Source organism: Pseudomonas sp. B414 (assembly GCF_055408445.1).
This window is the reverse complement of the sequence record NZ_JBUZTQ010000016.1, coordinates 1-57,671: the sequence shown is the minus strand read 5'-3', so window position 1 is coordinate 57,671 and position 57,671 is coordinate 1. Positions and strand designations below refer to the sequence as shown.

Here is a 57,671-nt window from a genome sequence, read left to right as displayed (position 1 = left end):
CGATAAAACAGGACAAGAAAAACAAGCCGATCAGCGTAACTGCTATTTTTATTTTCATATAAACCCGCCACTTAATAGTCTGAAACTGAAGCACGGAACATCCGCCAGGCACATCGAAAAACCTGCTCTTTAATTAACGCTCTCTCAGGCTCTCATTTACATGCTGCTGCAAAGGGCTAAGAAAAAAATCAATCACACGGCGATAATCTGTTTTAACTTCCGCTGTCACCGACATCCCCGGCATTAGCGCAACAGGTCGCCCCTTGACTAAAAGTTTATCGGCGTTAAGCCGAATGCGACTGCTGTAAACCCGACCACGTTTTTCGTCCTCTATCGCATCATTTGAGATGCTGACCACCTCCCCCTCTACGGTGCCGTATTTGGTAAAGGTGAAGGTTTCTATTTTGAGCGTGACTGCCTGGCCGGGCCGGACGAAGCCTACGTCTTTATTCTCCAGCATTGCCTCAACTTCGACTGGCTGGCCCGACGGTACTATGACCATCAGTTGTTGGGCTGGCGTAACAACCCCACCAACGGTGTGAATGGCAAGTTGCTGAACCGTGCCATCCACGGAAGCCTTGAGAAGAGTCAGAGTTTCTTGATACCGGGCTTGGGCCAGCTGCTGTACCAGACTTGCTTCTTTCTGGTTGGCTTCTTGCTGTAAGTCGAGCATTGCACGAAGGGTTTGAGCCACGACTCCTTCCCGTCGACGGCTTGCTTCACTGTGCGCCGCAGTGGACTGCAAAACGCTCGCTTGCTGAACACTGAGTTGGCGCTGGAGGTCCAGGCGAGCGTGTTCCTTTTCCAGGTACTCGTGCCTTGCTACAAACTGCTGTGCCAATAACTTCTTGTAATCCTCTGCCAACTGAGTCGCTATCGGTAAGGTTTTCAGCATGCTGGACACTTGAGTTCTGGCTGCATGTATATCCGCGCTGCGTTGAGCAATTTCGGCATCCACCAGATCAATCTTGCTTCGATACTCCTGGTATTGCCCTTGTAACCAGCGCTGGGCACTCAGCACTTGCTCGGGGGTGGCACCTTGAATCAAACCAATAAGCGATTCAGGGGCTTTTTGATGATTGATAGCCTCCAGCATTGATCCACCACGCACACTGTCTATGCGTGCCGCTAACAGATCCCCCTTCACTCGCTTGACTTCGGCATCTGCTGCAGTGGAATCCAGTTCGACCAGCACCTCGCCTGCTTTAACCACCTGACCATCGCTCACATGAATCGCTGTGACCACTGCGATTTCACTGGGTTGGATCACTTTAGTCTTGCCGCTGGGCACAATTTTTCCCGGAGCGACGGCAATCACTTCTATTTTGCCAAGGCAGGCCCAGAACAACGCCAATGTGGCGAAAGAAATAATGCACCACATGAAGACACGTGGTGCAGGGTGTACTGGATTGTCCTGTAACGCTAATGCGGCAGGTAAAAATTGAATCTCATGAGCCAAGCGTTTAGGGGCATCCATGGCTTTGCGGCGACGCCATGACTCGCGCCAGGCACAACGGTAGCGTTGCAACAGATCAGAGCGAGCACTCATACAGACCATCCATTAAGGAAATACTTATTCTGGGTCGTGGTTTAGCAACTTATCCCTGCTGCATTCGATGTAACCGAGCGTAGTGCCCAGCCTGAAAAGTCAGTAATTCCGTATGGCTGCCCTGTTCAACAATTTGTCCACGATCAATTACAAGAATGCGATTCGCATCCCGTACCGCTGATAAGCGGTGAGCAATAATGATGACCGTACGGCCCTGACAAATACTTTGCATGTTTTGCTGAATAACCCTCTCGGACTCATAGTCCAAAGCGCTGGTCGCTTCATCAAAAATAAGAATTCGTGGATTGCCGATTAATGCACGAGCGATAGCAACACGTTGCCGTTGACCACCCGATAAAGAAGCCCCATGTTCACCGACGACGGTGTCGTAACCTTCAGGCAATTCCAGAATAAATTCATGCGCTCCAGCCATTTGTGCCGCCTGCATCACAACGTCAAATGGAGTGCCGGGATCGGTCAACGCAATATTTTCACGAACAGTGCGGTTGAATAGCATATTGTCCTGAAGCACCACACCGATCTGACGACGTAAAGAAGAAGCATCCGCCAAGGCCAAGTCCATTCCATCTACTAACACACGACCACGTTCTGGGACGTACAGTCGTTGGAGCAAGCGTGTAATCGTACTTTTTCCAGAACCCGAGCGGCCAACCACACCAATAACTTCACCAGCGGCAATATGTACGCTAATACCGCGGAGCACTTCTGAACCGTCAGTACGATAGCGAAAATACACTTGATCAAGTTCAATGTGCCCTTCCAGAGGAGGCAAGGTACTTCGATTGCCTTGGGACAATTCAGTTGGCGTATTCAGGATGTCGCCCAAGCGTTGAACTGAGACACCTGTTTGTTGAAAGCTGGTCCAAAGTTGAGCCAACCGCATGATGGGCTGCGCCACTCTCCCTGCCAGCATATTAAAGGCAATTAATTGACCGACCGTAAGACTGCCCTCAATGACTAATTTAGCGCCAATCCATAATGTTGCCACTGTGACTAACTTTCCGATCAACCCCACTGACTCATTAGCCAATGTTGAGAGATTTTGTGTTCTGAACCCGGCGGCGACATAAGCTGCTAGCTGGCTATTCCACGTACGGATAACCTGTGGCTCAACGGCCATCGATTTTACCGTATCAATACCGTTAACCGTCTCAACTAAAAATGCCTGGTTCTCGGCCCCACGACTAAAACTTTCCTGCAGCCGTGCCCGCAGAATTGGGGTTATTAGCGCTGAAATCAATACATACAGTGGAAGTGAGAGCAACACAACCAGCGTTAACCAGGCACTGTAATAAAACATTACAGCGACAAACACGACTGAGAACATGACATCCAACACCAACGTAATAGAGTTTCCAGTCAGAAAACTACGAATATTTTCCAATTCGCGAACACGTGCGACTGAATCACCTACTCGACGAGCCTGAAAGTAAGCTAATGGCAAATTAACTAGATGCTGAAAAAGACGCGAGCCTAACTCCACATCAATACGGCTCGCCGTGTGCGCAAAGACATAGGTACGCAAACCACTCAATGCGGACTCGAACAACATGATCGCCAACAGACCAACGGCGACCACATCCAATGTGGTCAAGCCATGATGCACAAGCACCTTATCCATCACCACTTGAAAAAATAGCGGTGTCAGCAGCGCAAAAATCTGCAGAACAAAAGAAACCAACAGCACTTCACCCAATAACTTCCTGTACTTTACAATAGCCGGGATAAACCAGGTAAAATCGAATCGAGAAATTCCACCAGCACTACCTGCTTCAGGCCTGAGCAATATCAACTTTCCAGCCCAACGAACTTGTAATTCTTCGGCACTAATAACATCTGCCCGCTCATCACACGGATCATGAATAAGAATCTTACATTGATCTTGATCAACCCTGGCAATGATAAAGAAACGTCCACAATTATCAATCGCTATAGCGGGCAAGGGAGTACTAATAAGGCGAGCAAGCGTCGTTGTGACCAACCTGGATTTCAACCCGAGCCTTCTTGCAGCCAGCATCAATTCAGCAGGTGAAAATAACTGTTTTTCAAACTCATGCTTCACCTGTTCTGCAGAAGCAGCCACATTATGAAAGCGGGCCAGCATGATTAAACAGGCTAAACCGGTGTCCATCTGACGAGGAGCGGCTGCATATTCAGAGTGTCGATTTTCGTCCATCGCGTGCCCCGCTCTCTTCTGAAAACTAAATTCATTGCATTAAAATTTTAAAAAACAAAAAAAATCACTGTTTTATCGATGCGATAATTAATGACGCGAACCTGGGGGTAGAAAGTCACGATCCGGGTCGTAACTCTTATTCATGAACATTGCCAACGAAGTTAAATCCAAAGCACTCAACTCACCGGCAACCTGCTTTAGACTCAGCGTATTAAATATATAATCATACCGAGCATTATTATATTCTCTAACAGCCCCATAAAGCTGGCGCTCTGCATTGAGCACATCCATAAGACTTCTCGAGCCCAACTCCCGCCCGCGCACAGTTGCCTGGAGTGCTGATTGACTGGAGATAATACTTTGCAGCCTTGCAGCTACCTGCTCGACATCAGAATTAATGGCACGATAAAAGTTCCTAGTACTTTGTACGACTTCACGACGCCGATCATCTCGCTGATCCTCACTTTGCGCCAAACGCTCAGTCGCTTCGCGTACTTGCGAACGCGTCATCCCTCCTGAATACAGAGGTATATTCAGTTGCAGCCCAATACTGCGCTGTGTTACATCACCACGATAACCCGACGTACCAAAACCTGCGGAATTACTATAACCAAAACTGTCGTTATCGCCTTTACGATAGGATGCAATCGCATCCAGTGTCGGCGCAAAACCAGATTTGCGCTGCTGATTGGTATATTCAGCAGCGGTTACTGCAAAATTACTGGCCAATACCGACAGGTTTTGTTGTAGCGCCAGACTCACCCAGAGTTTTACGTTATTGGGTTTGGGCGCCACTATTGGCAAGTGGTGATCAATACCTTCGATGGACGAGTACTCATGGTTAGTGAGTCGATTTAACGCTTCAAAAGCATCATCAACTTTACGCTCTGCCAGCTTTCGATTGGCATTGGCAGTATCGTAAGCCGCCTGAGCATCCAAAACATCGGTAATATTGGAGGCGCCATTGGCAAGCCGGCCTTGCGCCTGTTCTTGCTGACGTTTTAGTGCAATCTCCTCAGCCTTGGTAGCAGCCAGCAAGTCCAATGCCCGCAGCGTTTCAAAATAAGCCTGTGCTGCACCAAGCACCATCGCCTGCTCTTTGGCACGAAATTCCAACTCTGCCTGGGCTGCACTGGCATGTGCTGCGCTTAGCTGAAACCAGCGATCAAGGCGGATCAGTGGCTGATTCAAATTAGCCTGAACTGCAGACTGACTCCGGGCTCGGGCCAATTCAGGTTGATCTATTGTTAAACGAGTGGATTCCCACGATCCGCCCGCACTGAGGGTTGGCAATAATCCCGCCCTGGCCTGCGGGACAACTTCGCGAACAGCCATATATTCGTGACGGGCAGCTGATAGTTTCGCATCATTGGCAGTTGCTTGTTGATACACAGAAAACAAACTTGCCCGCTTATCAACCACCTCTGCACGAGCAGCACCAACAACCATGAAACCCAGGATCAAAACATGAAAACACCTAATAAAAAGCATTGTTCACCCCCTTATCAAGCCAGGCAACACCAATAAAATCCATGTACCAGAAAAGTAAAAAATATTTGCCAGCGACCTTGAAATCAAAACTTAGTACAAATTAAACGCCCACACAAACAAATCGCCTGAATTTCAGACACCGCCTACAAACAGTGCAATACAATTCCCAACTTAGGTAAGAAACATCTTAATAAAGATAGTTAATTTCTCAAATACATATAAGAACACAAATCCCACCCCTTTTTTCTTACAGGACAACCCTACTTGCGCACTACAGCCATGCTTCATCGCGTGGCTGATAAATGCTGGATATCTCGGCACACCGATAACACAAACAAAAACGGCGACCCGAAGGTCGCCGTTTGGCTTTACTTAAACTGCCGACTCAACCCCGGCGGTACGCCGCTGATATCGGTCTCCTCCCAGGGCCCGTTGGGGCTCACCGAGCGGCTCCAGCCGTTGTCCCAGCGGTAGTAGGCGCGCTGGCGGTAGAAGATGTTGGTCTGGTTATCCAGCACGTACACGCCCATGCGTGCATCCCAGTGACTCGGCCCGCCCGGCGGCGGCGCGAAGGTGGCCGAGGTGCGCGGCAATGGCTTCGGCGCTTTGGGGATGGGCATGTCCGGTAGCGGCTTGCCTGACGGCTGGGGCGTCGGCTGCGGCATCGGCGTGGAGGGCGCTGGCGGTTCGTAAGGCTGATGAACCGTACAGGCGCTCAGGCCTACAGCCAGTGTGAGCAAGGTGATGCGTGCAAGTGGATACATATCTATTTATCCGGGCTGTCGATGGTCAGCTGTTGCAGCTCTTTAGTGCTACTGGACAGCGGCTGGCTGCGCCCTACCCACTCGCCCGCCGTCGGCTGGCCTGCGCGGGAGATGCGTGCCATCAATTGGACTTCAGGAAAGTTCGACAGTTTCAATTGCGGCATCATTGCATCGATATCACCCAGTTCAACGGTGATCGGCAAGTCGGCCACGGTTACGCGCTTGACCGCCAGCGGTGCCGGTGGGCCGGATACCGCGCGGGCGAAGATAAATACGCTGTCACCCGGCAAGGCGCTGGCCTTGACCGCATCGGCGAGGTCGACGCTGACCTTGATCGACGCCGGGGCCTTGGCTACAGGCGCTGTATCGACCTTGCCGCCGCTGGCCTGCAACTGCTCGCGAGCCTTGGCGATACCGCCTTCCAGAGCGGCGCGTGAAGCGTCACCTTCGGGCAGTTCGTTCATCAAACGCTGCCAGTAACCAATGGCCTCGGCAAAACGCTGGTCCTCAAAAGCGGCAATGCCCAACAGGCCCAGGCTGGTGACTTCTTTCGGGTCGGCCTTGAGGGCTTCGTCGGTCAGGGCCTGGAGCTTGTCGCTCCACTTTTTGTCGTCGGCAAAGTACTGCGCCTGTGCCCATTGGCCCAGCAGTTCAGGCTGACGCCCGGCCAGGTTGGCTGCGCGCTCAAACACCTTGGCCGCATCCGCCGGGCGGTTTTGCGCCATATAGGCGCGGCCCAGGAAGTACAGGCCTTCGGCCGAGTCCGGTTGCGCTGCGGCGGCACGCTCAAGGCGGGCGACCATTTCTTCAAGGGACTGCGGCGGCTGGGAAAACTCGCGGGTCAGTTCGACCTTGTCGCTGGAGCCAAAGTGCAGGTACAAACCCAAACCCAATACCGGCACCATCACGGCGGCCAGCAGTGGAATGGCCTTGCCCAGGCTGGACACCCGCCCCGGTGCCACGCCTTCGGTGTCCGCCAGCAATTCACGGGCAGCTTCGGCGCGGCCGGTTTCAAACTGTTCTTCAGTCAATACGCCTTCTTCGCGCTGGGCCTGCAATTCGGCCACGCGCTCCTGGTACAAGGCGACGTTCAATGCCGTACGGTCTTCTTCGCGCTGGGCACGGCGCCCGCGCAATACCGGGATCAATAGAAAGCTGAGGGCTACAAGTAGCAGCAAGCCGGCTGCGAGCCAGAAATCAATCATCTTTGGTTTTATCCAGCAAAGTGTCGAGGCGCTGACGCTCCTCGGCAGAAAGTGTGTCCGAGCCTTCGACCTGCGCTGTACGACGACGGCGCCCGACGATAACGCCAATCACCACCAGACCACCCACCAGCAAGGCCAGCGGGCCAAACCAGAGCACCGCGGTCTTGCTGGTCAGGGCCGGTTTATAGAGCACGAAATCGCCATAGCGGGCGACCATAAAGTCGAGGATCTGCTGGTTGTCCTTGCCCTCGCCGAGCATGCGGTAAATCTCGCGGCGCAGGTCAGTGGCAATCGGTGCGTTGGAATCGGCAATGTCCTGATTCTGGCACTTGGGGCAACGCAGCTCCTTGGTCAGCTCGCGAAAACGGTCGCGCTCGGCGTCGTTGGCAAACTCATAGGTGTCGATGGCCGCCTGGGCAACACCGGCCAGGGTCAAACCGAATACCAGGGCAACTAACCAGCGCTTCATGGTTTGGCCTCGTCAACCAGTGCCTGATACTTGCCCGCCAGTTGTTCGCGCCAGACAGTCTCGTCGATCACGCCGACAAACTTGTGGCGGATGATGCCCTGGCTGTCGATCAGGAAGGTCTCCGGCGCGCCGTATACACCAAGGTTCAGGCCCAGGGAGCCGTCTGCATCGTTGATGTCCAGCTGGTAGGGGTTATGGAACTCCTTGAGCCATTTTTTCGCGTCTGCATTGACGTCCTTGTAGTTCACCCCGTAGATCACCACGCCCTGCTCGGCCAGTTTGGTCAGCATCGGGTGCTCGACCCGGCACGAGATGCACCAGGTGGCCCAGACGTTGACCAGCGCCGGCTTGCCCTTGAGGTCGGCTTCGGTCAGGACCTTGTCCCCCTCCACCGACGGCAGGCTGAACGCCGGGAACGGCTTGTCGATCATCGCCGACGGCAGCTCGGTCGGGTCCAGGTACAAGCCTTTGTAGAGAAACCACGCCATACCCAGGAAAACGGCCAGCGGGATAAGCATCAACCAGCGTTTCATGCTGTGGCTCCTGTCATGCCCAGTGCCTCGCGCACCCGGCTTTTAACCTTGACCCGGTAGCGCCGGTCCATCGCTGCCAGCAGTCCACCAAAACCTGTGAGCAGGCCGCCGAACCAGATCCAGCGTACAAACGGCTTCACATGCACCCGCACCGCCCAGGCGCCATCGCCCAGAGGTTCACCCAGCGCCACATACAGGTCACGGGTGAAACCGGCATCTATCCCGGCTTCGGTCATCATTGAGTTCTGCACCGTGTACAGGCGTTTTTCCGGGTGCAGCACGCTGACTTCCTTGCCGTTGCGGATGACCCGCACCGTGCCTTTGTCCGAGGTAAAGTTCGGCCCCTGGAAGTGCTTGGCACCTTCAAAGATAAAGTGATAACCGCCCAGCTCCATCGACTCGCCCGGCGCCAGGCGCAGGTCGCGCTCGGCACTGTGCTGGCTCGACAGCACCACGCCCAGGGCGCACACCGCGATCCCCAGGTGGGCAATCTGCATGCCCCAATAGCTGCGGGTCAGGCTGCGCACGCCCTTGATCAGACCCTTGTGGCGGGTTTTGTCACCAATGTCGCGCACCCCGGCCAACAGCACCCAGGCCGCCAGCATAAAGGTGGTCAGCACCGCCCAGTTGAAATCACCATAGGCCACGCCGGCAATCGCCGACAGGGCCGCACTGCCCAGCAATACCGGGGTCAGCATGCCCAACAGCCATTTGACCGGGGTGTCTTTCCAGCGCACCAGCATGCCGACCGCCATCACCACCATCAGCAAGCCCATCAGCGGGATAAACAGGGCGTTGAAGTACGGCGGGCCCACCGACATCTTGGCGCCACTGATGGCATCCAGAATCAGCGGGTACAGGGTGCCGAGCAAAATCATCGACGCGGCCACCACCAGGATCAGGTTATTGCCCAGCAGCAGGGTTTCGCGGGACCACAGCTTGAAGCTGACATGACTCTTGACCACCGGCGCGCGCAAGGCGAACAGGGTCAATGAACCGCCAACCACAAACAGCAGGAAGATCAGGATAAACACGCCGCGCTCAGGGTCAGAGGCGAAGGCATGCACCGAAGTCAGGACGCCGGAACGGACCAGGAAAGTACCCAGCAGGCTCAGGGAAAACGCTGCAATGGCCAGCAATACGGTCCAGCTTTTGAACACACCACGTTTTTCGGTCACGGCCAACGAGTGGATCAGTGCAGTGCCCACCAGCCATGGCATAAACGAGGCGTTTTCCACCGGGTCCCAGAACCACCAGCCGCCCCAGCCAAGCTCGTAGTAAGCCCACCACGAACCCAGGGTGATACCGATACCGAGGAAAGCCCAGGCCACGATGGTCCACGGACGCGACCAGCGCGCCCAGGCAGCGTCCAGTCGACCGCCGAGCAAGGCCGCAATGGCAAAGGCAAAGGCTACGGAGAAACCGACATAACCCATGTACAGCATCGGCGGGTGAACAATCAGGCCGATATCCTGCAACAACGGGTTAAGGTCATTACCATCCGCAGGAATCTGCGGCAGCAGGCGTACGAAAGGGTCCGAGGTCAGAATCAAAAACAGCAGGAAGCCGACGCTGATCATACCCATGATCGCCAGCACCCGTGCCAGCATCACTTGCGGCAATTGCCGCGAGAAGATCGATACGGCGAAGGTCCAGCCGCCCAGAATCATCGCCCACAACAGCAACGAGCCTTCGTGGGCGCCCCACACGGCGCTGAACTTGTAGTACCACGGCAACGCACTGTTGGAGTTGCTCGCCACGTACGCCACCGAGAAGTCATCGGCCATAAAGGCGTAGGTCAGACAGGCGAACGAAAACAGCAAAAAGGCAAACTGGCCCCAGGCGGCAGGTTGCGCCAGGCTCATCCACAATTTGTCACCGCGCCAGGCGCCCAGCAGCGGCACGATGGCCTGCACAATGGCGAAACACAGGGCCAGAATCATGGCCAGATGGCCCAATTCGGGAATATACAGTCCAGACATCATCACTTAACCTCGTTCGCCGGTGCGGGTGCAGACAGGCCACTTTCGTTCAGGGCCTTGGTCACTTCGGGCGGCATGTATTTTTCGTCGTGCTTGGCCAATACTTCATCGGCCACCACCACACCCTGGGCATTGAGCTTGCCCAGGGCGACGATGCCCTGCCCTTCGCGGAACAGGTCCGGCAGGATGCCGCGATAGGTGATAGTCACGGACTTGTTGAAGTCGGTGACCACAAACTGCACGTCCAGCGAGTCGCCCGACCGCTTGAGCGAACCGGCTTCGACCATGCCACCGGCACGGATGCGGGTATCCAGTGGCGCTTCGCCATTAGCGATCTGGGTCGGGGTGTAAAACAGGTTGATGTTCTGCTGCAAGGCGCTCAGGGCCAGGGCCACGGCAGCGCCTATCCCCACCAGAATCGCCAGGATGATGATCAAGCGTTTTTTACGCAGCGGATTCACTTCAAATTCTCCCGACGCAAACGACGCGCCTCTTGTTGCAGATAACGCCGGCGCGCCATGATCGGCAGCGCCACGTTCAAACCCAGCACCGCCAGGCAAATGCCATAGGCCGACCAGACATACACCGCGTGATGGCCCATGGCGAGAAAGTCGCCAAAAGAAGCAAAACTCATCGCGCACCCTCCAGTGCCTTCAACACCTCAGCCTTGACCCAACTGCTGCGGGCCTCACGCTTGAGTACCTCCAGGCGCATGCGCAACAGCAGCACGGCGCCAAAGAAGCAATAAAAGCCCAGTACCGTCAGCAGCAGCGGCAACCACATTTCCACGGGCATGGCCGGTTTTTCGGTCAGGGTGAAAGTCGCGCCCTGGTGCAAGGTGTTCCACCACTCCACCGAGTACTTGATGATCGGGATATTGATTACGCCCACAATCGCCAGCACGGCACAGGCCTTGGCTGCGCTGTCGCGATTGCTGATGGCATTGCCCAGGGCGATCAAACCGAAGTACAGGAACAGCAGGATCAGCATCGAGGTCAGGCGTGCATCCCACACCCACCACGAGCCCCAGGTTGGCTTGCCCCACACGGCGCCGGTGACCAGCGCCACGGCGGTCATCCAGGCGCCGATGGGCGCAGCGGCTTGCAGAGCGACGTCGGCGATCTTCATCTTCCATACCAGGCCCACTACACCGCACACCGCCAGCATCACATAGCAGGATTGCGCCAGCATGGCCGCCGGAACATGGATATAAATGATGCGAAAGCTGTTGCCCTGCTGGTAGTCCGGCGGTGCAAACGCCAGGCCCCAGACCACCCCGCAGGTGATCAGCAGCACGGCAGCAATGCTTAACCACGGCAACAACCGCCCACTGATGGCATAGAACCATTTGGGCGAGCCGAGTTTGTGAAACCAAGTCCAGTTCATCACGCTGTTTCCATCACGGTGCCGGTCACGACAGGTTGAGTGTCATGCCAGCCAGGGTCTTTACTGGCCCACGGGGGCCAGACCTCATTATTCGCCGACGCTGATTTTCAGCCCGGCAGCTATTGCAAAAGGTGCAAGGGTTACAGCCAGGGCGGTCAGGCTACCAAGCCACAGCAAATAACCGGTTGCGGGCATGCCCTGAAGGGCCGCCTGTAGTGCGCCGCTGCCAAGAATCAGCACCGGGATATATAAAGGCAGAATCAGCAACGCCAGCAGCAGGCCGCCACGCTTGAGGCCCACGGTCAACGCAGCCCCCACAGCCCCGAGCAGGCTCAGTACCGGCGTGCCCAGCAACAACGTCATCAGCAGCACCGGCAGGCAAGCCACCGGCAGCCCGAGCATCAAGGCCAGCAGCGGTGACAGGATCACCAGTGCCAGGCCGGAAAACGCCCAGTGTGCCAGTACCTTGGCCAAGACCAGTAGTGGCAGGGGGTGCGACGAAAGGACCCACTGCTCCAGCGATCCGTCCTCGAAATCACTGCGAAAAAGCCCGTCCAGCGAGAGCAAAACCGCTAAAAGAGCTGCCACCCACAGCAGCCCTGGAGACAAGGTTTGCAACAATTTAGTCTCCGGGCCAACGGCCAACGGAAACATCGCGATCACAATCGCGAAAAACACCAAGGGGTTGGCCAGCTCGGCCGGGCGGCGAAACAACAAACGCGCTTCACGCGCCACCAATGTCGCAAACACACTCATACAGCCCACTGCCCCAGGTCGATATTGCGGTAACTGGCCGGCATCCGGGCCAATGTATGGTGGGTGGTAAGCACCACCATGCCACCGCCTTCGCAATGACGGGCCAGGTGTTCTTCGAGTTGCGCCACCCCTTGTTTGTCGAGGGCAGTGAACGGCTCGTCGAGAATCCACAACGGCGGGCTGTCCAGATACAGCCGGGCCAGCGCTACACGGCGCTGCTGACCGGCTGACAAGGTATGGCACGGTACATCTTCAAAGCCCTTGAGCCCGACTGCGGCCAGTGCCGCCCAGATCGCTTGGCGAGTGGCCGGGCGATGCAGGGCACAGAGCCAGGTGAGGTTTTCTTCGGCGGTGAGCAGGTCCTTGATCCCGGCGGCATGACCGATCCACAGCAGGTTATTGGCCAACTCGTAGCGTTGGCTGGCCAGGGCCTGACCGTTAAGCCGCACCTCGCCTGCCGTGGGCTGCATCAGGCCCGCCAACAAGCGCAGCAGGCTGGTTTTGCCGCTGCCGTTGGGGCCGCTGATTTGCAGCATGTCGCCGCTGGCCAGGCGCAATTCGAGGTTTTCGAACAGCATCCGCCAGTCACGCTCACAGGCGAGCGATACGGCTTCTAAAAGAGGGCTGGTCACGTAATTGAGGCCTTCACGGTTCAAGTCGGCTCAGGCGCGGCCGTTAAAGTGATGCAGAATAAATGCATTTGCGGCCGGTTTCAGAGAGCTGGATCAAACAATTGCAATGTTTTCATGCCCGCTGAACGACGGGGCAGCATTATACATGCCATGTCCTACGCTAAAGCGGGCAATTTCGACAGGTTGTTACGATGAAAGGCGACATGAATATTCCACCCATCCCACAAGCCGCACCCAGCAGCGTGCGCACCGGTCTGGTGGGCGGTGAAGTGCTCAAATTGTTGCAACCTGCTGAAGGCCTGATCAGACCCGGCCAGAGTGCCCAGGCTGAAGTACTGTCGCTCAGGCAAAACGACCTGACTTTCCAACTGCTGCTCAAATTGACCCTGAACGGTGGCAGGGAAACCAACGTACAGGCCAGCAGCAGTTTTGCGCTTCCTCCGGGTACGCAACTGGCTGTCACCCAGCCTTCGGCGGGCAACCTGGCGATCAGCCTGCAACAGGCATTGAGCAGCAGCGTCGCCACCCTCACCCGCCTGGATACGCAACAACTGCCGGTTGGCACCCTGCTGCAAGGCAAAGTGCTGACCACCCAGGCGTTACCGCAGCCCGCCGGGCAACCGGCTGTGTATCGCTCGCTGGTGACACTGCTCAACAGCGCCTTGAGCGGCAGCACACTGACCCTGGACAGCCCACAACCCCTGCGCATCGCCAGCTTGCTCAGCGCCCAGGTGCAGGGCCCGCAAAGCCTGAACTTTGTGCCCCTCAGCGGGCGTCAGGATCAACTGGCGATCGTGCAACAACTGGCAACCCAGCAAAGCCGTCAGGGCTCGCTGGAGGGCCTGCTCAACGCCCTGCAAAAACTGCCGTCCAACACCGACATGCCTGCCGAACTGCGCACATCCATCGACAAACTGCTGGCTGGCTTGCCTGCCCACGGACAACTGAGCACCGCCAAGGGCCTGAGTGACGCCCTGCTCAATAGCGGCGCGTTTCTGGAGGCCCGATTGCTGAGCGGGCAGCCCCAGGTATTGGCCCCCGACCTGAAGGCCACCCTGCTGCGCCTGATTGCGCAGATCCTGCCCGGCGTACCCGCCAGCACCAGCTTCACCCCCTGCATGGCCACCAGCACCCAGGCCCAGGCCCAGGCCCTGCCGACCTTTGTGCGCAATGCCTTGGGCATGCTCGGGCAGGTCAGTGCCAAGCCACAACCCGGCGGCTTCCCCCTGCCCCAACGCTCTTTGCAGGGCAGCGAAGGTGAGGACAGCCTGGAGAACCTGCTGAAACTGGCGGCGGCGGCCATTTCGCGCCTGCAAACCCATCAGCTGTCGAGCCTGGAGCAGAGCGGACGCACGTCCGATGGTGGCGTACTGACCACCTGGCAGTTGGAAATCCCCATGCGCAATGCCCACGACATCGTGCCCTTGCAAGTGAAGTTCCAGCGTGAAGACCCACCGCAAAAGCCGCCGCAAGACCAACCCGAGGCCAGGGAGATCAAGGATCAACTGTGGCGCGTGGAACTGGCCTTCGACCTCACGCCCTTAGGCCCGCTGCATGTACAGGCGCAACTGCTGCGCGGCAACCTGTCGGGGCAGCTCTGGGCAGAACGGGCGTACACCGCAAACCTGATCGAAAGGCAGTTGGGCAACTTGCGCCAGCGTTTGCATGACGCCGGGCTGAGCGTGACCGATCTGGATTGCCATCAAGGCACCCCGCCATTAAGTGGCCATACCAAACTGGAACAACGCTGGGTGGATGAAACCGCATGAATAACCCGCCCGAACCGCGCCAGGCGATAGCCCTCAAATACGACGGCAAACAGGCCCCCACCCTTACCGCCAAGGGTGATGACGAATTGGCCGAAGCCATCCTCGCACTGGCCCGTGAATACGAAGTACCTATCTATGAAAATGCCGAACTGGTCAGATTATTGGCGCGTATGGAACTGGGCGACAGCATCCCCCAGGAGCTGTACCGCACACTGGCAGAGATCATTGCCTTTGCCTGGCAGCTGAAAGGCAAGTTCCCGGAGGGGTTTGACCCGGATGCGCAGGCGGGAGAACGGGATATAACGCCAGGGCATGGCGATTTTTAAGAAGTGCCGGGGATCAACTCCAAAACCCCTTTAACACTAAGGCAATATTCTTCAACTTCTTGTGTACAGCCCTTTTTCAATATCTCTCGGGCAACAAAACTCATCGCGGGATATGCAGCGCGCAACATGTGATTAGCATAAATAACCACATTGAATCCCGCCTCAACAAGCGCATCAAAATGTATATTGGTGTAGGTGGTAGGAACACAAACTAAAGGAATAGCCGGATGATGCATCCTGAACAATCGGGCAAATTCAAGCACTTCATCGGGTGCAGCCTGACGACTGTGTATCATTATTCCATCAGCGCCTGCAGCGACATAAGCCAAGGCGCGCCTGAGCGCTTGAGCCATCCCTTCGTCCAGAATCAGACTTTCAATCCTGGCAATAATCATGAAATCCGGATGTGTTTGAGACTGTTTGGCAATAGCAATTTTTTTCGAGAAAAATTCAATACTGGCCTGGGACTGTAAAACCTCATTACCCAACAACGAATTCTTCTTCAAGCCCGTTTTATCTTCAATCACAAACGCCGAAATACCCAGCCTTTCAGCATTTCTAATGTGATAGGGCAAATGATCTATCACACCGCCCGTATCCGCATCAAAAATCAATGGCTTTGTCGTGACATCAAATATAGTCGACACACTGGAGAAACGCTCGGACAATTCGACCAATTCAATATCGGGCTTTCCCCTCAACGTAGCATCCACAAGAGAGCTTGACCAGAAAGCATCAAATACTACATCCCCATCATTCGCGGAATACGACACCCCTTCAACCAACAGCGCCGTCAACGGACAATGCACTTCCATTACACGCAGACCTTGCTTGTCCTTCAGCAACTGACGCAATGCAGAACACCGGCTTCTCGCACACCGACCTTTGAAAATCTCCCCGTGCATACGTATACCTCCGACCCTACTTAAAGCATCAGACCAGACGCGTCTTCAATTAGTATTGAAACGATTCGTTATCACAATGGACACACATGAAAACAGCAGAGACAACAAAGCCAGGCAGCAAAAAATACCAAACACATATTGCATACCCAGCTCAAAATACACAACACCCAACAACAACCAGCACACCATAAAGATGTATAACCCTGATTGAAACCCAAACAGCAGCGTTCTATATTTAACATCACTTCCCAAGGATAAAAACAGGACAGGCTGCATTAACATATTAGCAAGAAAAGCCAATGCGACCACAGCGAAGAACAACCCACTCACCTGATAGAACAGCAGCAACACACAGCACAACAACATACAACACTGAACCCACACACCCACTTTGAAACGAACAGCTTTCGAATACGAAGGTCCCACCCTGATACAACCAACCCCCATCAGAACCCACAAAAGTAAAAACCCTGCATACATTGAACTTATATCACGCCCTGGAAATCCGTACTCATTGATCATCGGCACTAGCATCAGCAACAGAAAAAAACAAACATTCAGCGTGATTAAATTTGCAACATCCAGCAAAGTCGAATATTTAAAAACACCACCCTGAGGGGCAACACTTAACCTTTGCAGGTCAAAATCCATACTTTTGACAATAACCATGCACATAAAATACAGGCCAGCCGCTACAATTGCGGACGCCGTGCGCTGGTAAAACCCGCCCAAAGACAAACTGACAGGAATCATTACTGGAAGGCAAGCCAAGGCTAAACTCAGTATTGAAAAATTCGTCTGCGAACGGTATCCCTGATCAGGCAGAACCAACATAGTCCGCGCCAAAATAACTGCAAAGCCGCTCAGCAAGCCCCAAAAAAAACGCAGCACCCCATCCAGCCACTCAACGGCAGCGCTGTCGCCCGCAGCCAAAGAAAGGCACACTGCAAATAAAGCCCCACACAACAGTAAAAAAAATATTTTCCTTGATTTTATCAACGTAGCATTATCGATATTCTTATAGCTTAACCAGCCAATTGCACAGCACCCAACGGACAACCCCGACAAATAAAGCACCAAGGGTGAATAGGCACTTAAATAAAACTTATTCTGCCGTATTGAATGATCAATCCACACCATCAACCCCGAGGAGCCCACAATATTTGCTGCACTTAACATCACGCTCAGGCCTATAACCTTATTCCCTCCCCGCATCACAAAGTATCCACACGATTAAGCAGTTGCCCAAATAGCGAAGCCTTTGGTTTTCGCCCGCCATCGACCTTAAAAAACTCCATACCTATTTCATCACCGCGCACTAAAAAACGTGAATCACTTGCCCCTCTATTTACTCTTTCGGCGAGACAAGTTTCTGAGCACGGCTGTTTATCGAGCATCGAGATTGATCCGGACGTAATGATAGTGCCACAGGGCAACGCTCTGGTTCTTGCACAATGCGCGACTAATTCGGGAAAACCAAATAGCATGTCACGGGTCGTCACCCTGCAAAACAACGTGCCATTCAATCGAATTTCCAATTCTGCCAGGGGACGACCACTATTCCACACCGCCACGTTCTCTTCGGGGCTTATCCCTTGACCGAAGAAGCTTGTTAACGGCTTGGACTGTACAAAGCCAAAGCCACTGGCCTTATCTAAACAAGCAAGCTTACGATAGGTGAAGTCATTACAGGCCGTCAGTACTTTTATATACTTATCCGCTTCACATGCGCTGACACCTTGTGGCACGGCATCCAGTATGATCGCCAACTCGGCTTCAAAATCCAAATCAAGCCCCTCAACAATCTTTAGTGCCTCACCGGAGCCCAAGAAAAAATCACTGGCACCTTGATATACATGAAGACCCCAAGACTCATCATGAGTGCCCATCCGCTGCTGTCGGTTAGGGAACGTGCTACCATATAAAATCTGAGGCGCCTGCCTGACAATAGGTAACACACAGCCTGCGGCACCCTCTTTCGTCATCATGCCAAGCACTCCTATATTTCACGGCGAGCCAAGTTTAACATATGTTCATACACTTCCATCTGATCCGTAGATTTCGGGTCAGTGGTTTGAACCTTTGTATACAGGTCATAGGCATGACCATAAAACAAACTAGGCACTTCCAACTCAGAGAACAGATCACCCGCCAATTCAAGATCTTTAATCCGAATATCGATCGGTACTGAAAGGCTACGCGATTGACTCATGTATCTTTTCAACAGCAACTCAAGATACACTGAACGACCTCGCCCCAAGGCAAGAGAAGCACTAATCATCTCTTTTTCGATGCCGAATCTTTCCGCCAGCACCAGCGCCTCCGCCGCAACCAAAAGATGTATTGATTCACAATAATTATTAATCACCTTCATCGCCTGAGCGCGAGTATTAGACTGCATACAACAAAAGTCCTTTAGCAAAATTTTTACGACACATCCGAACTGGGGCCTCAGTAATTGCGGCATCTTCCCTATGTAGCCAATCAGCTGCCCCGCTTTGGCCCCCTCAACCCCACCGGATACAGGCATTTCAACATACTGGATATCTGCATCCGTAAAAAAACGCTCCAACCGCTCAGAAGATTTGACGCCAACGGTACAGGTGTTAACCACCAGGGCTTTTATCTTACCTTCCAGCCGCTCATCTACGAGCGTTTCTTTTCTAATCGCCGAGAATACTTCAATAATACTTGCCTCATCTCTCAGGCATAAAATCCAGATGCCACCCTGCCTTATAAAGGCCTTATCAATTACCTCAATCGCTTCAGCCCCTCCCTTTACCAACTCTTTTATTTTTTCCACAGTCCTGTTGTAGACACACACTCTGAGCCCACTTTTCAGCAGCCGTTCAACTATCGCACCCCCCATAAGACCGGCCCCAATTACTGACACCTCTACCGCTCCCATACACCCTCCTGAACATGGTGGCATACCTGATAGAAATCACGTCAACTCATAGTTAAAAGCCAATATTTCCGACCCTGGCTCAAGGGCAATAAAACTGTGTTTGACCCCAGGACTTATATAGACCGAGTCTCCCGGATTCAACGTCGAACTTTTCACCTTGTCACCCCCCTCTTCTGTCCAGTCAAAACGCACTCTTCCCTTCAATGTGTATATAACTTCCCGAGAAGCATGCCCTCCATTAAGCACCACCGCTTCGCGATTATCACAATGCAGAAATACTTTCAACGCCATCAACTCTGGCGCCGTGTTAGAGGTTGCCAAATGCTGGTAAGTATAGTACCTGCTGCCCTCCCGGCTGATTTCCCTGGCAAAGCCTTCATCTGATTTATAAATCACAACCCCGCATTCAAGATCATTGCCCGTACCGGCTAATAGCTCTGAAACCGGCATAACCAATTTATCCGCCAACTTCTGTAACTGAGCAAAATCATCTAATTCAAGCGCCCCTGAAGTCGGGCATGACTTCTTAACAACACTCAGTACTTCGTCGACTGACATCTTGCGTTTACTAGAGAGTATTCCCACCTGTGACATATTGATTTCAATACTCATGACTGACTCCTGACAAGCTATATTTATTGATACCTGCCCCTGTAATAACCTGACAAGGCAAGCACTTCTTCTGCTGATTCATGCACATAGGGTACTGGTATTTTTCTCCTTATAGCCTTCTTGAATCCACGAATAAAGCCCTCCTCCCCTTTATCCCATAAGCATTCATCCACCATTGTTTTACCGACGCCCACTTGAATCCATGTATGAGCGTCGCTCCCACTCACCCCAGCCTTGTTATAATCACACATCAACTTTTCATACTGCCCAACCCAAGACGGATGCTTTCCTGGTATTTCAATAGCATCGATTTTTTGTATGATATCCTCAAGGTCACACCACCACTTGCCGTCACCCAGCAGATGATGAGCAACCGTGAAATAGCTGTTCTTTCCTTTTTCAAGCTCTCCCAACACATCGGTAGCGGTGCAGGCCATCGATAGCGGTCTTAAATCCATCACTGCCTTTACGTTGGCATGCACACCAATGTCGCCACCCCCACTCAATGAAACTTCCGCCCCAGGACTAATCATAAGGCCGGATGGAAGTACAATGACATCGTCTTTTAGAACCCGCCCGCCTAGTTTATTTTCACCAAAGATCTCACCATATAACTCGTCAAACCCTAACGAATCTCTATGCTCAGTCAGACAAACAACGTCCAACCCTTTGGTGCGCGCAACCTGAAATGTGAATCTTACCTCTTCCCAATCAGGCCTTGATTTTTTAGTTGGCAACAAATGAACATGAGTATCAATCCACATATCAACCTCCATCCCGCCAATTTAATCACTCAGCATGGCGCACTTTACTGACTCAACCACTGTCAATAATTCTTTCTCCTCCAGACTCCTCCCTTTACTCATCGCGCCTGCACGAACCAATGCCAAGCATGTTTTTAATTCATCCCCGGAACAGTTGATGCCCTGCTTTTTTAATACACTATCAATGGCTGCCGTACCCGAATGTTTACCGACAACAATGCGTCGAACGCCCTTTACCAACTCAGGGGGAAACGGTTCGAAACTGGCGCTATTATTCAATGTCGCACTGGCATGAATGCCTGACTCATGGGCAAACACATTAGTCCCCACTATCGGCTGCCAAGGAGGACACGATACATGCGTTGCCTCTGCAACGAGCCGGCTCAAGGCAATCAACCTGCGGGTATCGACGCCCACATCAACACCATATAGCAGTTTTAGTGCAAGCACACACTGAGCCAAGTCTGGCATTCCTGCCCGCTCACCAATACCATTAACCGTCGCATGAAAAAATGTAGCCCCCGCACAAAGACCAGCCAACGTATTGGCAGTCGCCAACCCAAAGTCATTATGAGCATGGCATTGAACGGCAATATCAGCCGACATCACAACTCGCCTCACGACCTCAGCATATTGCTCTGGTGTCAATATACCCACCGTATCTGAAAGTCGTATTCGATCTGCACCTGCCTCTGCTACATGACCCGCATACTCCTCAACAAATCCTATCTCAGAACGCCCCACATCCTCGGCGCTTATTGATACATATGCCCCCCTGTCCTTGGCGCGACCAATTAGATTCGATGCAGTTCTCAGCAACCAGGCTCTGTCTTTTTTGATGCTGCTATCCAAATGTATCGCTGAAGTCGGGAGGCCAATATGCACCGCTTGGAAGCCAAGATCCAATGACTGAATAACATCTGTCTCAACGCCACGATTCCATGCCACCAGCATGGCTTCGTCTTTACGCTCAAGTAAATTTTCCAGGACCGCCAGCTCATCCCCTCCCATGGCCGGAATACCTACTTCCACCCACCGTATACCCGCCGCCAACAATGACGAAAAAATTGAAATTTTCCCTTCTTTGGTAAACGCAACACCGGGAGACTGTTCACCATCACGTAACGTCGTATCTTCCAGGATCACATTATTATTAATCATACCCACCACCCTCCTCAGGAAAGCCACCGACTCACCCCTACTTCAAAGACCCCACAACCAACAGGAGAGAGAGGTAGTACATAGTGCCTTCGCGTGCACTGGCAATCTCCATAGCCATTGAAACTAGTTCAATATATAAATATTCGCCAACAATCCTTGCCATTTTCAGACATCACTCTTCACTACGAACGATTACGCCTGACACGACTTAAGCCATTGCCTACAAGTATCATTAAACATTAAACACGCCTCACCTTACTCTTTTTTAAATCAGGAGATTAATGCCCATCGCAACGATCCGATCCACATTTTTTCTGCAAATCAGCGATCCGGTTCTATCACTCAGCGCAAAGCGCCACCTCCGTAAGGTGCTTTTTTATGGCCTGCGGTTTATGCTGGCCGTGCGCAGGGTGCCCTTGTGGCGCGCCGAGTTCCGAGTGTACCGGCCTGCTAATCTGCGTACGGCTGCCACCACTCGTTTAGTAGCGAAGGGTTACAGAGCGCCCTTAAATACCTCGGGGTTGTAACCATGCCCCCCGAACCACCGGTTACTCCCCCTCGATGCTGCTGACGATAACAACCCGTTGCAGGATCGTGCTGCCACCGAACGTGCGCTCAGTTACAACCTGCAAAACCATAAGCCTTTTTGCCCTTCGGGCACGGCCATGCTGGCCATCCCGCACAGTGTCAATTCAGAAGCAGCTTTGGCCCAAGCGTCAGACTTGTTGCGCTGCGCGAATGAGGCAGGGAATGGCCTGAGCGATCCTTCGCGCGATTTGCTGTTGTCGGCCATGAACCTGGTGGAGCGGACAAGGGATATGTCGACAAGTTTCTGGTACGCTGGCAACGCACTAAAGCAGTACGCGCCTGATTGGCGACAGGTGCGTTATATCTGCATTAGGCATGACTACTGGATTATTCGCCTCGCGTGTTTTTTTTACGCGTGGTTGCAGGGATTATTTTCCAGGCCAATTTGATTCCGACAGTACCCAGAAATATAAGTGCCGCCCCAGCCACCTGCCAATAAGTAATAACATAATCAAAAAAAAGATAATCAAATACTACCGCAGAGACAGGGTAAATAAAGGACATAATAGCAATGACCGAAATATCTAACTTCTGATAAGCAGAGAAGACAAGACAGTAAAGCACAAATGTATGAACCACCCCCAACGCAACTATAAACTCCCATTCAACTGCAGACCCAGGCAGGGCTGAAAAATCAGCAAAAGGAAATAAAATAAAGACACCCACAAGTGTTTGAATCATTACAATCAACGCAGGCGGTGTATCCCCTGTAAGTTTGGTAAGAATCACAGTACCTGCATACAAGGTCGTTGCACAAAGCACCAACAACAGCCCCATCCTCTCACTATATCCTGGCAGGATAAACTTTCCATTATTGCTCATTGCCAGCAAAAGACCAACAAAGGCCAGCACACTCCAAGCAATATCGTTGCGCGTTATGCTCTGCCTCAGGAATACAACACTCAGCAGCATCACTACAAATGGATTGACATGATAAACAATAGTTGCCAACGAAATTGTAGTAACGGGAAATGCTTTGAAAAGCAATACCCAATTGATGACCATCAGAACTCCCGCGATAACGACCGGGAGCAGTATATTGACCTTGAAATATTTCGCCCTTAAATAGCCTCGCCAGTAACAGTACGGTACCAGACACAAAAAAGCGCACGCGCAACGAAAGAAAACCACATTGGCTGGTTGTTGCCCTGACTTGATGACAAACACACCAATACTGCCAGAAATAACCATGGCCAGCATTAGCTCAAGGGTCCCAAAGCATGAGCGTTTACTATCCATACAGCGCACCTTGTGTAGAATTATTTTCCATGTTTGAATACTGCCACGCTGTAAATCAGGGCACCAACTCATAGTTTTTATGACACCTATTTACGCCATTCATGCAGAGCTATCCCTATGAAAACTTCTGATTTTGAAATTGATCTTATCAGGGCTTTTGTTGCCGTTGCCGAGACACGAAATTTCACTCAGGCAGCAATGCGCCTGCACAGAACACAATCGGCTATCAGCATTCGCATAAAAAGGCTGGAAGAGCATCTGGACAGCAAACTGTTTGAGCGTAACACCAGAGGCGTAACACTTACTGATCTTGGCGAGCGTTTTTTGAGTGTTGCACAGCGTTTAATTGAAGTTAATGAAGAAGCTTACACAATCCTCAACCCAACCGTCACTGCTGGCAAGGTTGTGATAGCCACTTCGGAAACTTATGCTTCCTGCCTATTGCCCCCTGTACTGAGACTTATCCGTGACACCTTGCCGAAGATAGAGATCGAACTGCGCTGCGGGCACAGCTGGCAAATGCTGAAAGACCTTGACTCCAATTGTGACGTGGATCTGGTTATTGCCACTCAGCATCCCAAACGCACCGACGGTTTAACACTAGTGCGGGAGCGATTGCTTTGGGTCACTGGCGACAACAGCCAAGCCCATGTTGATAAATGCATCCCGCTTGCCATGTTTCCTAATGGTTGCATCTACCGCCAGGAGGCCATTATTGCACTAAATAGAGTAAGCAAATCATGGCGTATTGCTTACACCTGCATCAGCCATGAGGGTATTCTCGCTGCGGTAAGCTCAGACTGCGCCGTAAGCGTACTCATTGAAAGTGCCGTCCCTAAACACTTTCGGGTTCTCGACGAAGTCAATGGCTTCCCTGCATTGCCTGCAGTAGACGTTTTGCTTTACCAAAAACCATCCAGTTCAGGCATTCTGATCAAACACATTGCCGACACCATTCACAAACACTTTACTCTCAACGCAAAAAACACCCAAAAAAAACACACAACGCGAGACTTTGGTTAACTCGACAGTATTAAGTGCGGTGAATATTCATTTCTGAACTCTGCATTTTCGGCGCTGCAGCCATAAGCTCGAAAACGTGTCTAATGGCAGCGTGCAAACCCCAAAACTCCTGATAGGGAGGCCAGCTTGATTCGCTGGAACAACCACTGCTGTGCTCCCTTGCGTAGACGGCACTCTATTAATCCCTTGCAGTTTTAACCGTGAAAAAGCACCCCCGCCCCACCTGCTTCTCCCGTCTATGCTGCTGATAGTCAGGGCACATGATTGACGACAGCCGCGTATTTGATTTCAAAAAACTACCGCTGTCTTATGCCGCCGCAGCGTTCGCGCTAACGTAGCCACGGATCATTCGAATTGATCTTGTGTTGCGCGCAGTGTTGCGCAATAATCGGCCCACTACTCAGCCCCGTACGCAGCGATTCAGTTCGCTGGCTGTTGGGGTGAAAAAACCGGCCTTGTGCCGGTTTTTTCGTTTCCAAGGACAGGAAATCTTGCGTACCGCGTGTTTTGTAGACGGCTACAACCTTTTCTACGGCCTGTTGGCTGGCACCCACTACAAGTGGCTTGATCTCCCTGGCCTGCTGGCTCACATCATCCGTGTCGAACACCCCGACAGCTCTCTCGAGGCCGTCAGTTTTTTCACCTCCGGTGTCAAACCGTCCCTGGCCACTCGCGGCATTGCTTCAAAACAAGCTCAAGACAGCTACATACGTGCGCTGATTGCCCGTGATGTGAAGGTGTTTTATGGACGCCACCAGCTTGAATCGGGCAAGGCTCCGCGCTTTGTCGACAAGGCGACTCCGGCATCCAGAGCCGATCAGGTAGAGATATGGAAGCTGGAAGAGAAAGAGACAGACGTACATATTGCAATCAGCATGTACCGGCTTGCGGCTCGCCAGGCCCAGCTGCCACCTGAACAGCGTATAGAGCAGATTGTACTGGTGTCCGCGGATACCGATATGACGCCGGCCTTGCGGGCTCTCAGGGAGGATTTTGCAGAGTTGAAGCTGGGGGTGATCCTGCCGCACCGACAAGGTATTCAACGAACAGTTCCAGGTTCATTCAAGCAATATGTGAACTGGATACGGCACGTTGTCACGAATACCGAGCTGGCCAGATGTCAGTTACCGCACCGCGTACCCACCCGCAAAAAACCGGCCGACAAACCCGCCTACTGGTGAATAAAGAACAGCCATGCTGTAGTCCTTTAACAACTTGTATTTCTCTCTGTTGCAAATATAAAAAGCGCCCACCGCCGGGCGCACCAGTTACTTATCTATCACAAGCCCCAGCTCGCCGTACCAGCTCACACAACACGGTCTCAAGCACCACCAGCCCCTTGCGCGGTGTTCCGGAAAATTCGATCCAGCCTTCGTTGAAACCATCAATCATCTGCATCCGTGGCTGCGGGTTGCGCGCACCCTGTGCTGTAAACAAGCCACTCCAATCCTCGCGTGGCACCACGCTCATCGTCACCGGCTTGCCCAGCAATTGGCTCAGGCTCGCGGCAATCTGGTTGGGCGTGACGCGCTGAACACTTTCCAGCTCAACAATGCGCAACCCTTCCCACTGCTCTTGCAATAACTCGGCGCCAACACGCCCGACATCCGCTGTGGCAATCATCGGTACCGGTTTGTCCAGCGGCTGCAAGAAGCTTGGAACCACCCCGTTCTCAACGGCCGGAGCAATATCCCACACGGCGTTTTCCATAAACCATCCGGGGCGCAGAAAGGTCACCGGCATGCCCAGTGAGCTCAGGCCTCGTTCCAGCAATTGCAGCTGGTTAAGCAGGTTGGGCTGAGTAACATGAGCACCGATGGTGGACAGGCAAACGACCTTGGCGGGCCGGCCACGCTCTAGCGCCTGCCGGATATTGTCGATGATCAATCGTGCTTCGGGAAACCCCGGCAAAGGGTCGAAGTTCGACGGCATCATGATAAACACCCCTTCTGTACCGCTGAACGCCGAAGCCATGGCCTGAGCATCGTCCACTTCGGCCAATGCCACTTCACAGCCCAATTGCGCCCAGCTTTCGCCCTTTTCGGCGCTGCGTACAACTGCCCGCACCGATTGCCCGGCACCGAGCAAGGCCCGGGCAACCGCGCCCCCCACTTGACCAGTAATGCCTGTGACTGCGTACATATGTGCTCCTCCTCGATTTGCACGACGACTGTCGTGTCGGGAAGAATTATCCGGCGCATTCGCCTCATACTTCGATAGCATGAGTATCATTGAATACATGACGGAGAATCACCAATGAGCTTCGATCCGGGTCTGGCTGGCGGCATGGGTGTTTTGAGCGCAGTGGTAGACAGCGGCAGTTTTGCCAGAGCTGCCGACAGTCTGGACATGACCCCCTCAGGTGTAAGCCGGGCGATATCGCGGCTGGAAAAGCGCCTGGGCATTCGCCTGTTCGATCGAACCACGCGCTCGGTACAACTGACGGATGAGGGCCGCCGTTTCTATGAGCAAATCGCCCCGCTGCTGGCCAGTCTCGAAGAAGCCGCCAACTCAGCTGCCGACTGTGCGCTGACGGTATGTGGGCGCTTGCGTGTGAATATCGACCCGTACTTTTCCAGACTGGTACTCGGTCCGGTACTCGGTCAGTTCATGAGCCGTTATCCGCAATTGCAGCTGGATTTACACACCAAGGATCAGTTGGGTGATCTGGTGGCAGATGGTTTTGATCTGGCCATTCGCTTTGGCTATCCGCAGTCGTCGTCACTGATTGCGCGCAAGCTGATGGAAGTCAGGGTGTTGACAGTGGCCGCACCGGCTTATCTCAAGCGTCATGGCAGGCCTTCAAGCCCGCAGGAGCTTGAGAGTGGTCAGCATATGTGCATCGATTTTCGCGATTCGCAAACAGGCCGGCCTTTTGCGTGGGAATTTCATCGTCCCGGTGAAAAGCTGATTGTGCGCACCGATGGCCGGCTGGTGATCAATGATGCCAGTACGCTATACAGCGCCTGTGAACATGGCCACGCAGTAGCACAAATGCTGGATCTTGGGCTGGAGCCAGCACTCAAGGCGGGCACCCTGGTGGAATTGTTTCCCGACTGGCCGAATGAGCGGTTTCCGCTGTATGCCTTTTACCCGTCGCGGCATCTGCCGGCGGCCAAAGTGCGGGCGTTTCTGGAGTTTGTCAGTGAGCTGAGTTCAACGACGCGCTGAACCTGTGGGAACGGGCTTGCTCGCGATGCAGACGACGCGCTGTAACTGTCAGACCAGGTTGATGCAATCGCGAGCAAGCCCGCTCCCACACGATCCGACTCGTTCCACAATATCGGTCCTTTAACCCTTGTACATCTTGCTCATCAGCTCGGCCTCAGCCTGGGTCAAGCCGCACGCCTGGGTCAGTTCATCGACGCTGGCGCCCATGCTGACCAGGCGCGCGGCCTGGTTGAAGGACAGGCTGGTGGGGTCACGCTGCTCCAGTTGGGTCAGCTTCTCGGGCAGCGGTGCGACCACGGCGCGCAATTCGTGCAGGGCTTCACCCATTTGCACATTGCCGTTCTGGTAGGTGTCCAGGCGCCGCGCCATTTCCCGCAGGCGCCGGTCACGCTGCTCATCGTCCGCCGCCTGTTGCGCCGCAAGCACGCGCTGGCGGCGCACATGGCTGATAAACAGCCACAGGGTCACGGCCCACAACAGGCCCAGGACGATTACCGCCGCCTCAAGGATCAATCAGATGTTCTCCAGATCTGACCATTCTTCCTCAGTCATCATCTTGTCCAGCTCAACCAGAATCAGCAGTTCGCCGTTCTTGTTGCACACGCCCTGGATAAACTTGGCCGATTCGTCGTTGCCCACGTTAGGCGCCGTTTCGATTTCCGACTGACGCAGGTAAACCACTTCCGCCACGCTGTCGACCAGAATGCCAACCACTTGCTTGTCGGCTTCGATAATGACGATACGGGAGTTATCGGTAATTTCAGCGTTGTACAGACCAAAACGCTGACGTGTATCTATGACCGTTACCACGTTGCCGCGCAGGTTGATAATGCCCAGCACGTAGGAAGGCGCACCGGGAACCGGGGCGATTTCGGTGTACCGCAGCACTTCCTGCACCTGCATTACATTGATGCCGTAGGTTTCGTTGTCCAACTTGAAGGTAACCCATTGCAGGATCGGATCTTCCAAACCCTGTGCAGCTGACTGTTTCATACCCCAAACCCCTGACTGAAATACCGCAAAGTTCTGATGACTGGCGGCTCACCCGCACGGGCGAGCAGCAACCAGAATTGTTTTTATGACTTGCCCTTGGCGATCAACTCGGCCAATTGCTCAACATCCAGCAAAGCGCACATATGCTCAATCACAGTGCCCGCCAGCCACGGCCGCTGCCCGCGCTGGGAGCGCCATTTGATTTCGTTGGGGTGCAGGCGCAACGAACGGCTGACCTGATGCACGGCCAGCCCCCATTCATGACCCTGTACGGAAATAACGTATTGCAGGCCTTCGCGAAAATCAGCGCGATAGCGTTCAGGCATCACCCAGCGCGCCGTATCCAGCACATTGAGCTTGCCACCCTGGCTGGGCAGGATTCCCAGAAACCAGTCCGGCTGCCCGAACAGCGGGGTCAGTTCACGCCCGGCCAGGGAGTAGATCGAGCCCAGGCACACCAATGGCACCGCCAGGGTCAGCCCGGCCACGTCAAACAGCAGGCACTCGAAGGGTTCGGCGGCCCACGCCGGGCGACCGTCGTCGGGTATGGGCAGATGCGCACCCGGCGCGCTCGGGCGATGAACCTCTACCAAGGGATGGGCCAGCGCCTGCGCAGGCACGCCGACTTCGGCCAGTTCCACCGGCATTGCCAATTCAGCGGGTGCCTCGGCAATCTGTTCCGGCTCCGCGGGTTCAGCCGCTTCCAGCGCTTGCGTTGCATCAAACAGCAAGTCGTCGAGATACGACTGCAAGGCCACTTGCGATCGGTTGGAAAGTGCTATCGGCTGCGTCATAAAGTGCCCCACTCAACAGCCTCGCGACAGAGACTTGTAGTCGTTATCGGCCATGCACGACCGATACTTGAATGCCTGCCCACTTCACGCCACCTGCGGTGCAAGCTGGCGGGTCAATACGTGTTTGAGCAACGCACGGTAGGCGATCACCCCGCGGGTCTTGTCATCGAACTGCGAAGGCGTCTGCCCTGCCCGGCTGGCATCGCGCAAACGGGTATCGACCGGAATAAAACCCTGCCACAAGGTCTCGGGATACACATCGCGCAACACCCGCAGGGTACTCATCGATGCCTGGGTGCGGCGGTCGAACAGGGTCGGTACGATGCAGAACGGCAGCTCCTGCGCACGCGAGCGATTGATCATGCGCAGGGTATGAACCATGCGCTCCAGCCCCTTGAGTGCCAGATGCTCGGTCTGCACCGGAATGATCAACTGTTGGCTGGCCGCCAGCGCATTGACCATCAGCACCCCCAGAATCGGCGGGCTGTCGATGATCGCGTAGTCATAGTCCTGCCACAGTTGCGCCAGGCTGCGCGCAATCACCAGGCCCAGGCCACTTTGCCCCGGGGCTTGACGCTCCAGGGTTGCCAGTGCGGTAGTGGCAGGCAGCAAGGCAATCTTTTCGTGGCTGGTGGGCAGCAGTAATTGCGCAGCCAGGCCTTCAGGCACCTGGCCCTGATGCAGAAACAGGTCATAGACGCTGTGTTCCAGGCCATCGGGGTCATAACCAAAGTAACTGGTCATGGAGCCGTGGGGGTCAAGATCGACAATCACCACACGTTTGCCCGCCTCTGCCAGCAAACCGGCCAGGGCGATGGATGTGGTGGTCTTGCCGACTCCACCTTTTTGATTGGCTACTGCCCAGACTCTCATTCAGTTGTTCCTCCCGGCTGCATGCGTGCCGGCCGAGATTATAGGTTTGGTGACGGGGAATTGACGGCATCCCCGCGAACCAGCGGCTGTGGTTGTGGCGGTGCAGTTTGTGTGCCAGCCCGCTTGAGGGCAGCATCCGGTGTTGCATGTGCAGTGCCCGTACCGGTCAGGCTGCGGCGTACTTCAAGGTTACGCGACACCACCAGTACTACCCGGCGATTGAGTGCGCGCCCCTCTGGCGTGGCATTGTTGGCCACCGGCTGAAACTCGCCGTAGCCCACCGAGGCCATGCGCCCGGGGTTGACCCCCTGCATCGCCAGCATGCGCACGATACTGGCCGAGCGCGCCGACGACAGCTCCCAATTGGTCGGGTACTGCGCGGTGCGGATCGGCAGATCGTCAGTAAAACCCTCGACATGAATCGGGTTTTCGAATGGCTTAAGGATCGCCGCTACCTTGTCGATAATGGTGAACGCCGCATTGCTGGGCATGGCATCGCCGCTGCCGAACAACAGGCTGGAGTTGAGTTCGATCTCGACCCAGAGCTCATTGCCGCGCACCGTCAATTGTTTGGAGGCAATCAGGTCGCCAAAGGCATTGGTGATGTCATTGGCAATGGTCTTAAGCGGGTCGTCGGGCACTTGGCCAAGGCCGGCATCGGTATGCTCACTGTCCTTGATCAGCGGTTGCGCAGGCTGGGTGGTCAGCGGTCGCTCTTCGCCAATGGGCACCGGCTTGATACTGCGCTCGGTGTCATTGAACACCCCCACCAGCGCCTGGGAAATTACCCGATACTTGCCTTCATTGATCGAGGAAATCGAGTACATGACCACGAAAAAAGCAAACAGCAAGGTGATGAAGTCCGCGTAGGACACCAGCCAACGTTCGTGATTGACGTGATCATCAACGGAGCGACGGCGCCGACTCATGGTTAACCCGTAAAGCCTTGCAGTTTGAGTTCGATCGAGCGCGGGTTCTCGCCTTCGGCAATCGACAGAATGCCTTCGAGCAACATCTCGCGGTACAGCGACTGGCGCATGGCAATCGCCTTGAGCTTGCTGGCAATGGGCAGCAACACCAGGTTGGCACTGGCCACGCCGTAGATGGTGGCGACAAAGGCCACGGCAATACCGCTGCCCAACTGCCCCGGGTCGGCCAGATTACCCATCACATGGATCAAGCCCATGACCGCGCCGATAATGCCGATGGTCGGCGCGTAGCCGCCCATGCTTTCAAACACTTTCGCCGCCTCGATATCGCGGCTTTCCTGGGTCATGTAGTCGACCTCCAGGACGCTGCGAATGGTTTGCGGCTCAACCCCGTCGACCAGCAACTGCAGGCCCTTGCGGGCATAGCTGTCGGGCTCGCTATCGGCCACGCCTTCAAGGCCCAGCAGGCCTTCCTTGCGCGCCGTCAGGCTCCAGTTGACGACGCGATCAATGCCGCCCGTCATGTCGATACGCGGCGGAAACAGAATCCATACCAGGGTTTGCATCGCCCGTTTGAACGCACTCATGGGCGACTGCAGCATCGCCGCGCCCACAGTACCGCCCAGCACGATCAACGCTGCCGGGCCATTGGCCAGGGCGCCCAGATGGCCGCCCTCCAGGTAGTTGCCGCCGATAATCGCGACAAACGCCATGATGATGCCAATCAGGCTGAGCACGTCCATCAGTGGCAAGCCTCGGCCAGATGCCTGCCGATATCGTCGAGGCTGTAAACAGCATCGGCCAGGTTGGCTTTGACGATGGCCATGGGCATGCCATAAATCACGCAGCTGGCTTCGTCCTGTGCCCACACCTGGCTACCGCCCTGCTTGAGCATACGGGCACCTTCGCGACCGTCTGCACCCATGCCGGTGAGGACTACCGCCAAAACTTTGTCACCAAAGGACTTGGCCGCAGAACCGAAGGTAATATCCACGCAGGGCTTGTAGTTCAAGCGCTCATCGCCTGGCAGGATGCGTACCGCACCACGACCGTCGATCATCATCTGCTTGCCGCCCGGGGCCAGCAGGGCCAGGCCGGGGCGCAGGATATCGCCGTCTTCGGCTTCCTTGACGCTGATGCGGCACAGCTTGTCCAGGCGCTCGGCAAAGGCCTTGGTAAACGCGGCGGGCATATGTTGCACCAGCACGATCGGCGCCGGGAAATTGCCCGGCAACTGGGTCAAAACCCGCTGCAAGGCCACCGGGCCGCCGGTCGAGGTGCCAATGGCTACCAGCTTGTAGGCCTTGCGTTTGGGCGCAGCTGAAGCGGGTGTTGACGCAGCAGCGCCACGGCTGGCAATCGGCGTGGTGCGCGCCGGGGCCGGGGAGGCAACAGGGGCAGGTACAACAAAACCGCCCAGCGCAGGCCGGGCCGCAGGAGGCGGGGCTACCGGCACCGGTGCGCTGTAACTGGACATTCGACGATTGCTGCGCGAGATGCTGTGTACCTTCTCGCACAACATCTGCTTGACCTTCTCGGGGTTGCGCGAGATGTCTTCGAAATTTTTCGGCAGGAAATCCACCGCCCCGGCATCCAGCGCATCGAGGGTGACGCGGGCGCCCTCATGGGTCAGCGAGGAAAACATCAGTACCGGGGTCGGACAGCGCTGCATGATATGGCGCACGGCCGTGATGCCATCCATCAACGGCATCTCGTAGTCCATGGTGATCACGTCCGGCTTGAGTGCCAGGGCCTGATCAATCGCTTCCTTGCCATTGGTGGCGGTGCCGATCACTTGAATCGTCGGATCAGCCGACAGAATTTCCGAGACGCGGCGGCGGAAAAAACCGGAATCATCCACCACCAGGACCTTGACTACCATAAACACTCCGTTAGGCGTTGCGGGGCGTCACTGCCCCGACTCACCAGAATCAAATACGCCGTGATGCGTAATGCTTGAGCATGCTCGGAACATCCAGGATCAAGGCAATACGGCCATCACCGGTAATGGTGGCGCCCGACATGCCGGGCGTGCCCTGGAGCATTTTGCCCAGCGGCTTGATCACCACCTCTTCCTGACCGACCAGTTGATCGACCACAAAACCGATGCGCTGGGTGCCGATCGACAGAATCACCACATGCCCTTCGCGCTGCTCTTCATGGGCCGCAGAGGCCACCAGCCAGCGCTTGAGGTAGAACAATGGCAGGGCCTTGTCGCGCACGATCACCACTTCCTGGCCGTCCACCACATTGGTGCGCGACAGGTCGAGGTGGAAGATTTCGTTGACGTTGACCAGCGGGAAAGCAAACGCCTGATTGCCCAGCATCACCATCAGGGTCGGCATGATGGCCAGGGTCAGCGGCACCTTGATCACGATTTTCGAGCCACGGCCCAGGGCCGACTCGATGCTCAACGAGCCGTTGAGCTGGGCGATCTTGGTTTTCACCACGTCCATGCCCACGCCACGCCCGGACACATCGCTGATCTCGGTCTTGGTCGAAAAACCCGGAGCAAAGATCAGGTTGTAGCAGTCGTTCTCGCTCAGGCGATCGGCGGCATCTTTGTCCATCAGGCCTTTTTTCACGGCCAGGGAACGCAGGAAGTTGGCGTCCATGCCTTTGCCGTCATCGGAGATCGACAGCAGGATATGGTCGCCTTCCTGCTCAGCCGACAGGATCACCCGGCCACAGCTCGGCTTGCCGGCGGCGGCACGTTCTTGCGGGGTTTCGCAACCGTGGTCGACGGCGTTGCGCACCAAGTGGACCAGTGGATCGGCCAGGGCCTCGACCAGGTTTTTGTCCAGATCGGTCTCTTCGCCCACCAGCTCCAGGCTGATTTCCTTTTTCAGCTGACGGGCCAGATCCCGCACCAGACGCGGGAAGCGCCCGAAGACTTTCTTGATCGGCTGCATGCGCGTCTTCATCACCGCGGTTTGCAGGTCGGCAGTAACCACATCAAGGTTGGACAGCGCCTTGGCCATCTCCTCGTCATGGCTGTTCAGGCCCAGGCGCACCAGACGGTTACGCACCAGCACCAGCTCGCCGACCATATTCATGATGTCGTCAAGCCTGGCGGTATCGACCCGTACTGTGGTTTCAGCTTCGGAGGCGACCGGTTTTTCCGCCGGCGCCACCGCAGCGCGGGCCGGGGCCGCGCGCGCAGCAGCAGCAGCAGCAGCAGCCACAGGCTTGACCGCTGCAGGCGTGGCCACGACCGCAGCAGAGTCGGCACTGAACTTGCCCTTGCCGTGCATTTCATCGAGCAAGGCTTCGAACTCATGATCGCTGATCAGATCCGGGTTACCTGCAGGCGCTGCATCCGTCAGCGCAGGTTCAACTGCTGCAGTCTCCAGCGCATCGGCGCTGAACGAACCCTTGCCATGCAACTGATCAAGCAAGGCTTCGAATTCGTCGTCGGTAATTTCGTTACTGACTTCGGCGGGCGTGGCAGGTGCCTCTTCGGGCACAGCGGCAACCACCGCAGCATCCGCAGAAAACTGGCCCTTGCCGTGCAACTGGTCGAGCAGCAATTCGAATTCGGCGTCGCTGATTTCGTCGCTGGTCGCGATCTCAGCCGATGCCGACGCGTGCGGCTCGGCTGCAGCCGCCTTGACCGCATCGAGCGAGTCGAGCAACTGTTCAAATTCGCTGTCGCTGATATCGGTCACCGGGGCTGTAACTGCAACCACCGCCACAGCTGCGGGTGCAGCCACAACCTGCGCCGCCGCAGGCTCGGCCAAACGTGCCAGCGCCGCCAGCAACTCGGGGGTTGCCGCAGTGATCGGGCGGCGCTCGCGCACTTCGCTGAACATGCCGTTGACCGCATCCAGGGCCTCAAGCACCACGTCCATCAACTCGGCGTCGACGCTGCGCTCACCCTTGCGCAGGATGTCGAAGACGTTTTCGGCGATATGACAGCACTCCACCAATTCGTGGAGCTGCAGGAAGCCGGCGCCCCCTTTTACAGTGTGAAAACCGCGAAAAATGGCATTGAGCAAATCCGCATCATCCGGTCGGCTTTCCAGCTCGACCAGTTGCTCGGACAGCAACTCCAGAATTTCGCCGGCTTCAACCAAAAAATCCTGAAGGATTTCTTCATCGGCGCCGAAGCTCATGTACGTGCTCCTTGAAATAGGCTCGTAGCGCCGGGCAACAGCGCCCGCACGTCCACCAGTCCTAAAAACCTAAACTGGACAGCAAATCGTCTACATCATCCTGACCGGATACGACGTCATTACGTGTATCGGCATGAATCTGCGGACCTTCACCCTTGGCCTGGTTTTTTTGCGAATTATTTTCAGCGCGCAGTGCATCGCGGTCGTGCTCGATCCCGGCAAAGCGGTCCACCTGGCTGGCCATGAGCACCAGCTTGAGCAGATTGCTCTCAACATCCGTCACCAATTGCGTCACGCGCTTGATCACCTGACCGGTAAGGTCCTGGTAATCCTGAGCCAGCAAAATATCCGTAAGGTTGGCGGAGACCACCTGGTTTTGCGTTTCGCTGCGTGTCAAAAAACTGTCAACCCGACGCGCCAGCTCGCGAAATTCCTCGGCACCGACTTCGCGACGCATAAAGCGCCCCCAGTCTGCACTCAGGGCCTTGGCTTCCTGACCCAGACCGTTGACCAGCGGTGTGCTGTTTTCCACCAGGTCCATGGTCCGATTGGCTGCCGCTTCCGTGAGCTTCACAACATAGGCCAAACGTTCGGTGGCATCCGTGATCTGCGACACTTCTTCGGCTTGCGGCGTGCTCGGATCAATATGAAAATTGACAATGGCACTGTGCAGTTCTCGGGTCAGCTTGCCGACTTCGCGATACAGCCCGCGATCGCGGGTCTGGTTGAGTTCGTGAATCAACTGCACGGCATCGCCAAACTGGCCTCTTTCAAGGCTTTCGACCAATTCGTGAGCATGTTTTTTCAGGGTCGATTCAAAATCGCCCTGTGTAGCTTCGTTATGCTCCATAGCGCCCCCAGGCAACCGATCAACCGATGCGATCAAAGATCTTTTCGATTTTGTCTTTGAGTGCAATCGCCGTGAACGGCTTGACTACATAACCGTTCACACCGGCCTGGGCCGCTTCGATAATCTGCTCGCGCTTGGCTTCAGCGGTCACCATCAGCACCGGCAGGTGCTTGAGTTTTTCGTCTGCACGCACATGGCGCAGCAGCTCGATACCGGTCATGCCCGGCATGTTCCAGTCGGTCACCAGAAAGTCGATCTGCCCCAGGTTGAGGATCGGCAACGCCGTGATGCCGTCATCCGCCTCGACCGTGTTGGTGAACCCGAGGTCACGCAACAGGTTTTTAATGATCCGCCGCATCGTTGAAAAGTCATCAACGATGAGGATTTTCATGTTCTTGTCCAATTCGACCTCCAAGCAGTCTTTAGCGCGCTCACTTCCTGAACGCGCCATTCAATCAATTCGTTATCAAACACAGCCTAAATCGACTGTGGGAGCGGGCTTGCTCGCGATGCGGGCGGCGCGGTTTTTCTGATTCACCGTGTCGATCCCATCGCGAGCAAGCCCGCTCCCACAATAAGTGCGCGCCTTGCCTTCAGTGCGCCCGCCACTGCCCCAGGCGTGCACGCAGACGTGCGGCGCACTGGCTGTGCAACTGGCTGACCCGGGACTCGCTGACCCCCAGCACTTCGCCGATTTCCTTGAGGTTCAGCTCCTCGTCGTAGTACAGCGCCAGCACCAGCCGTTCACGCTCGGGCAAGTGGGCAATTGCATCGGCCAGGGCGGCCTGGAAGCGCTCGTCTTCCAGATCCCGCGACGGCTCCGGGTGGGCACTTGCGCCATCTTCATGCAGCCCTTCGTGTTCGCCGTCCTGCAACAGATCGTCGAAACTGAACAGGCGGCTGCCCAGGGTGTCGTTCAAGATGGCGTAATAATCATCAAGGCTTAACTGGAGTTCGGCCGCAACTTCATGATCTTTAGCGTCACAACCGGTTTTTGCTTCAATTACCCGAATGGCATCACTGACCATGCGCGTATTTCGATGCACCGAGCGCGGTGCCCAGTCGCCCTTGCGCACTTCATCGAGCATCGCGCCACGGATGCGAATCCCGGCATAGGTCTCGAAACTCGCACCCTTGCTCGCGTCGTATTTACCCGACACTTCCAGCAGGCCGATCATCCCGGCCTGGATCAGGTCATCCACCTGCACACTGGCCGGCAAGCGCGCTAGCAGGTGATAGGCAATGCGCTTGACCAGGGGCGCGTAGCGCTCGATCAGCTCATACTGGCTGTCACGCGACGACTTGCTGTACATGCGATAGCCGCTGGCTGTCATTAAAAGCGCCCTCCTGCTTGCTGCACCAGACGCTCGACAAAAAACTCCAGGTGCCCCCGGGGGTTGGCGGGCAACGGCCAGGTATCCACTTTCTGTGCAATGGCTTTAAACGCCAACGAACACTTGGAGCGCGGAAACGCTTCGTAGACGGCGCGCTGCTTTTGAACGGCCTTGCGTACGCATTCATCGTAGGGCACGGCGCCCACGTACTGCAGGGCCACATCCAGAAAGCGGTCGGTGACCTTGGTCAGCTTGGCAAACAGATTACGGCCTTCCTGCGGGCTCTGGGCCATGTTCGCCAGCACACGAAAGCGGTTCATGCCGTAATCGCGGTTGAGCAGTTTGATCAGCGCATAGGCATCGGTGATCGAAGTCGGTTCGTCGCAGACCACCAGCAGCACTTCCTGGGCGGCGCGGACAAAGCTGACCACCGACTCGCCGATCCCGGCGGCGGTGTCGATCACCAGCACATCCAGGTTATCGCCAAGGTCGCTGAACGCCTGAATCAAGCCGGCATGCTGGGCCGGGCTCAGATGCACCATGCTCTGGGTGCCCGAGGCCGCCGGCACGATGCGAATTCCGCCAGGGCCCTGGAGCAATACGTCGCGCAGCTCGCAACGCCCCTCGACCACATCGGCCAGGGTGAATTTGGGGGTCAGGCCCAACAGAACATCGACGTTCGCCAGCCCCAGGTCCGCGTCCATCAACAGAACGCGCCTGCCCAGCTCGGCCAAGGCGATGGACAAGTTGACTGACACGTTAGTTTTACCGACGCCACCCTTGCCGCCGGTCACTGCGATCACCTGTACGGGATGCATGCTGCCCATGATCTTTCTTTACCTTGTCTTACTTAGACGCGGCTACATGCGTTGGCTGCTCGTTCCCCAGCGGAACAAAACCTTCAGACCATCAGATGTAGGTACATTGCAACGTAATCTTGCTACCTCAGCCAACCCGCTTGGGCGGGCTGTGGTAAATATCAGCGAACATGTCAGCCATGGCTTCTTCGCTGGGTTCTTCCTGCATTTGCACACTCACTGCGCGGCTCACCAACTGGTGCCGCCGCGGCAAGTGAAGGTCATCCGGAATCCGTGGCCCGTCAGTGAGGTAGGCCACCGGCAGATCGTTACTGATCGCCAGGCTCAACACTTCGCCCAGGCTTGCTGTTTCATCCAGTTTAGTGAGGATGCAACCGGCCAATCCGCAACGCTTGTAACTGAGGTACGCGGCCGTCAGCACCTGCTTCTGACTGGTGGTGGCCAATACCAGATAATTCCTGGCCTTGATCCCCCGCCCGGCAAGGCTTTCAAGCTGCAGGCGCAGCGCCGGGTCGCTGGCTTGCAGGCCAGCGGTATCCACCAGCACCACGCGCTTGCGCACCAGCGGCTCCAGGGTCTGCCCCAGGGACTGGCCGGGAGCAACGTGGGTCACCGGTACATTGAGAATCCGCCCCAGGGTCTTGAGTTGCTCCTGGGCACCAATACGAAAACTGTCCATGCTCACCAGGGCGATATTCTGCGCGCCGTACTTGAGCACATAACGCGCCGCCAGCTTGGCCAGCGTGGTGGTTTTACCCATCCCGGCAGGGCCGACCATGGCAATCACCCCGCCCTCTTCCAGCGGCTCCAGCTCCGGCGTGGCGATCATTCGCGCCAGGTGCGCCAGCAGCATCCGCCAGGCCTGGCGTGGTTCTTCGATACCCGCCACCTGCGCCAGCAAATCCCGCGACAGCGGCCCGGACAGGCCGATACGCTGCAAGCGGCGCCACAGATTGGCCTGCGCAGGCTTGGCATCCTGCAACTGGCTCCAGGCCAGCGAGCCGAGCTGGACTTCAAGCAACTCACGCAGGCCATTCAACTCGTGGCGCATATTGTCGAAAGCACGCTGATCGATCGTTGGTGCGGCGGGCACTGGTGCAGGGCGCGGCGGCTCTTGCAGGGTCGGTTCAATCAACGGCTCGGCGGCGGTCAGCGGCAACCCGGCAAACAGCTGCCGGTTATCGCCAGCACCGGCCTCGCCGTCACCGCGCAGGCTCAACTCGGCCTGGGCCGAAACAATCCGCGACTGGGTCTTGCGCAACTCTTCTTCAAGCTCGATGTTCGGTACACGGGGTGCCAGCGCGGACAACTTGTAGTCCAGGGCCGCAGTCAACTCAACGCCCCCGGCAATCCGCCGGTTACCGATAATGGCAGCGTCGGCCCCCAGCTCATCACGAATCAGCTTCATGGCCTGACGCATATCGGCGGCGAAAAATCGCTTCACTTGCATAAACCAAACCCTCAGCCGTTAGGGCCTACTGTCGCAACGATCGTGACCTGCTTGTTGTCAGGGATTTCCTGGTAAGCCAGTACATGCAGGTTGGGCACCGCCAAACGGCCAAAGCGCGACAGCATCGCGCGTACCGGGCCTGCCACCAACAAGATAACCGGGTTGCCTTGCATCTCCTGACGCTGAGCAGCGTCGATCAACGAGCGCTGGAGTTTCTCTGCCATGCTTGGCTCCAGCAAAACGCCCTCTTCCTGGCCTTGTCCGGCCTTCTGCAAACTATTGAGCAATATTTGTTCCAACCTTGGCTCCAAGGTGATCACAGGCAGCTCGGACTCAACGCCTACAATGCTTTGCACGATGGCGCGGGACAGCCCCACCCGTACCGCGGCAACCAAAGCGGCAGTATCTTGACTCTTATGGGCATTGTTGGCGACGGCTTCGGCAATGCTGCGAATATCGCGCACCGGCACCTGCTCGGCCAGCAAGGCCTGCAATACCTTGAGCAACTGCGACAGACTGAGAACCCCAGGCACCAGCTCTTCAGCCAGCTTGGGCGAAGACTTGGCCAGCAACTGCATCAACTGCTGCACTTCTTCATGACCGATCAGCTCATGGGAGTGTTTGTACAGAATCTGGTTAAGGTGCGTTGCCACCACAGTACTGGCGTCCACTACGGTATAGCCCAGCGACTGCGCCTGACTGCGCTGACTGACCTCAATCCATACCGCTTCCAGACCAAAGGCCGGGTCTTTGGTGGTAATCCCGTTGAGGGTGCCAAATACCTGGCCCGGGTTGATCGCCATTTCGCGGTCGGGGTAGATCTCGGCTTCGGCCAGAATCACCCCCATCAGGGTCAGGCGGTAGGCACTGGGCGCCAGGTCGAGGTTGTCGCGGATATGCACAGTGGGCATCAGAAAGCCCAGGTCCTGGGACAGCTTTTTACGCACGCCCTTGATCCGCGCCAGTAACTGGCCACCCTGATTGCGGTCCACCAGCGGGATCAGCCGATAGCCGACCTCAAGGCCGATCATGTCGATGGGCGTGACATCATCCCAACCCAGCTCCTTGGTCTCTTGAGCACGCGCAGGCGATGGCAGTAGCTCCTGCTGGCGCTGCACTTCTTGCAGGGCCTGAGTCTTGACCACGTTCTGCTTTTTCCACATCAGATACGCTACGCCACCGGCGACTGCAGCCAGGCTAAGGAAGGAGAAGTGCGGCATGCCCGGCACAATCCCCATTACCGCCATCAGGCCTGCCGACACTGCCAACGCCTTGGGCGAAGCGAACATCTGGCGATTGATCTGCTTGCCCATGTCTTCGGAGCCCGAAGCACGGGTCACCATGATCGCGGCAGCAGTGGACAGCAGCAGCGATGGCAGCTGCGCCACCAAACCGTCACCGATGGTCAGCAAGGCATAGACCTTGCCCGCTTCGCCAAAGGTCATGCCGTGCTGGAAGATACCCACGGCCATGCCACCGATCAGGTTGATAAACAGAATCAACAGACCGGCAATGGCGTCACCGCGTACGAATTTGCTGGCACCGTCCATGGAGCCGTAGAACTCGGCCTCCTGGGCGACTTCCTGACGGCGCATCTTGGCCTGGTTCTGATCGATCAGCCCGGCGTTGAGGTCGGCGTCAATGGCCATTTGCTTGCCGGGCATGGCGTCGAGGGTAAAACGTGCACTGACCTCGGAAATACGCCCGGCACCTTTGGTCACCACCACAAAGTTGATGATCATCAGGATCGCAAACACCACGATACCCACTACATAGTTGCCGCCGATCACCACTTCACCGAAGGCCTGGATCACCTTGCCGGCTGCGGCGTGGCCCTCCTGGCCGTGGAGCATGACCACCCGGGTCGAGGCCACGTTGAGCGCCAGGCGCATCAGGGTGGCGACCAGCAGAATAGTGGGGAATACCGCAAAATCCAGAGGCCGCAAGGCATAGACGCACACCAGCAGCACCACAATCGACAGCGCAATATTGAAGGTAAAAAACACATCCAGCAGGAACGCCGGGATCGGCAACATCATCATTGCCAGCATCACCAGCAACAACAACGGCACACCCAACTGCCCCTGCCCCAAACCGGCCAGGCCGCTGCGTGCGGTGTTGATTAACTGAGAGCGATCCAGGGACATTGCGACAAACCTTTAGCAAACTTTTGACGCCGTATGCGCCGTAGAGCCTGCCTGTGCAAGAACCCTTCCAACTTTGGCCATTGGCCATATCAAAATCAAAAGCCCCCCCCTGACCTCAATGCTGTTCACTTAAGAGCAACGCTACTCAATTGTGGGAGCGGGCTTGCCCGCGATGGTCTTCTGGGCGCCGCATTTACTAAGTAAATGCGCGTCATCGTTTACGATCATCGCGGGCAAGTCGAATCGTCGCACCGCCGCTCCCACAGGGGTTGAAATCGCTTAAGTGAACAACATTGCCCCCCTGACCTAACCAAAAGGCACTTGGATGGGAGCTGGCTTGCTCGCGATGCCCGTAAACGATAGCCCGTGCTTACTGGCTAATTGCGCCCTTGCTGAAACTTTCGCGAGCAGGCTCGTCCCACGGCTGAGGCCACAAGGGCCTTGATCATCCGGAGGCAGCCTGGAATTTTTTGTGCTGAATGCAAAAACTCAAGGCGCGCTCAAGACCAACGTGGCGCTCGCATCAAAGGGCCCTGCCTTAGGCACGCTGCCTGTTCTGCGGAAAAGCGTAAACAACATAGTGTTTCTCCCTGAACTGTTGGTGATATTGGTTCTGAAAGAACCACCCGGTGGTACTAGCGAACTGAAATGAATCATCGCGGTGGCCAGATCAGGATTACTGGTGGCAAGGGCACGTGGGTTGAACGAAGAGGGGCTACCCAGAAACTTGATATCTATGGGTGAATCAATACCGGCATCCGGGCATGAATAATCCAGAACGACAGTTCGCCGGTAGGGTGTGCCCTCTGGTATATCCCCTGAGATTGCAAGAGGATCAATCGAACCAAAGTCAATATTAATTGGATTGTTATTATTAATCGTGCAGGTTGACGGGCTCAAATTGAGTTTGTTATCAGCATGGATATTGATAAACGTTGTGAAAAGTTGAGCCGGAAATATGACACTTGAGAGGCGCATCTCCAAATTGACGGTAGCAATGAGTGACTTATCCTTGATCTCAATATATTTGCCAGGCGTCGTAACGATATCCAAATACACACCACTTATCACGCGCACATAAGGCCCTGCGACATGTTTCCCCAAGAGAACACCAGACTGCACAGGTGTCGGATAGTAACTATTAGTCGACGTCACCAGGCCGCCCCGAAGATGACTATATTGCGGGTGAAACCTGACAGCATCGGACGCGGTTGTTACAGTTAGAACAGGCGAAATTGTATCCGGCCACGTTTGCCTGCAGTTCAATACATACTGATTCAGCAATACTTTATTGATGCTTTTGTTTGCTGCCACTTCGACATAGGCAGTAAACCCGTGCGTCTGCACATCATACCAGACACTCCCATTTAATTGGCACTCTACTTGTGCTGCACAGGCAACATGGGCCAGCATCAGCAACATCAACCCGGCCAGATATTTCATACAAATCTCCTCAATATAAAAGAACACTGTAAGTACATGGGCATCTGGATCAGCGTGCGAGAAAACTCAGGAGCAAGCGCAGTGCGCTTGGGTGGCTGACGTGCTGGAGATGGCGCTGGCTGTGGGGCCAAGGCTGAACGACTCGCAACCTTAGCGAAGCAGTGATGCTTGAGCTGAGCGATATCGTGGGTAAGCGGCTGGTTACAGGGCTTTAGCTGCAACACTTTTTTAGCAAGACGCTCGACATGCCCAAGCAACTGCGCAGCGAAACTGAGCAGTTGTTCGGTGTTGAGCTGATGGAGGTGGGTAACAGGGATCATGACAAATACCCTGCCTGATCGGCTGAGCGATATATGTCATCCATGTCCCTAAATGGGTACGGAAGGTTCCGTCAGACCCAAGGCACTACCAAGCATGATCTGGCCGCACCAAGGAGGCAGTGGCAGTAATATTACCTGCGCTCAGCGAGAAACCCGTCCTCTTGACCGGAACGAATTGCAAAGCCCGCCTGATTTAAACAAGAGGTGCTTGTGTGGGAGCGGGCTTGCCCGCGATGCCCGTAAACGATAGCCCGTGCTTACTGGCTAATTGCGACCTTCTTGAAACTTTCGCGAGCAGGCTCGCTCCCACGGTTGAGGCCACAAGGGCCTTGATCATCATGAGGCAGACTGGAATTTTTTGTACTGAATGCAAAAACTCAAGGCGCGCTCAAGATCAACGTGGCATTCGCATTGAAAAGCCCTCCTGCAGGTACACTGCCGGGTTTGCGGATAAGCTTAAAGTTCACCGTGTTGCTGCCTGAACTTCTGGTGACAGTGGTATTGAAAGAACTTCCCAGAGCCACTACCGAAGTACCACGCGTCATCGCGACTGCAAGATTTTCATTACTGGTGGCAAGGGCGCTTGGATTGAACGAAGAGGCAGTCCCCTGCAGTTTAGTATACACAACGGAGGATATACCGGCAGTAGGGCATGAGTAATTAAGGTTGACCGTTGTACTATAGGGCGTAAGGCTTGATGAGTCTCCCCCGGACACAAGCGGGTCCACCGAGCCAAAGTTCACGTCAATTGGATTGTTATTATTGATTGTGCAGGTAGCCGGATTCGTACTGTATGAGTTATTCGCATAGAAATTGACACGCACATTGATGTCCGTCTCAACCACCGAAAACCTCCAGGTCTTCAGTCTTAATAACAAATAAGCCATTTGTTGACCCTTAACAATATTTACATGAGTAAGTGCTGTTTGAGGACTTAACAGAAAAGACGGGCCTCCTGTCATAACCGTGGAAGAAGCGTTAGCTTCCTGTCTACCGATGAGAAGCCCCGCCGGAACAGGCAACCCCCTAGGAGTACCATTGAAAAAAAAGTTATGGAGCATGTTAAAGTATGGCATTACAAACCCAACAGAATTGTTCAATGTCAATACATCCAAAGCGTGGGATGATACAGGCCATTTGTCATGCTTACACTCAAGCCTGTAACCTACTGCCTTAAAAGCGTTATTAGTATAATCAGGTTCAAAATCAACATTAACGTTGATTTCACCATACAATGGATTCATCCAAGGACCATTATTTACTCGACACAATTGTGCACTGGCAACTTGTGCCAGCATCAAAAACATCACCCCAATCAGATATTTCATATACAACTCTTCACTATAAAACAACACTACAAAAGTGGCATACCTTTAAGGGTAGCCCAACGTAAAAGTCGAAACAGCCGTGTATTGCCCAGGCTGTATTGATCGATTGGCAAGAGCCTGCGGCTCCGCTTTGATAAATGCCTGGAAGGCAATTACGTTAGCGCCATTATTCAATACCTGCCTGTCACCGACTACATTTAACGGCAACAGTACGCCCCCGCGTGTTTCCAGCCCGATCGCCACCCCTTTTGCAACGGTGCCGCCCAGCGCCAGGAAACCCGGCAGTTGGGTGCTCTCGCTACCACTGAAAGTGGTTGTCACCATGTTGCCAATAGTTGTGTTGCACCCTTCAAGGTGAATCTGGATAGGCGTGCTAACAGTACGCAAGTTAAGATAAAGGTCAGCGTTGGTGACCGCACCAAAATCAATCGCCAGCGCCTCGTCGCCAGCCTTTATAGTGCAGGCTTGCGTAACCAGTGCCCCTTTGAGGGCCAGGGTGCTCGCTTCCAGGCCGTCATCTGCGCGCATCAAAGACACACCTAACAGCAGCGCGATAACTGCAGGTTGCCAGCGCTGGCTTTTGCTTTCAACTTGCATAAGACCACCCTTCTCACTCGTGATGAGCAACCAGTACTGCTACAGCATTAAAAGTACCCTCGCCCAGCGTGGCACCAGGCCTCTTGACCGGAACCACTTTCAGCGTCGGCGGGTTTGCCGCGGTAATTTGCACCTTTGTGTTGAGTGTAAATGGCAGATCATTTTGCAGTATCTTGATGCCAAGGTGATCCTTATCGGTCTTCACAGCTGCCGGATCAAAATCCGTTGCCACACCCGTCACCGTCAAGTACATGCTCCACGGCATTGTGCTACTCGTACAGCTAATTGAGTAAGTCAACGTTTTTTTGTAGTTTGTTCCATCGACTCTATTGGTGCCCATTTCTGCGAAGTCGATTGCGATAGTGGCACCGTTATTTATGGTGCAGGGCGGCGGTACTCTCAGGGTGCCTGTAAACGAGAGATTGGCCATTGCGTTACTGCAAAAGCCAATGGCACACGCTGCAAAAAGTGCAAATTGTTGGTTACGCCTCATCACTATTACCTCCTTATCTCAGTTCAGCTACTAATGTAGCTACAGCAGAAAATGTCCCTTCCGTTAACGTGCTCCCAGCTCTTTTTACAAGTACAGCCGTCACAACTGGATAGTTCGGGTAAGTGAAATTCACAGTGGCATTGCGATTCCAGTTAGATCCTCCCTGTTTAAGCCTGATACCAAGATCATCTTTATTGGTAGCCAGGACCATGCCGTCAAACGTGGCGCCTGCTCCGGTGAACTTCAAGGTCATTGAGGTGGTTGACTGCGGCCCACAGATCACGGTGTACGACACCGGTCGGCTGTAATTGATGCCGTTAATCTTAGACGCCTCAAGGTCGTTTCCAAACGCTACAGTCACCGTCCCTGTTGGATTGACTACACAGGGCGGAGGCAGAAGGACTGTGCCGCTGATACTTATATTATTGACCCCATAAGCACCTTGACAGCAGATCAGCAACAAACTGCCCAATGCAGTTACTGCCCGCCAATGTATTGACATGCTCATCGCTCCACCTCATTCATACACAAGCCTGAAATCAACGGCCGCCCGGAATGCTCCGTTGCTCAGCGCAGCCGAAGTGCGCACTGGCTGCACGTTCCAGGTCAGGGTGTCGTTGCCATGCTGCAAAAACAGAGGTTCACCGCGACTGCCCAAGGCTGCGTCCCGCCCAAGGGCATCGGTCAGGTGCAACCCCATCCCGGTAATCCCCTGCACCTTAACCAGCCGTGGGTCATCAGCATCGGCCGGAGCCACAAAAGCGACCGACACCACCGGCTGAGAAGCACTCCATACCAGATTGCCAGTGCGCTCACTCTGCAGGCTGCCCGACGCGCGCTGGCAATCGACAAAGCGCAATTGAAAAGCAACGGCTGTTGCACCATCGCCCGGGCGCTGCAACTGACTGCGAGACACACTGCCCAGGTCGACATCCTGATAGGCCGAGGACATGTCCAGGGCACAAGGTGCGTTCTGCAATGAACCGTACACATTCAGCACTCCACTCATGCCGTGGATGGCTTCGGCCCGGGCCTGCTGGGCACTCAACAGCAGCAGGCAACTCAGGCCCGCCACCGAGCACGCCCGCAATGCGTTACTCATTGGCCGAGGACGCAGCCACGTCCACCTTGCAGGTATTGCCCTCACAACCGAACACCAGGGTCGGGCGACCGCCGTAGTCATTCAGATAGGTCAAACGGGGTTTAGCGCCCAGGGCAGCTACACTCCCGCCCAGCTTCAACGACTCTTTGGGTGCCAGCATCAAGGGCTCGAAATCCGCGACGGTTTCCTTGTCTTTAGTGCTACGGGCATCAATCAGCGTGACGTAGTATGGGGTAGGGTTGTTTACCTGATAGTGATCCCCCATACGGGTGAGGGTCAGTTCCTGCTGCCAGGGTTCGGACCGCTCCTGTCGGCTCTGAACCAACGCGGCCGGGCGGTAGAACAACTTGATCCGGGTCTGCAGGGCTATTTGCAGGCTGTTGGCCTTGTCACTGCGAGGCGGAATTTCCCGCAGGTTGAAGTAATACACCGACTCCCTGTCTTGAGGGAGTGACTTGATAGCCGGTAACGACTGGACTTTGACCTGACTGTTTTTACCCGGCTCCAGGCGCTGCACAGGAGGGAGCACAATCAACGGTGAAGTGATCTTGTTGCCCTGCTCATCCTCGATCCAGCCCTGGGCCAGATAAGGCAATTTTGTGTTGTTATTGGTGATGTTCATGCTGACGGCTTCTTTGCTGCCATCAAACACTACACGGGTTCGATCCAGGCCAATGGCTGCATTGGCGTTGTTGATCAGGCACATGGCCACAAAGGCAGAGGCCGACATTGCGAAGCTGAATTTCTTGATCATGATGGAGTTATCTCTGTATCAGTAAGCTGGATCTGCGATGCAGATGCGGGTGTAGCGTTGTCAGGCATGACCATCTGGCAAGGTAGATCCAGGGTGGTGGCCAACCCGTCGGCCGGTAAATTGGCAGGCATTACCAGGGTGCAACGCTCGACGCCGCCCCAGGAGACAACCATCTTCTCCCCGGGCCGAATGCCGCTTAGATAGACACTGCCACCGTCATTGATAATGCCGGTTTCCTGCTGTTTCTCATTTTTCACCGTGCCACCGAACGGCGGCACGGTGCCATCGGACAGGTGCAGCACGGCCATGGCTTTGTGCCCGGCAACCAGATCCAGCGTGCGGTAGCCGATGGCGCCTTCCGTCAGGGTCAACTGGGTCACGGAGCGGGTCGCCTCAACATTTGCCGGCAAATTTTCCAGGTCAACACTGGCCACTGTGCGCACATAACCGTTGACGTCCGGGACCACCGCCTTGCCAAAGAAGTTACTGGTGGTTGCGCGCCCATAACCGCGCACAGGCACCCCCGACACACCGCTGGTATCGACCATCAAGCGAGTGCCGCCCGCACCTCCACTGCGATGCAGCGCCCCCCCGTATGGCGTTACCGTGGCGCCGCCACGCGCAGACATACCGAGGCTGGTATGGCGGTTTTCTTGCAGGCTGGCACTCAGGGACACATCGGCATGATCAGCGGTATGGCTTAGATAACCGCCGACGGAGTTGTTGCCTGCAGTCAATTGATACTGACTGCGCTCACTTAACTGGTCACTGAAACGCGCCGAATAGCTGTTTTTATTGTGCGAACTGTTGGCACTGCCAGACAAATGGCCGGACTTTCCAAAGGGCATGGTCAGCGATAGATACATACCGGTATTATCACTTTTGATACCCGTCTGCTGGTTTCGCTCCTGATTTCTGAACAAGTTGAATGAGAGATTCACGTTCTGGACCGACCCCATATTGAAAGAACGGGCCAGCGACAAGTTCCAGCGCTGACTGCTCGGCCGGTTCCAAAACGACTGATCGGTGAAAGTCAGGTAAGTGGAGACCCCGGCATCTCGAAAATGCTTGTTGAACGTGGCGGTATAAAGCGATTTACTGCTTCCCTCCGGCCTGCCGTACTCAAGCGCATTCAGGTATTCGCTGACGCTCACGTAGTTTTTTTCGGAAAACCGGTATCCGGCAAAGGAGACCTGGCTGTCGTACTCTTCAAATCGTTTCGAATAGCTCAGACGGTAGGAGGCGCCGGATAGCGTATCGCCCTGCAGCGTGGTTCTGGCTCGCGAAGCATCGAATGACAACGCACCAAAGGCCAGCAGATCGCGCCCGACACCCAGCGATAACGCCGTGTAGTTACTGTCACTGATGCCCCCGCCATAAAGCGACCAGCCATTATTGACCCCCCAGGAAAACTCACCCGAGCCAAAGGCTCTGCCTTGCCCTGAGCCATGCATGCTCGGCCGGCCGGCGGCCAGTTTGTAGCGCACAGTACCGGGGCGTGTCAGGTAGGGAATACTGGATGACTCGACCTTGAACGAATTGACACTGCCATCTTGCTCTTCTACCCGCACATCCAGGCTGCCACTAATGGCATTATTGAGATCCTGGATGCGGAAGGGCCCCGCCGCGACCAATGTTTCATACAGCACCAGACCCTGCTGGCTGATAGTGACCTTGGCATTGCTTTTGGCAACACCGACAACCTCTGGCGCATAGCCTCGCAAATTGGGCGGCAACTGATTGTCATCGGAGCTGAGTGCGAAACCGGTAAAACCGAAGCTGTCGAACATGTCCGAATGCAGGTAGCTTTCCCCCAACATCAGGTTTGAATGAATTGAAGGCAATGCCCGATAAGCATAGAAACGGTTCCACTCAAGCCCTTGCTCATGCCCATTTCTTTCATTGTCGACACGACCTTGCCAGTTGGCACGCAAGCGCCAGGGCCCTGCATTGGCACCCAAAGTGCCATTGCCGCTCAGGTTGTTGCGGCTTGCGGTTTTTCTCTGGTTGACTGATTGCCCCGTGAGGTTGTAATCAAACAGCACGCCAGGCACTCCTTCATCCCATCGGGAGGGCGGATCCCAGTCCTGCGCGCTGTACTCAAGATAGGCATGAGGGATGGAGATATTCAGCGTGGAAGTACTCAAATCGCCATTGATTTCCATACCCGACAGACTGCTGCTGTCCAGGCATTCGCCGCCTTTCCACCAGGTGAGTTCGCTCATCTGGTTTTTCTTCAAGCCCAATTGTTCCACCAGATCGGCAGACACGCACGCCTGGCTGCCTTTGGGGTCATCGTCAGGAGGGTAAAAGGCAACGCGCTGCTCAGGCAGCGAGTGCGTGTTTATCTGTACCCGCATCAGGTAGTTGCCCGGCAAGATAAAACCGCTACGAGAAAACTGTGATAAATCGATATTGCTGCGATCGTTCAGATCAAGAATATCGGTATTGAACTGGATGTCTTCAGCGGCCAATACCTCGCCCGCAATCGATATCAGCCCGCTCAACAGCCCGGTACGCAGCATCGCTGCGGTGACTGCGCGATCGCGAAAGGTAAACAGCCCGTTCATTCAGAAATACTCCAGCCTGAAGCGCACCGCTGCACGGTGAGACCCGGCTGCCATGGGGCGACCATTGCCGACCAGTTGAAGGGTGTAGCGCAGTTCTTGATCCTTTCCGGTAAGCGATATCAGAGACATCGGCACTCCCGGTGTACTTTGCTGCCCTTGCAAATCGGCAATCCGCAGGGCCAGACCGCTTGAGGTCCCCGCAGTGGCAAACAGGCGCCCATCGCCATCGGCCAGCCCTTCAAAGGTCACCCTGAGGTGCTGCCAATCAGGCAAATTAGTACCGGGGCGATAAGGATCGGGGCGAGTCAATGCACACTTGATCAAACGCAATGAGAAAGCATGAGGCTCACCCTCGCCCTGGCGAATAAGCCGGCCCATGGGCAGAGCATCCAGTTCAATGATTTGATCTGCACTTTTTGCATCCAGCGCACAGGCAGAGTCAATCACTTCGCCAGCCAGCATTACACGACCACTACCCTGATTATTTTGTGCTGCAGCGCAACCGACAAACACACTTGCAAACACGAACAACACACCAGTAACAGGCAACTTCAAGAATGCTTTCACACTTAGTTCCCGCCAAATTTACCCTGCTGGTGAATGAACAACAGCAGGGCAAAGCTTTACTTGTAAGCCAGGGTGAAGTTAGTCGTTGCCGTGTACGCGCCTGGATTAATAGCCTTCGTCGCATGACTTTGCAGATAGGCGCTAAAAGCCAAGGTATTACTGCCGGCCTGAATCACCTGCGTTTTGGTCGGGGTACCTAAAACAATAGGAGTGCCAGAGGTATCAACCAGCATGATGCCGAACGAGTCGAACGAAGGACCGCTAACAGCCAATGCGCCAAGCACAGCTTGCGAACCGCCCCCTGTGAAAGTGGCCGTCACGGTGTTGTCGGTGAGGCCGCTGAGGGAGCAGCCGATAAGATCTATATTGAAGGTTGTTACCGGGCTTTTACCTCCCGATGCCAGCACAGACTTGGCAGTCTGCCCCAGAGAAATCGTCTGATCGACACTACTCGCACCCAAGGAGCAGGCAGAATCCAGAATCTCACCCTCAAAATTAATTTGACCTGCTACGGCCGAAGCAGAAACAGCCAGCAAGACCATGGACGCCATGGCCGTTTTCATTGAAAAACCCATTAAATCTCTCCCGTGCAGACGCACTTAAAACAATGATAAAGCCAGTAAGGCCTCGGTAGTTTCAACCGATGCAAACCATTATGTGTTTTTGCCACTGAGCGCAGCAGGAGAGAAATTAACAGTCAGTCAAAATTTAATATGTAGGGAATTTCTCTGGCTAGCGACAGAAAAAACACAAATAAAAAGCAGGATAACCCCAACAAAAAACAAAAGTTATTTGTTATGACAACACCAATACAACTCAACAGTATTATTAAATTACAACCTGCTTTTAATTTAAGATATGTCTGAGACAGGCATAACTTTCAGGCTTTTATTATAAGCAATTTAAACACAGGCATTAAGCAGCAGAAACCAGTATTGCAAACGCAACTTATTTACACACAACAGACCTGCTCAGCCACTGCCTGGCACTTACTCATCACGCCTTAAATCCGGGGGAATCGGCAGATCCTTGAGCGGGTCCGGACGCTTGCCCTTGCCCGCCTGGTGCTGGCGGATCTGATACACGTAGGCCAGCACCTGAGCCACAGCCAGGTACAAGCCAGCCGGAATCTCCTGCTCCAGTTCCGTGGAGTGGTAGATCGAACGCGCCAGCGCCGGGGACTCCAGCAGCAGGATGTTGTGCTTGGCACCAATTTCGCGAATTTTCAGGGCCAAAAAGTCGCTGCCCTTGGCCAGCAGCATGGGCGCTCCGCCCTTCTCCGGGTCGTATTTGAGGGCCACGGCATAGTGCGTCGGGTTGGTAATGATGACGTCAGCATCGGGGATTGCAGCCATCATCCGGCGCTGGGACATTTCCCGCTGCAACTGGCGAATACGCTGTTTGACCTCGGGGCGACCTTCCTGGTCCTTGTGCTCGTCACGCACTTCCTGCTTGGTCATCAGCAGCTTTTGATGGCTTTCCCACAGTTGTACCGGTACGTCCACTGCGGCAATCAGGATCAGCCCGCAGGCCATCCACAGGGCGCTCCAGGCCACCACTTGCAAGCTGTGGATCACCGCCAGCTCCAGGGGTTCGTGGGCGATGCGCAGTAAATCGTCGATATCGGACTTCAACACCAGCAAAGCCACGATCAGAATGATGAAGAACTTGGCCAGAGCCTTGAGCAGCTCGACCAGCGCCTTGGCCGAGAACATCCGTTTGATCCCGGCTGCTGGGTTCATACGGCTGAATTTGGGCGCCAGGCTGCCAGCGGCGAAAAGCCAGCCACCCAGGGAAATGGGCCCCACCAGCGCGGCAATCAACAAGGTGATCAATACCGGTTGCAGGGCAAGCAAGGCGATCTTGCCCGAGTGCAGCAGGAATGCACCCATGGAGTCGGGGTTAAGCAGCACGTCACGGCTCAGGCTGAAGTTGTAGCGCATCAGCTCCATCATGTCCTGCGCCAGCGCGCCGCCGAAAATCAGCAAACCCGCCGAACCGGCCAGCATGATGGCCAAGGTGTTCAGTTCTTTGGAGCGGGCGATCTCGCCCTTTTCCCTGGAGTCTTTTTTGCGTTTCTCCGTGGGGTCTTCTGTTTTATCGGCGCCACTCTCGCTTTCGGCCATTTACTTCGCCTGCGCCAGTTCGCGTAAAAACTGCAGGGCCTCGGAGGCCAGCGGTTGATACTGGTTGAGAATGTCGGCCATGCTGATCCACAGGATCACCATGCCCAGCACCAGGGTCAGCGGAAAGCCGATGGCGAAGATGTTCAGTTGCGGCGCAGCCCGGGTCATTACGCCAAAGGCAATGTTGACCACCAGCAGCGCAGTGATCGCCGGCAGTACCAGAAGCAACGCCGCGCCCAGCACCCAACCGAGCTTGTTGGCAATTTCCCAGTAGTGATTGCTCAACAAGCCGCCGCCCACCGGCAAGGTGGTGAAACTCTCGGTCAGTACCTCGAACACCACCAGATGACCGTTCATTGACAGAAACAGCAGGGTCACCAACATGGTGAAGAACTGCCCGATCACCGCCACGTTAACCCCGTTGGCCGGGTCGACCATGGACGCAAAGCCCATGCCCATCTGGATCGCGACAATCTGCCCGGCCACCACAAATGCCTGGAAAAACAGCTGCAACGAGAACCCCAGCAGCGCACCGATAACGATTTGCTCGGCAATCAGCATCAAGCCACTGAGGTCCAGCGGGTTGACCGTGGGCAACGGCGGCAGGCTGGGCATGATTGCCAGGGTGATGGCCAATGACAGAAACAGCTTGATGCGCTTGGGCACCAGGGTCGTGCCGATGATCGGCATGGTGGTCAGCAGCGCGCCCACCCGGAACAGCGGCAGCATAAAGCTGGCGACCCAGGTACTGATCTGCGCATCCGTCAGGGCGAGCAGCGACATTTAGCCGATCAACTGCGGAATGCTGCCGTACAACTGCAGGATATATTCCATAAAGGTCTGCACCAGCCACGGCCCCGCCACGATCAGGGTGACCAGCATCACCAGCAAACGCGGGAGGAAGCTAAGGGTTTGTTCGTTGATCTGGGTCGCGGCCTGGAACATGGCCACCAGCAAGCCCACCAGCAAGCTGGGGATCACCAGTACGGCGACCATCAGGGTGGTCAGCCACAATGCGCTGCGAAACAGGTCAACCGCGACTTCTGGGGTCATGGCTCACACTCCGCCGAAACTGCTGGCCAGGGTGCCGATAATCAGCGCCCAGCCATCGACCAGGACAAACAGCATGATTTTGAACGGCAGCGAGATAATCAGCGGCGAGAGCATCATCATGCCCATGGCCATCAGCACACTGGCCACCACCAGGTCGATGATCAGAAACGGGATAAAAATCATAAAACCGATCTGGAATGCGGTTTTCAGCTCCGAGGTCACAAACGCCGGCACCAGAATGGTCAGCGGCGCCGCATCCGGGGTGGCGATATCCGTGCGTTTGGACAGGCGCATAAACAGCTCAAGGTCGCTGCTGCGGGTCTGTGCCAGCATAAAGTCCTTGATCGGCACTTCAGCCTTGAGAATCGCGTCCTGGGCCGTGAGCTTTTCCGCCAGATAAGGCTGCAGGGCGTCGTTGTTCACCCGGTCGAATACCGGAGCCATGATAAACATAGTCAAAAACAGCGCCATACCGGTCAGGATCTGGTTCGACGGGGTTTGCTGCAAGCCCAGCGCCTGACGCAGAATCGAGAACACGATGATGATCCGGGTAAAACTGGTCATCAGCATGACGAACGCCGGGATAAAGCTCAGCGCGGTCATGATCAGGAGGATTTGCAGGCTGACCGAATATTCCTGCTGGCCGTTGGCCCCGGTGCCCAGGGTAATGGCCGGGATCGACAGCGGGTCGGCGCCCAACGCCAATGGTGCGACCAGCGCCAACAACAGCGCGACAACTAAACGCATTACGGCTTGTCCTTTTGCTGGCCCAGTACTTCCATCAGTCGCTTGGCAAATTCGGGGGTGGCCGGTTGTGTCGTGTCCGGTAGTTGCACCGGTTCCTTGAGCACATGCAGCGGGGTAATACGGCCCGGCGTAAGGCCAAGCAGGATCTGCTCATTGCCGACTTGTACCAGCACCAGCCGATCCCGCGCGCCCAGGGCGCGCGAGCTGATCAGTTCGATCACCTGACCCTGGCGCGGCCCTGCCTGCTGCACTCGGCGCAGCAGCCAGGCCAGAGCAAAGATCAGCCCCAGCACCAGCAGCAAGCCCAGCACCAGCTGCGTCAATTGCCCGCCAATGCTGCTGCCAACCACAGGCGCAGCGGCCGCCGTGGCATTGGCCAGGGGTTCTGCCGCCAGCACGCTCAAGGGCAAAGCCAGTAAACCGCCGAGAAGCCACTTCATTTAGCGCAGCTTCTTGATGCGTTCGCTTGGGCTGATCACGTCCGTCAGGCGGATGCCGAACTTTTCGTTGACCACCACCACTTCGCCGTGGGCAATCAGGGTGCCGTTGACCAGCACGTCCAGTGGTTCACCGGCCAGACGATCAAGCTCGATCACCGAGCCCTGGTTGAGTTGCAGCAGGTTGCGGATATTGATGTCGGTGCTGCCCACTTCCATGGAAATCGACACCGGAATATCCAGAATCACATCCAGGTTGGGGCCATCCAGGGTCACCGGCTGGTTATTGTTAGTGCGCGGCACGCTGCCGAACTCTTCCATCGCCAGGCGATTGGAGGACGGTTTGGTCGCCGCATCGGCAGCCAGCAGCGCATCGATATCTGCCTGGCCAACATCGCCGGTTTCTTCCAGTGCCGCTGCCCATTCATCAGCCAGTGCCTGGTCTGCAGCAGTTGTATCGTGTTCGTTAGCCATGGGATTTCCTCGGCGGGCAGTGATTCGTTAACGCAGCAAATGGGGGGGGACCGGCGCCTAACGCCGGTCGATGGGCTCAATCACTTGCAGGGCCAGATGGCCCTTGTGCGAGCCCAGCTTGACCTTGAACGAGGGTACGCCGTTGGCGCGCATCACCAGTTCATCGTCCAGCTCAATGGGGATCACGTCGCCGGGTTGCATATGCAAGATGTCGCGCAGACGCAATTGGCGGCGGGCCACGGTGGCACTCAGTGGCACGCTGACATCCAGCACGTCTTCACGCAGGGCCTTGCTCCAGCGTTCGTCCTGGTCGTCGAGGTCGGACTGGAAACCGGCATCGAGCATCTCGCGCACCGGCTCGATCATCGAATACGGCATGGTCACGTGCAGGTCGCCGCCACCGCCATCGAGTTCGATATGGAAAGTGGAGACCACGATAGCTTCGCTGGGGCCGACGATATTGGCCATGGCCGGGTTCACTTCCGAGTTGATGTACTCGAAATTGACTTCCATGATCGCCTGCCAGGCTTCCTTCAAGTCGATAAACGCCTGCTCCAGCACCATGCGCACCACCCGCAACTCGGTGGGGGTGAATTCGCGGCCTTCGATCTTGGCGTGGCGGCCGTCGCCGCCAAAGAAGTTGTCCACCAGCTTGAACACCAGCTTGGCGTCGAGGATAAACAGCGCCGTGCCGCGCAGCGGCTTGATCTTCACCAGGTTAAGGCTGGTAGGCACATACAGCGAGTGTACGTACTCGCCGAATTTCATTACCTGCACCCCGCCCACTGCCACGTCCGCCGAGCGGCGCAGCAGGTTGAACATGCTGATACGGGTGTAGCGGGCGAAGCGTTCGTTGATCATTTCCAGGGTCGGCATGCGGCCCCGGACAATGCGGTCCTGACTGGTCAGGTCGTAGCTTTTGACACTGCCGGGCTCGGCAGCTGATTCGGCCTGTACCAGACCGTCATCGACGCCATGCAGCAGCGCGTCGATCTCATCCTGGGACAGCAGGTCTTGCACGGCCATGTCGTGATCCTACTGCAATACAAAGTTAGTGAAGAGCGCCTGGTCGATAACCACTTTGCCGAGTTCTTTCTGCGCTACTTCCTGCACGCTGGCAGTGGTTTTCTGGCGCAGGATTTCCTGGCCCACTGGGGTGGCGAGGTCGTCAAAGGTCTGCCCGGAGAACAGCATCACCAGATTGTTGCGAATCACCGGTATATGCACCATCAGCGCCTTGAGATCGGCGGGGTCGCGCGCCTGCAAGGTCACACTCACTTGCATGTAGCGCTGGCGGCCATTGGCGTTGAAATTGACCACAAAGGCCGGGGCCATGGGTTCGTAGATCGCGGGCAGCTTGACGTTGGTATCGACGGTGGCCACCGGCTCGCTCTTGGGGGAGTGCATGAAGTACCAGGTCGCGCCCACGGAAAGGCCAATCGCCAGCAGCACAGCCACGACGACCAGGATAATCAGCTTGAGTTTGCCCTTGCCGGCCGGTTCATTTACCGCGTCGCTCGTCGCCATGCCAATAATCCGTCACTTTGGGGTTTTCACAGGTGCTGGACTAGGCAGAGCAAGTGTTATGCCAGAAGTGAGCGCGAGATAAATACCCGCCCTGCAGCTGCCGAAGGAACGAGGCAGCTACGGGAAATTGCCCAGTACACGCGTACGTAACAGGACCGGAGCGAAGGCCGTACGATGGGCATGGCCTCAATGCTGGATATGTACTCGCAATTCCAGTTAAAACCACCGAGTACATATCCATTCGATGTGTCACGGCTTTCTACGGGTTCCGCCCTTACGGCGGCTCACTTTTGTCAAACAGCGGTACGTGTCAAGGTACCTGTCGCCTTGGTACTTCTTGCGACTACCGATTACGGCTTATGCACCAGCGCGCTCGGGATTCAAATACACCGTATCTGCC

At 55.4% G+C, this 57,671-nt stretch carries 60 protein-coding genes (1 of these 60 running past the window's edge); 5 read left to right on the top strand and 55 right to left on the bottom strand.

Annotated elements, in window-relative coordinates; translation table 11 throughout:
• The 14 genes from ACZRMH_RS15115 to ccmA form a co-directional block, all read right to left on the bottom strand.
• A protein-coding gene (locus ACZRMH_RS15115; protein ID WP_464014065.1) for a hypothetical protein crosses the window boundary here: on the bottom strand, positions 1-58 show its 5' end (the start). Its footprint begins 581 nt before the window's first position; 58 of the gene's 639 nt are visible here — the first part of the coding sequence; the start codon lies at positions 56-58; its stop codon lies off the left edge, out of view.
• 75 nt (positions 59-133) lie between these two features.
• The gene (locus tag ACZRMH_RS15110; protein WP_464014064.1) at positions 134-1,549 is read right to left on the bottom strand and encodes an HlyD family type I secretion periplasmic adaptor subunit; all 1,416 of its coding nucleotides are present in this window, start codon (positions 1,547-1,549) and stop codon (positions 134-136) included.
• 49 nt (positions 1,550-1,598) lie between these two features.
• Positions 1,599-3,746, bottom strand: coding sequence for a type I secretion system permease/ATPase (locus tag ACZRMH_RS15105; protein ID WP_464014063.1), 2,148 nt, complete (start codon positions 3,744-3,746; stop codon positions 1,599-1,601).
• Between the two features lie 87 nt (positions 3,747-3,833).
• Entirely contained in the window at positions 3,834-5,195 is a 1,362-nt protein-coding gene (locus ACZRMH_RS15100) for a TolC family outer membrane protein (RefSeq protein WP_464014115.1), read from the bottom strand.
• Positions 5,196-5,605: 410 nt separating this feature from the next.
• Complete coding sequence (locus ACZRMH_RS15095; protein ID WP_464014062.1) at positions 5,606-6,001, bottom strand: hypothetical protein; 396 nt, start codon at positions 5,999-6,001, stop codon at positions 5,606-5,608.
• Between the two features lie 2 nt (positions 6,002-6,003).
• Positions 6,004-7,206 carry a c-type cytochrome biogenesis protein CcmI gene (ccmI, locus tag ACZRMH_RS15090; protein WP_464014061.1) on the bottom strand — a complete coding sequence of 401 codons (1,203 nt, stop codon included), beginning with the start codon at positions 7,204-7,206 and terminating at the stop codon, positions 6,004-6,006.
• Entirely contained in the window at positions 7,199-7,675 is a 477-nt protein-coding gene (locus tag ACZRMH_RS15085) for a cytochrome c-type biogenesis protein (RefSeq protein WP_464014060.1), read from the bottom strand. Before ACZRMH_RS15085 ends, ccmI begins: the two co-directional genes overlap by 8 nt.
• A complete protein-coding gene (locus ACZRMH_RS15080; RefSeq protein ID WP_464014059.1) occupies positions 7,672-8,208 on the bottom strand; it encodes a DsbE family thiol:disulfide interchange protein in 537 nt (178 codons plus the stop codon). Before ACZRMH_RS15080 ends, ACZRMH_RS15085 begins: the two co-directional genes overlap by 4 nt.
• A complete protein-coding gene (locus ACZRMH_RS15075; RefSeq protein WP_464014058.1) occupies positions 8,205-10,193 on the bottom strand; it encodes a heme lyase CcmF/NrfE family subunit in 1,989 nt (662 codons plus the stop codon). Before ACZRMH_RS15075 ends, ACZRMH_RS15080 begins: the two co-directional genes overlap by 4 nt.
• Entirely contained in the window at positions 10,193-10,651 is a 459-nt protein-coding gene (ccmE, locus tag ACZRMH_RS15070) for a cytochrome c maturation protein CcmE (RefSeq protein WP_464014057.1), read from the bottom strand. The genes ACZRMH_RS15075 and ccmE overlap by 1 nt, the downstream gene beginning before the upstream one ends.
• A complete protein-coding gene (gene ccmD / locus ACZRMH_RS15065) occupies positions 10,648-10,824 on the bottom strand; it encodes a heme exporter protein CcmD (protein WP_464014056.1) in 177 nt (58 codons plus the stop codon). Before ccmD ends, ccmE begins: the two co-directional genes overlap by 4 nt.
• Positions 10,821-11,579 carry a heme ABC transporter permease gene (locus ACZRMH_RS15060; protein ID WP_464014055.1) on the bottom strand — a complete coding sequence of 253 codons (759 nt, stop codon included), beginning with the start codon at positions 11,577-11,579 and terminating at the stop codon, positions 10,821-10,823. The genes ccmD and ACZRMH_RS15060 overlap by 4 nt, the downstream gene beginning before the upstream one ends.
• Positions 11,580-11,663: 84 nt before the next feature.
• A complete protein-coding gene (ccmB, locus tag ACZRMH_RS15055; RefSeq protein WP_464014054.1) occupies positions 11,664-12,332 on the bottom strand; it encodes a heme exporter protein CcmB in 669 nt (222 codons plus the stop codon).
• Entirely contained in the window at positions 12,329-12,964 is a 636-nt protein-coding gene (gene ccmA / locus ACZRMH_RS15050) for a cytochrome c biogenesis heme-transporting ATPase CcmA (RefSeq protein WP_464014114.1), read from the bottom strand. The genes ccmB and ccmA overlap by 4 nt, the downstream gene beginning before the upstream one ends.
• 191 nt (positions 12,965-13,155) lie before the next feature.
• On the opposite strand from ccmA, the gene fliK reads away from it, so the two are divergent.
• Both fliK and ACZRMH_RS15040 read left to right on the top strand, forming a co-directional pair.
• Positions 13,156-14,733, top strand: coding sequence for a flagellar hook-length control protein FliK (gene fliK, locus ACZRMH_RS15045; protein WP_464014053.1), 1,578 nt, complete (start codon positions 13,156-13,158; stop codon positions 14,731-14,733).
• The gene (locus tag ACZRMH_RS15040) at positions 14,730-15,059 is read left to right on the top strand and encodes an EscU/YscU/HrcU family type III secretion system export apparatus switch protein (RefSeq protein WP_464014052.1); all 330 of its coding nucleotides are present in this window, start codon (positions 14,730-14,732) and stop codon (positions 15,057-15,059) included. The genes fliK and ACZRMH_RS15040 overlap by 4 nt, the downstream gene beginning before the upstream one ends.
• On the opposite strand, the gene aepX is transcribed toward ACZRMH_RS15040, so the two are convergent.
• The 8 genes from aepX to ACZRMH_RS15000 all read right to left on the bottom strand — a co-directional run bounded on the left by aepX (position 15,056) and on the right by ACZRMH_RS15000 (position 23,236).
• Positions 15,056-15,913, bottom strand: a complete 858-nt coding sequence (aepX, locus tag ACZRMH_RS15035; protein WP_464014051.1) for a phosphoenolpyruvate mutase — start codon at positions 15,911-15,913, stop codon at positions 15,056-15,058. The genes ACZRMH_RS15040 and aepX overlap by 4 nt on opposite strands.
• Positions 15,914-16,009: 96 nt before the next feature.
• Positions 16,010-17,146, bottom strand: coding sequence for a hypothetical protein (locus tag ACZRMH_RS15030; protein WP_464014050.1), 1,137 nt, complete (start codon positions 17,144-17,146; stop codon positions 16,010-16,012).
• 32 nt (positions 17,147-17,178) lie between these two features.
• Positions 17,179-17,952, bottom strand: a complete 774-nt coding sequence (locus ACZRMH_RS15025) for a fumarylacetoacetate hydrolase family protein (RefSeq protein ID WP_464014049.1) — start codon at positions 17,950-17,952, stop codon at positions 17,179-17,181.
• 11 nt (positions 17,953-17,963) lie between these two features.
• The gene (locus ACZRMH_RS15020) at positions 17,964-18,872 is read right to left on the bottom strand and encodes an NAD(P)-dependent oxidoreductase (protein ID WP_464014048.1); all 909 of its coding nucleotides are present in this window, start codon (positions 18,870-18,872) and stop codon (positions 17,964-17,966) included.
• A gap of 36 nt (positions 18,873-18,908) precedes the next feature.
• Complete coding sequence (locus tag ACZRMH_RS15015; protein WP_464014047.1) at positions 18,909-19,484, bottom strand: cupin domain-containing protein; 576 nt, start codon at positions 19,482-19,484, stop codon at positions 18,909-18,911.
• 23 nt (positions 19,485-19,507) lie between these two features.
• A complete protein-coding gene (locus tag ACZRMH_RS15010; protein ID WP_464014046.1) occupies positions 19,508-20,248 on the bottom strand; it encodes a hypothetical protein in 741 nt (246 codons plus the stop codon).
• 21 nt (positions 20,249-20,269) lie between these two features.
• Positions 20,270-21,409 (bottom strand): homocitrate synthase/isopropylmalate synthase family protein, encoded by a 1,140-nt coding sequence (locus ACZRMH_RS15005; protein ID WP_464014045.1) that lies wholly within the window; start codon positions 21,407-21,409, stop codon positions 20,270-20,272.
• Positions 21,410-22,324: 915 nt separating this feature from the next.
• The gene (locus ACZRMH_RS15000) at positions 22,325-23,236 is read right to left on the bottom strand and encodes a DMT family transporter (RefSeq protein WP_464014044.1); all 912 of its coding nucleotides are present in this window, start codon (positions 23,234-23,236) and stop codon (positions 22,325-22,327) included.
• Between the two features lie 117 nt (positions 23,237-23,353).
• On the opposite strand from ACZRMH_RS15000, the gene ACZRMH_RS14995 reads away from it, so the two are divergent.
• Together ACZRMH_RS14995 and ACZRMH_RS14990 are read left to right on the top strand one after the other, a co-directional pair.
• Positions 23,354-24,259, top strand: coding sequence for a LysR family transcriptional regulator (locus ACZRMH_RS14995; protein WP_464014043.1), 906 nt, complete (start codon positions 23,354-23,356; stop codon positions 24,257-24,259).
• 491 nt (positions 24,260-24,750) lie between these two features.
• The gene (locus tag ACZRMH_RS14990; RefSeq protein WP_464014113.1) at positions 24,751-25,440 is read left to right on the top strand and encodes an NYN domain-containing protein; all 690 of its coding nucleotides are present in this window, start codon (positions 24,751-24,753) and stop codon (positions 25,438-25,440) included.
• A 91-nt stretch (positions 25,441-25,531) separates the two neighbouring features.
• On the opposite strand, the gene ACZRMH_RS14985 is transcribed toward ACZRMH_RS14990, so the two are convergent.
• Positions 25,532-26,401 (bottom strand): NmrA family NAD(P)-binding protein, encoded by an 870-nt coding sequence (locus tag ACZRMH_RS14985; RefSeq protein ID WP_464014042.1) that lies wholly within the window; start codon positions 26,399-26,401, stop codon positions 25,532-25,534.
• A 114-nt stretch (positions 26,402-26,515) separates the two neighbouring features.
• Here ACZRMH_RS14985 and ACZRMH_RS14980 point away from each other — a divergent pair, with 114 nt between their 5' ends.
• Positions 26,516-27,430 (top strand): LysR family transcriptional regulator, encoded by a 915-nt coding sequence (locus tag ACZRMH_RS14980; protein WP_464014041.1) that lies wholly within the window; start codon positions 26,516-26,518, stop codon positions 27,428-27,430.
• 120 nt (positions 27,431-27,550) lie between these two features.
• Here ACZRMH_RS14980 and ACZRMH_RS14975 read toward each other — a convergent pair whose 3' ends face one another.
• The 32 genes from ACZRMH_RS14975 to fliL all read right to left on the bottom strand — a co-directional run bounded on the left by ACZRMH_RS14975 (position 27,551) and on the right by fliL (position 57,271).
• Entirely contained in the window at positions 27,551-27,943 is a 393-nt protein-coding gene (locus ACZRMH_RS14975; RefSeq protein WP_464014040.1) for a DUF2802 domain-containing protein, read from the bottom strand.
• Positions 27,944-28,423 (bottom strand): chemotaxis protein CheW, encoded by a 480-nt coding sequence (locus tag ACZRMH_RS14970; protein WP_019828855.1) that lies wholly within the window; start codon positions 28,421-28,423, stop codon positions 27,944-27,946. It lies immediately after the preceding gene.
• 83 nt (positions 28,424-28,506) lie between these two features.
• Positions 28,507-29,217: a CheW domain-containing protein gene (locus ACZRMH_RS14965; protein ID WP_464014039.1), complete on the bottom strand. Its 711-nt coding sequence runs from the start codon at positions 29,215-29,217 to the stop codon at positions 28,507-28,509.
• Between the two features lie 84 nt (positions 29,218-29,301).
• Positions 29,302-30,090, bottom strand: a complete 789-nt coding sequence (locus tag ACZRMH_RS14960) for a ParA family protein (protein WP_464014038.1) — start codon at positions 30,088-30,090, stop codon at positions 29,302-29,304.
• Positions 30,091-30,128: 38 nt separating this feature from the next.
• Positions 30,129-31,019 (bottom strand): flagellar motor protein MotD, encoded by an 891-nt coding sequence (motD, locus tag ACZRMH_RS14955; RefSeq protein WP_464014037.1) that lies wholly within the window; start codon positions 31,017-31,019, stop codon positions 30,129-30,131.
• 2 nt (positions 31,020-31,021) lie between these two features.
• Positions 31,022-31,762 carry a flagellar motor protein gene (locus tag ACZRMH_RS14950; RefSeq protein WP_464014036.1) on the bottom strand — a complete coding sequence of 247 codons (741 nt, stop codon included), beginning with the start codon at positions 31,760-31,762 and terminating at the stop codon, positions 31,022-31,024.
• On the bottom strand, positions 31,762-32,901 hold the full coding sequence (locus ACZRMH_RS14945) for a protein-glutamate methylesterase/protein-glutamine glutaminase (RefSeq protein WP_464014035.1): 1,140 nt from the start codon (positions 32,899-32,901) through the stop codon (positions 31,762-31,764). Before ACZRMH_RS14945 ends, ACZRMH_RS14950 begins: the two co-directional genes overlap by 1 nt.
• Positions 32,902-32,950: 49 nt before the next feature.
• On the bottom strand, positions 32,951-35,134 hold the full coding sequence (locus tag ACZRMH_RS14940) for a chemotaxis protein CheA (protein ID WP_464014034.1): 2,184 nt from the start codon (positions 35,132-35,134) through the stop codon (positions 32,951-32,953).
• A gap of 61 nt (positions 35,135-35,195) precedes the next feature.
• Positions 35,196-35,984, bottom strand: a complete 789-nt coding sequence (locus ACZRMH_RS14935; protein WP_464014033.1) for a protein phosphatase CheZ — start codon at positions 35,982-35,984, stop codon at positions 35,196-35,198.
• Between the two features lie 19 nt (positions 35,985-36,003).
• Positions 36,004-36,375: a chemotaxis response regulator CheY gene (locus tag ACZRMH_RS14930; protein ID WP_464014032.1), complete on the bottom strand. Its 372-nt coding sequence runs from the start codon at positions 36,373-36,375 to the stop codon at positions 36,004-36,006.
• A gap of 202 nt (positions 36,376-36,577) precedes the next feature.
• Entirely contained in the window at positions 36,578-37,318 is a 741-nt protein-coding gene (fliA, locus tag ACZRMH_RS14925) for an RNA polymerase sigma factor FliA (RefSeq protein WP_464014031.1), read from the bottom strand.
• Positions 37,318-38,145: a flagellar synthesis regulator FleN gene (gene fleN / locus ACZRMH_RS14920; protein WP_016781547.1), complete on the bottom strand. Its 828-nt coding sequence runs from the start codon at positions 38,143-38,145 to the stop codon at positions 37,318-37,320. The genes fliA and fleN overlap by 1 nt, the downstream gene beginning before the upstream one ends.
• A 118-nt stretch (positions 38,146-38,263) precedes the next feature.
• Complete coding sequence (gene flhF / locus ACZRMH_RS14915) at positions 38,264-39,586, bottom strand: flagellar biosynthesis protein FlhF (RefSeq protein ID WP_464014030.1); 1,323 nt, start codon at positions 39,584-39,586, stop codon at positions 38,264-38,266.
• Between the two features lie 11 nt (positions 39,587-39,597).
• Complete coding sequence (gene flhA / locus ACZRMH_RS14910) at positions 39,598-41,727, bottom strand: flagellar biosynthesis protein FlhA (protein WP_464014112.1); 2,130 nt, start codon at positions 41,725-41,727, stop codon at positions 39,598-39,600.
• A gap of 495 nt (positions 41,728-42,222) precedes the next feature.
• On the bottom strand, positions 42,223-43,176 hold the full coding sequence (locus ACZRMH_RS14905) for a fimbrial protein (protein ID WP_464014029.1): 954 nt from the start codon (positions 43,174-43,176) through the stop codon (positions 42,223-42,225).
• A 697-nt stretch (positions 43,177-43,873) separates the two neighbouring features.
• On the bottom strand, positions 43,874-44,824 hold the full coding sequence (locus ACZRMH_RS14900; protein ID WP_464014028.1) for a fimbrial protein: 951 nt from the start codon (positions 44,822-44,824) through the stop codon (positions 43,874-43,876).
• Positions 44,825-44,869: 45 nt separating this feature from the next.
• Positions 44,870-45,421 carry a fimbrial protein gene (locus ACZRMH_RS14895; RefSeq protein ID WP_464014027.1) on the bottom strand — a complete coding sequence of 184 codons (552 nt, stop codon included), beginning with the start codon at positions 45,419-45,421 and terminating at the stop codon, positions 44,870-44,872.
• Positions 45,422-45,434: 13 nt separating this feature from the next.
• On the bottom strand, positions 45,435-45,914 hold the full coding sequence (locus ACZRMH_RS14890) for a fimbrial protein (protein WP_464014026.1): 480 nt from the start codon (positions 45,912-45,914) through the stop codon (positions 45,435-45,437).
• Between the two features lie 13 nt (positions 45,915-45,927).
• Complete coding sequence (locus ACZRMH_RS14885; RefSeq protein ID WP_464014025.1) at positions 45,928-46,422, bottom strand: fimbrial protein; 495 nt, start codon at positions 46,420-46,422, stop codon at positions 45,928-45,930.
• 9 nt (positions 46,423-46,431) lie between these two features.
• Positions 46,432-47,016 carry a fimbrial protein gene (locus ACZRMH_RS14880; RefSeq protein WP_464014024.1) on the bottom strand — a complete coding sequence of 195 codons (585 nt, stop codon included), beginning with the start codon at positions 47,014-47,016 and terminating at the stop codon, positions 46,432-46,434.
• Positions 47,009-47,770 carry a fimbria/pilus periplasmic chaperone gene (locus ACZRMH_RS14875; protein WP_464014023.1) on the bottom strand — a complete coding sequence of 254 codons (762 nt, stop codon included), beginning with the start codon at positions 47,768-47,770 and terminating at the stop codon, positions 47,009-47,011. Before ACZRMH_RS14875 ends, ACZRMH_RS14880 begins: the two co-directional genes overlap by 8 nt.
• Positions 47,767-50,340 (bottom strand): fimbria/pilus outer membrane usher protein, encoded by a 2,574-nt coding sequence (locus tag ACZRMH_RS14870; protein ID WP_464014022.1) that lies wholly within the window; start codon positions 50,338-50,340, stop codon positions 47,767-47,769. The genes ACZRMH_RS14875 and ACZRMH_RS14870 overlap by 4 nt, the downstream gene beginning before the upstream one ends.
• On the bottom strand, positions 50,341-50,907 hold the full coding sequence (locus ACZRMH_RS14865; protein ID WP_464014021.1) for a fimbrial protein: 567 nt from the start codon (positions 50,905-50,907) through the stop codon (positions 50,341-50,343).
• Positions 50,908-50,963: 56 nt separating this feature from the next.
• Complete coding sequence (locus tag ACZRMH_RS14860; RefSeq protein WP_464014020.1) at positions 50,964-51,482, bottom strand: fimbrial protein; 519 nt, start codon at positions 51,480-51,482, stop codon at positions 50,964-50,966.
• A 414-nt stretch (positions 51,483-51,896) separates the two neighbouring features.
• On the bottom strand, positions 51,897-53,033 hold the full coding sequence (flhB, locus tag ACZRMH_RS14855; RefSeq protein ID WP_464014019.1) for a flagellar biosynthesis protein FlhB: 1,137 nt from the start codon (positions 53,031-53,033) through the stop codon (positions 51,897-51,899).
• A complete protein-coding gene (gene fliR, locus ACZRMH_RS14850) occupies positions 53,034-53,816 on the bottom strand; it encodes a flagellar biosynthetic protein FliR (RefSeq protein ID WP_464014018.1) in 783 nt (260 codons plus the stop codon). It abuts the gene before it with no gap.
• On the bottom strand, positions 53,817-54,086 hold the full coding sequence (gene fliQ / locus ACZRMH_RS14845) for a flagellar biosynthesis protein FliQ (RefSeq protein WP_095002603.1): 270 nt from the start codon (positions 54,084-54,086) through the stop codon (positions 53,817-53,819).
• 3 nt (positions 54,087-54,089) lie between these two features.
• Positions 54,090-54,833, bottom strand: coding sequence for a flagellar type III secretion system pore protein FliP (gene fliP, locus ACZRMH_RS14840; RefSeq protein ID WP_464014017.1), 744 nt, complete (start codon positions 54,831-54,833; stop codon positions 54,090-54,092).
• On the bottom strand, positions 54,833-55,273 hold the full coding sequence (gene fliO, locus ACZRMH_RS14835; protein WP_464014016.1) for a flagellar biosynthetic protein FliO: 441 nt from the start codon (positions 55,271-55,273) through the stop codon (positions 54,833-54,835). The genes fliP and fliO overlap by 1 nt, the downstream gene beginning before the upstream one ends.
• The gene (gene fliN / locus ACZRMH_RS14830; protein ID WP_464014015.1) at positions 55,274-55,744 is read right to left on the bottom strand and encodes a flagellar motor switch protein FliN; all 471 of its coding nucleotides are present in this window, start codon (positions 55,742-55,744) and stop codon (positions 55,274-55,276) included. It lies immediately after the preceding gene.
• Positions 55,745-55,801: 57 nt separating this feature from the next.
• A complete protein-coding gene (fliM, locus tag ACZRMH_RS14825; protein WP_464014014.1) occupies positions 55,802-56,770 on the bottom strand; it encodes a flagellar motor switch protein FliM in 969 nt (322 codons plus the stop codon).
• A gap of 9 nt (positions 56,771-56,779) precedes the next feature.
• Positions 56,780-57,271, bottom strand: a complete 492-nt coding sequence (gene fliL, locus ACZRMH_RS14820; protein WP_464014013.1) for a flagellar basal body-associated protein FliL — start codon at positions 57,269-57,271, stop codon at positions 56,780-56,782.
• Positions 57,272-57,671: the final 400 nt, after the last annotated feature.

Coding starts and splice junctions, on each gene's coding strand:
- ACZRMH_RS15010 (WP_464014046.1), bottom strand. CDS start 20,248: ATGTGGATTGATACTCATGTTCATTTGTTGCCAACTAAAAAATCAAGG.
- ccmI (WP_464014061.1), bottom strand. CDS start 7,206: ATGATTGATTTCTGGCTCGCAGCCGGCTTGCTGCTACTTGTAGCCCTC.
- fliQ (WP_095002603.1), bottom strand. CDS start 54,086: ATGACCCCAGAAGTCGCGGTTGACCTGTTTCGCAGCGCATTGTGGCTG.
- ACZRMH_RS14885 (WP_464014025.1), bottom strand. CDS start 46,422: ATGAGCATGTCAATACATTGGCGGGCAGTAACTGCATTGGGCAGTTTG.
- ACZRMH_RS15080 (WP_464014059.1), bottom strand. CDS start 8,208: ATGAAACGCTGGTTGATGCTTATCCCGCTGGCCGTTTTCCTGGGTATG.
- fliM (WP_464014014.1), bottom strand. CDS start 56,770: ATGGCCGTGCAAGACCTGCTGTCCCAGGATGAGATCGACGCGCTGCTG.
- ACZRMH_RS15005 (WP_464014045.1), bottom strand. CDS start 21,409: ATGATTAATAATAATGTGATCCTGGAAGATACGACGTTACGTGATGGT.
- fliA (WP_464014031.1), bottom strand. CDS start 37,318: ATGACAGCCAGCGGCTATCGCATGTACAGCAAGTCGTCGCGTGACAGC.
- ccmB (WP_464014054.1), bottom strand. CDS start 12,332: ATGAGTGTGTTTGCGACATTGGTGGCGCGTGAAGCGCGTTTGTTGTTT.
- ACZRMH_RS14890 (WP_464014026.1), bottom strand. CDS start 45,914: ATGAGGCGTAACCAACAATTTGCACTTTTTGCAGCGTGTGCCATTGGC.
- ACZRMH_RS14880 (WP_464014024.1), bottom strand. CDS start 47,016: ATGAGTAACGCATTGCGGGCGTGCTCGGTGGCGGGCCTGAGTTGCCTG.
- fliP (WP_464014017.1), bottom strand. CDS start 54,833: ATGCGTTTAGTTGTCGCGCTGTTGTTGGCGCTGGTCGCACCATTGGCG.
- ACZRMH_RS14980 (WP_464014041.1), top strand. CDS start 26,516: ATGAGCTTCGATCCGGGTCTGGCTGGCGGCATGGGTGTTTTGAGCGCA.
- ACZRMH_RS14960 (WP_464014038.1), bottom strand. CDS start 30,090: ATGAGAGTCTGGGCAGTAGCCAATCAAAAAGGTGGAGTCGGCAAGACC.
- ACZRMH_RS15105 (WP_464014063.1), bottom strand. CDS start 3,746: ATGGACGAAAATCGACACTCTGAATATGCAGCCGCTCCTCGTCAGATG.
- ACZRMH_RS14930 (WP_464014032.1), bottom strand. CDS start 36,375: ATGAAAATCCTCATCGTTGATGACTTTTCAACGATGCGGCGGATCATT.
- ACZRMH_RS14900 (WP_464014028.1), bottom strand. CDS start 44,824: ATGAAATATCTGATTGGGGTGATGTTTTTGATGCTGGCACAAGTTGCC.
- ACZRMH_RS15110 (WP_464014064.1), bottom strand. CDS start 1,549: ATGAGTGCTCGCTCTGATCTGTTGCAACGCTACCGTTGTGCCTGGCGC.
- ACZRMH_RS14935 (WP_464014033.1), bottom strand. CDS start 35,984: ATGGAGCATAACGAAGCTACACAGGGCGATTTTGAATCGACCCTGAAA.
- ACZRMH_RS14870 (WP_464014022.1), bottom strand. CDS start 50,340: ATGAACGGGCTGTTTACCTTTCGCGATCGCGCAGTCACCGCAGCGATG.
- flhB (WP_464014019.1), bottom strand. CDS start 53,033: ATGGCCGAAAGCGAGAGTGGCGCCGATAAAACAGAAGACCCCACGGAG.
- ACZRMH_RS14970 (WP_019828855.1), bottom strand. CDS start 28,423: ATGAAACAGTCAGCTGCACAGGGTTTGGAAGATCCGATCCTGCAATGG.
- ACZRMH_RS14950 (WP_464014036.1), bottom strand. CDS start 31,762: ATGGACGTGCTCAGCCTGATTGGCATCATCATGGCGTTTGTCGCGATT.
- ACZRMH_RS14860 (WP_464014020.1), bottom strand. CDS start 51,482: ATGGGTTTTTCAATGAAAACGGCCATGGCGTCCATGGTCTTGCTGGCT.
- ACZRMH_RS15100 (WP_464014115.1), bottom strand. CDS start 5,195: ATGGTTGTTGGTGCTGCTCGTGCAGAGGTGGTTGATAAGCGGGCAAGT.
- ACZRMH_RS14940 (WP_464014034.1), bottom strand. CDS start 35,134: ATGAGCTTCGGCGCCGATGAAGAAATCCTTCAGGATTTTTTGGTTGAA.
- ACZRMH_RS15085 (WP_464014060.1), bottom strand. CDS start 7,675: ATGAAGCGCTGGTTAGTTGCCCTGGTATTCGGTTTGACCCTGGCCGGT.
- ACZRMH_RS14895 (WP_464014027.1), bottom strand. CDS start 45,421: ATGCAAGTTGAAAGCAAAAGCCAGCGCTGGCAACCTGCAGTTATCGCG.
- ACZRMH_RS15000 (WP_464014044.1), bottom strand. CDS start 23,236: ATGGATAGTAAACGCTCATGCTTTGGGACCCTTGAGCTAATGCTGGCC.
- ACZRMH_RS14995 (WP_464014043.1), top strand. CDS start 23,354: ATGAAAACTTCTGATTTTGAAATTGATCTTATCAGGGCTTTTGTTGCC.
- ACZRMH_RS15015 (WP_464014047.1), bottom strand. CDS start 19,484: ATGAGTATTGAAATCAATATGTCACAGGTGGGAATACTCTCTAGTAAA.
- ACZRMH_RS15020 (WP_464014048.1), bottom strand. CDS start 18,872: ATGGGAGCGGTAGAGGTGTCAGTAATTGGGGCCGGTCTTATGGGGGGT.
- flhF (WP_464014030.1), bottom strand. CDS start 39,586: ATGCAAGTGAAGCGATTTTTCGCCGCCGATATGCGTCAGGCCATGAAG.
- ACZRMH_RS15025 (WP_464014049.1), bottom strand. CDS start 17,952: ATGATGACGAAAGAGGGTGCCGCAGGCTGTGTGTTACCTATTGTCAGG.
- fliO (WP_464014016.1), bottom strand. CDS start 55,273: ATGAAGTGGCTTCTCGGCGGTTTACTGGCTTTGCCCTTGAGCGTGCTG.
- ACZRMH_RS15075 (WP_464014058.1), bottom strand. CDS start 10,193: ATGATGTCTGGACTGTATATTCCCGAATTGGGCCATCTGGCCATGATT.
- ACZRMH_RS15095 (WP_464014062.1), bottom strand. CDS start 6,001: ATGTATCCACTTGCACGCATCACCTTGCTCACACTGGCTGTAGGCCTG.
- fliL (WP_464014013.1), bottom strand. CDS start 57,271: ATGGCGACGAGCGACGCGGTAAATGAACCGGCCGGCAAGGGCAAACTC.
- fliK (WP_464014053.1), top strand. CDS start 13,156: ATGAAAGGCGACATGAATATTCCACCCATCCCACAAGCCGCACCCAGC.
- ACZRMH_RS14985 (WP_464014042.1), bottom strand. CDS start 26,401: ATGTACGCAGTCACAGGCATTACTGGTCAAGTGGGGGGCGCGGTTGCC.
- fliN (WP_464014015.1), bottom strand. CDS start 55,744: ATGGCTAACGAACACGATACAACTGCTGCAGACCAGGCACTGGCTGAT.
- ACZRMH_RS14905 (WP_464014029.1), bottom strand. CDS start 43,176: ATGAAATATCTGGCCGGGTTGATGTTGCTGATGCTGGCCCATGTTGCC.
- ccmD (WP_464014056.1), bottom strand. CDS start 10,824: ATGAGTTTTGCTTCTTTTGGCGACTTTCTCGCCATGGGCCATCACGCG.
- fliR (WP_464014018.1), bottom strand. CDS start 53,816: ATGTCGCTGCTCGCCCTGACGGATGCGCAGATCAGTACCTGGGTCGCC.
- ACZRMH_RS14945 (WP_464014035.1), bottom strand. CDS start 32,901: ATGGTAGTCAAGGTCCTGGTGGTGGATGATTCCGGTTTTTTCCGCCGC.
- ACZRMH_RS14965 (WP_464014039.1), bottom strand. CDS start 29,217: ATGACGCAGCCGATAGCACTTTCCAACCGATCGCAAGTGGCCTTGCAG.
- ACZRMH_RS15040 (WP_464014052.1), top strand. CDS start 14,730: ATGAATAACCCGCCCGAACCGCGCCAGGCGATAGCCCTCAAATACGAC.
- ACZRMH_RS14875 (WP_464014023.1), bottom strand. CDS start 47,770: ATGATCAAGAAATTCAGCTTCGCAATGTCGGCCTCTGCCTTTGTGGCC.
- fleN (WP_016781547.1), bottom strand. CDS start 38,145: ATGGGCAGCATGCATCCCGTACAGGTGATCGCAGTGACCGGCGGCAAG.
- motD (WP_464014037.1), bottom strand. CDS start 31,019: ATGAGTCGGCGCCGTCGCTCCGTTGATGATCACGTCAATCACGAACGT.